The following is a 45,517-nucleotide window of genomic DNA, read 5'->3' on the forward strand; positions in this document are numbered from 1 at the left end:
TGCCGTGCCATGATAATGTCCCTTCCTGCCATCGCTGCCTCCTTACTTAAAAAGAAGCAGTTTAGCACCTCCTCAATAGGACATTTCTAAATTGGCAACTGAGGACATTATCATTTTGGCGTTACACATAAAAGTAACCGCCGTCTGAACGGAGGTCGGGCAGCGCCCCCCGCCGCTGTATCTCGGGATAGGGAGGCGCCGTGGCGGATAAGGGATGGGGAAGGTATATGTTTCACTTTCAGCAACGGAAGTATACTAAGTCCGAACAACGGCGATGCCGTTCCTCGCTTCGTGCCCTCCGCGGGGGGGGACCAGCATCGGGTGCGTTTGACATCCCTGCGGAACCGTCTAAAATCTGAAGTAAGGAGAGGTAACGTTTATACACGTCTCGCTGCGACAAAGGGAGGTGCCGTATGCCTGAGAAGACCTTGGAGGGAACGAAGGTCGCCATTCTGGTGACCGATTATTTCGAGCAGGTAGAGTTGACGGAGCCGAAGAAGGCGCTCGAGGAGGCAGGCGCCACGACCAGGGTCGTCGCGCCGAAGCCGGGGATGATCACCGCGTTCAAACACGACACCAAAGGGGACACCTTCACGGTGGATCTGACCCTCGACGAGGCGGACCCCGACGACTTCGATGCAGTGCTCCTGCCCGGCGGGGCGCTGAACGCCGACTCGCTGCGCATGGAGATGAAGGCCCGGGAGTTCGTCAAGAGAATCGATGAGGAAGATAAGCCGATTGCGGTGATCTGCCACGGGCCGTGGCTCCTGATCTCCGCCGGACTGGTGAGCGGGAGGACACTGACCAGCTACTATACGATCCAGGACGATATCCGCAATGCCGGGGGCCACTGGCTGAACATGGAGGCCGTCTATGACGGGAATTGGCTGAGCAGCCGGAGCCCGAAGGACCTGCCGGTCTTCAACCAGACCATGATCGCGCTTTTCGCCGAATACAAGGAAGCCATGGAGCCCGTGACCTGAGCCGGACCGAAGGAGCCCTCCGTGCAAAGAGAAAGGTCCTGCGCCGCATGCGGCGCAGGACCTTTCTCTTCCCGGTACGGGTACGCTGCGTTACTTCTTCTTTACGTTCAATATGCAGGGGCTGCAGGAGATGATGACATTGACGCCCTCGGCATCGAGCTTCTCGCGGATAATCGCGGTATTCTCCTCGACCTTGTAGGGATTCAGCGTCGTTACCGACCTCGCGCCGCTCGCCCTGCAGAGCTCTTCGAGATTGACCTTGCCGCCCTCCTCGCCCTTTGCCGTGATCCCGGTGAGCGGGGTGGGCTGGTGGCCGGTCATGGCGGTGGAGGCGTTGTCCATGATGATGACGAGGATATCCGCCTTGTTGTAAACGGCGGTGATCAGCGCCGGGATGCCGGTGTGCATGAAGGTCGAATCGCCGATGACGGCAGCGACCCTCTTGACCCCCTGGCTCGCTATGCCCGCTGCCTTGCTGATGCTCGCGCCCATGCAGAGACAGGTGTCGAGGGCCGAGAGCGGCGGCGCAGCGCCGAGGGTGTAGCAGCCGATGTCGCCTGCGGTGAAGGCCGGCTTCGCATCGATGAGCGACTTGTAGAACTCCCGGTGCGGGCAGCCGGGGCACATCACCGGGGGCCTGACCGGCAGGGGCGCAGCAGCAGTCACCGCTGTCTTCGGAGAGCCGCCGTTGCCGTTCCAGCCCGGCACGTAGTTCGCCATGGCATCGGGCCCGAGCTCGCCCTCGGCCGGAAGCTCCCCGGAAACCTTTCCCTTCACGTTCGATGAGTACTTTCTCGCGATCTCTTCGACGAAGGGATACCCTTCCTCGAGCACCCAGACCTCATTGAGGCCGCTCACGAACTCTTCGATGAGTCTCTCCCCGAAAGGATAGCCTGCTATCTTGAGGACATCGTAGTCGTCGCCGTACTCTTTTGCATAGGTGTAGGCGATGCCGCAGGCGATGATGCCTTTCTTTTTTCCGGTCCTCGATGCCCTGTTCAGCCCCGCGTCTTCCATCCACTTCCTCAGCTCCGCCTGTTTGCGGTTCAGCTCCTTGTGGCACCTGATGACATTCGAGGGGACCGCGAGCATCTTCGCCGGGTTTTTTTCGAGGGAGAGCGGATTCTCGGGGCGTATGTCGCCGATCTCGACCGGGGCGAGGGCGTGGGAGAGCCTCGTCAGGGTCCTGAGCATGACCGGGAGCTCGATCTTCTCGGAGAGCTCGAAGGCGCGGAGCATCATCTCCTTCGCCTCCTGCGCATCGGACGGCTCGAAGCAGGGGATCTTGGCGAACGCGGCAAAGAACCGCGAGTCCTGCTCGTTCTGCGACGAGTAGGCGCCCGGATCGTCGGCGACGACGAGGACGAGCCCGCCTTTGACGCCGAGATACGCGGCGGTCATGAGCGGGTCTGCCGCCACATTCAGGCCGACATGCTTCATGGAGCAGATCACGCGCCGGCCGGTATAGGAGACGCCGACCGCGACCTCGAGGGCGACTTTTTCATTGACCGCCCACTGGGCCGGTCCCGAAAAGTTCTTCGCCAGGTATTCGAGGATATCCGTCGACGGCGTGCCGGGATAGCTCACCGCCATAGAAATCCCGGCTTCGATGGCGCCTCTTCCGATCGCCTCGTTGCCGGACATCAACATTCTCTTCAGTGCTGTCTGTGCCATACGTACCTCTCTCTCATATAAGCCATCAGCCATCAGCTATCGGCCGCCAGCCATTAGTAGCCATCAGCTCTCAGCAATCAGCCTTCAGCTGGGGTGTACTCCTGCTCCTCGCAAGAAGTTTTCTTTTGCTGACAGCTGAGAGCTTGTTGTTACATCTCCCTTCCCACCGCCAGCGCGACCGGCTTCAGCTCGTTCATGAGCCCGGCAAAGTAATCGGGCTTCAACGACTGCTCGCCGTCGGAGAAGGCCTCCTCGGGATTGGTATGCACCTCGATGATCAGCGCATCGGCTCCTGCGGCCACCGCGGCCTTCGCCATCGGTGCGACGAGGTCCCACTTGCCCACGCCGTGGCTCGGATCGACCACAATGGGCAGATGGGTCATCTGCTTCAGGAGCGGCACGGCGCTCAGGTCGAGGGTGTTCCTCGTCGCGGTCTCGAAGGTCCTGATGCCCCGCTCGCAGAGGAGCACCCGGTGGTTGCCGCGGGACATGATGTACTCGGCCGACATGAGCCATTCCTTTATCGTCGAGGAGAGGCCGCGTTTCAGGAGCACGGGCTTGTCCACCGAGCCCACCTCGAGGAGCAGCCTGAAGTTCTGCATATTGCGGGCGCCGATCTGGATGATATCGGTATACTTCATGATCACCTCGATATCGCGGGGGTCCATGATCTCGGTGACCACCGGCAGCCCGGTCCTTTCGCGTGCGGCGGCGAGGTATTTGAGCCCCTCTTCCCCGAGGCCCTGGAAGGAGTAGGGTGAGGTGCGCGGCTTGAAGGCGCCGCCTCTCAGGAAGGTGGCCCCTGCATCTCTCACCTTTTCCGCGATAGTCGTAAGGATCGTTGCGTTCTCGACGGCGCAGGGGCCGGCGATCACCTGGATCTTCCTGCCGCCGATGGTGACGCCCCGGACCTCTATTTCCGTGTTCTCTTTTTTGAACTCGCGGCTCGCGAGCTTGTAGGGCTTGACGATCCTGACGACGTTCTCGACGCCGGTCATCGCCCGTATGCCGTCTTCCTCCTCCTCGGTCACCTTCGAGGTATCGCCGATGACCCCGATGATCGTCCGCTCGGTCCCGGTCGAGACGTGCGCCTTGAGCCCTTTGCTCTCGAGCTTCTTCAGGATATGCCTGACATTCTCTTCCGCCGTGTCAGGTCTCAATACGATGATGTCCATGACTCCTCCCCTCTCTTCGTACAGCGTTATAGCGTCTATCGCGTTATAGCGTACAGCGTAAAAGGATGAACTCCTTAACGCTATAAACGCTGTACGCCATAGACGCGATAAACGCTATAACGCGACAAACGCGATAAACGCTATAACGGTCTTCAGTGCTTCGATAAAGCGCTCGTTTTCTTCCGGACGGCCGATCGTCACCCGTATCTCGTGCGGGCCCATGGGCCGCACGATCACCCCTTTCCGGAGCAGCGCCTCGTAGAGCGCCTTGGCGTCTCGCCCGAGCGGCAGATAAATAAAGTTCGTCTCGGTCGGGACATAAGGAATCCCGAGACCGCCGAGCTCTCTGTAGAGATACTGCTTTCCCTGCTCGTTGACTTCGACCGATCTCTTCAGGTGCTCGCTGTCGCCGAGAGCGTGCAGCGCCGCGAGCTGCGCCGGGGTGCTCGTGTTGAAGGGCTCCCTGATCCTGTTCAGCTCGTTGAGCACTTCCGCCTTTGCGATGCCGTAGCCGATGCGCAATCCCGCAAGGCCGTACGCCTTGGAGAAGGTCCGGAGGAGCAGAATGTCCCTGCCGTCGGCATAGTAGCTCAGGGTGTCGGGATAATCGGGGTCCTGGACGTATTCGAAATACGCTTCGTCCACCACGACGAGCACGCCATCGGGAATTCTCTTCATGAACTGTTCGAATTCGTCCTTCCTGTTGCTCGTCCCGGTGGGGTTGTTCGGATTGGCGACGAACACCATCCTGGTCCTGCCGGTGACGGCATCGGCCATCTTCAGGAGATCATGGCGGTAGTCGCTCGTGAGCGGCACCTGGACGGCCTTGCCGCCGACCGACTGCACCGCGAGGAAGTAGACGATGAAGGAGGGGCGCGCCATGACCGCCTCGTCCCCGGGGCCCATGAAGGTCCGCACCGCGACATCGAGCAGCTCGTTCGAGCCGTTGCCGAGGATGAGGTTATCGGGGCCGACCGTTACGCCGCCCTTCGAGAGCTTCCCGGAGAGGGCGCTCTTCAGGTAGTACCCGCCGCCCTCAGGATAGCGGTGCAGGTCGTTGCCCTTCGCCAGATAGGCGGTAAGCGCCTCCACCGCTTTGGGCGAGGGGCCGAGGGGGTTCTCGTTCGAGGCGAGCTTTACCGAATTCTTTATCCCGAGCTCACGTTCGAGCTCGGCGATCGGCTTGCCCGGCACATAGGGCTGAATGGCGGAAACGTACTCCAGGGACTTGATCATGCTGCTTCACCTCTCCACGTTATGACCGACGGGATAGGAACCGAGATGCTTCAGATAGAGGCAGTGCTCCTTCACCTCATCGATCGCTTTTTGCACCTTTTTATCTTCCACATGCCCCGCCATATCGATGAAGAATATGTACTCCCAGGCCTTGCGCTTCGACGGGCGGGACTCTATCTTCGAGAGATTGATGCTCTCTTTTTTGAACGGGAGCAGAATCTCGTAGAGCGCACCCGGCTTGTCTTTTACCGACAGGAGAATAGAGGTCTTGTCCGCCCCGCTCCTTCCCGGAAAGTTTTTGCCGATCACGAGAAAGCGGGTGAAGTTGTTCTTCCGGTCCTCTATGTGGCGCTCGATGAATTTCAGGTCGTAGAGCCGGGCCGCCATTTCGCTCGCAATAGCGGCAGCGTCCTCCTCACGCGAGGCGATCTCCGCGGCCTTCGCCGTGCTCGTCGCTTCGTAGACGGGAACGCTGGCCATATTGGCTTCGAGCCACAGCTTGCACTGCGAGGTCGCCTGGGGGTGAGAGTATATCCGCTTTACCTTGCGTATATCGCCGCTCTGCGAAAGGAGGTTGTGCGAGATCTCGAGCATCACCTCGGCGGATATCTTGAGATCGTAATCCATGAAGAGATCGAGCGTCGAGCTGACGACTCCCTCATTGGAGTTTTCTATCGGCACCAGCCCGTAATCAGCCGTGCCCCCTTCGACGGCATCGAAGACTGCCTTGATGCCGCTCACCGGGATGTAGTGCGCGGAAAGCCCGAAGTGGCGGAGGGCGGCGAGATTGGTGAAGGTGCCCTCAGGGCCGAGATAGGCGATCTTGAGCGGCTGCTCGAGGGAGAGGGAGGCCGACATGATCTCCCTGAAGATCACCTTGATCGCATCGTTGGGAAAGGGACCTTTGTTGAGAGCCGTGATGCGGTCGATGACCGCCTTCTCCCGCTCCGGGGAGTGGAACTTGAGGTTGGCCTGCCGTTTTATTGCAGCGATATCGATAGCCAGGCGGGCGCGCTTGTTCAGGAGCGCGAGGATCTTCTCGTCGACCTTGTCTATCTCTTCCCGCTGCTTATCGAGGTTTGAAGGGGTAGAACCGGTTTTGCCCATAGTCACTAATATTACAGGAACAATTTCCCTTTTTGCAATGACGGGCACCGGAAAGAAGTCCTTCGTCAGAGTATCAGCGTGTGTCAGGGGAAGGAGGGTAAGATTCGAACCTTTCAAAGCGATGAGATTCCATCATTGGCTGTGAAGGTTTATTGCTAACGATGCAGAAGTGGTTTCCCAGTAAGGCTATAGACGTGGTCTGTTGATACTTTAAGGTATCGCTGGAAAGGTTCGAATCTTACCCCCCTTCCCCTCCGCTCTAGCCAAGCTCCGGCGCTCTGCGATCATAGCACCCGGTAGAGGCGGATGATGTTCGGTTTGCCGAGGAAGGGGGAGCTTGCGACGAAGACGATGCCGTCGCCTTTCTTCACCACGCCCTCCCGGATCAGGGACTTCTCGACATCGGTCATGAAGTCGGCGTCGAGGACCTTCATGTCCTTGCGGCGGATCAGCCTGCCGGTGACGCCCCAGTAAAGGGGCATCTGTTTCCAGACGCTCTCTTCGGGCGTATACGCGATGACCGGCACCTTGGGGCGGAGCTTCGCGATGAGGCGGGCGGTGAATCCCTTGTTGGTGAAGACGACGATCGCCTTTGCGCCCACGTCTTCGGCGGCATTGCAGGCGCCGTCGGCAATCGCCTCGGTGAAGCGGCTGCCGAGGCGGTAGGACGACTGGATCTTATGGGAGAGCCGCTCTTCGGTGTATCGTATGATCGTATCCATCATCGTCACCGCTTCGACGGGATAGCTGCCCGATGCCGTCTCGGCCGAAAGCATCAGGGCATCGGTCCCGTCGAGCACCGCGTTCGCCACATCCGACGCCTCGGCGCGCGTCGGCCGCGTGTGCTGCGTCATCGACTCGAGCATCTGGGTGGCGGTGATCACCAGCTTCCCCTTCCTGTTCGCCAGATCGATGAGCATCTTCTGGATGATCGGCACCTCCTCCGTCGGCATTTCCACGCCGAGGTCCCCGCGCGCCACCATGATGCCGTCGGCGCTCTCGACGATCTCTTCGATGTTGCTGAGCGCCTCGGGCCGTTCGATCTTCGCGATGAGCGACGGCAGCGCCACGCCCTTTCTCCGCGCCCACTTTTTCACGATCTCTATGTCCTCGGCGGTCCTGACAAAGGAGATGGCGACATAATCGGCGCCCAGCCCGATGCCGAAGTCGAGGTCCTTCCGGTCTTTTTCGGTGAAGGTCTTGAGCGTGAGCGCCGAGGCGGGCAGGTTGACGCCCTTTTTCGATCTGAGGACCCCCCCCTCGATGACCCGCGCCCGGAGCATCTTCGGCGTCGTGCCGGTGACGAGGAGCTTGATGAGCCCGTCATCGAGGAGGACCGTCTCCCCTGCCCTCACATCTTTGAGCAGCGCCGGATAGGAGATGAAGAGCTTTTCCGGGGTGCTCACGTCCCTTCCGGGATAGAGAGAGAGCGCTGCGCCCTCCGCGAGGACAACCCCGTCGTTCTCGACCGCACCGACCCGGATCTTTATGCCCTGGAGGTCCTGGAGGAGCGCCACCATCTTCCCCTGCCTCAGGGCCTCCTGCCGTACGAGGGCAGCCGCTTCGCCGTGCACGATATGATCGCCGTGGGAGAAGTTGAGTCGGGCGACATTCATGCCGCTCTTGATGAGGGCGCCGATGGTCTTCCTGGTGCGCGATGCCGGCCCGATGGTACAGACGATTTTCGCTCTTCTCATAGATGCTCCTCGTGCTACGCACTGGTTATGGTGGTGTCGTGCACGACCGCTGCAGCGGCCGTCTTCAGGCCGGGGCGCTCTTTACGAACGCCGCATGACCCGCCGCAGGGCGGACGAGCGTTACGTGGCGCTGCCAGTCCTCGCCTCTGCCGGGAAAATCGGAGCGGTAATGGGCGCCAACGCTCCCTTTCCGGGCCAGGGCGGCCTCGGTGATGAGGAGGGCGGCGGTGACCATGTTCTTGAGCTCCAGACCCCCTCTCGTGAAAAAATCGAGGTCGAGGATGAACTGCCACGAGCGCAGATGCTCCAGCGCATCGCCCAGTGACTCGCCGCACCGGATGATCCCGACCCGCTCCCACATGACCCGGCGCAGCGCGGCCCGTATCTCTTCGAGCGCGGAGGCATCCACATTCCGTGGTGGAGACGGCGGATGAGAAAAGGCCCTGGCCGCTTTGCTTCCGCTCTCCCGCGCTTCCGCGCTGTATCGCGCTGCTGCACTGCCGGCTCGGCAGCCGTAGACCAGCCCCTCCAGGAGGCTGTTGCTGGCGAGCCTGTTGGCGCCGTGGACGCCGGTGCAGGCGACCTCTCCGGCTGCATAAAGGCCGGGGATGGTCGTCGCTCCGTCGAGGTCCGTCTTGACGCCGCCGATCATATAATGGGCAGCCGGCGAGACCGGAACGAGGTCCCTCGTGATATCCACATCGTACTTGAGACAGGTGGCGTAGATCCGGGGGAATCGATTCTTTATGAATTCCGGGTCCCGGTGGGTGAGATCCAGGAAGACGTTGCTGCCCCCGGTCCTGATCATCTCCGAGACAATGGCGCGGGAAACGACATCACGGGGAGCGAGCTCGGCGCAGGGATGGTAGCTCTGCATGAACGGCTCTTTATGGATGTTTCTCAGGACGGCCCCTTCGCCTCTCATCGCCTCGCTCAGGAGGAACTGGGGCGCCGACGGTGCGAAGAGCGCCGTGGGGTGGAACTGAACGAACTCCATATCCTCCAGGGCTGCGCCCGCCCGGTAGGCGATGCCGATGCCGTCGCCGGTCGCCACGGCAGGATTCGTCGTCCGCGAAAAGATCTGGCCGGCGCCGCCGGTGGCGAGAATCGTCGCCGTTGCGATCACCGCAACGACGCCGTCGTTCGTGAGGACAGTAGCGCCGCTGCATCGCCCGTCCTCGATAAGGAGGTCGATCGCCATCGAGAAGGGCAGGCGCTCTACGGAAGCGAAGGTCTTTATCGTGGTGATCAGGACCCGCTCCAGCTCCCGGCCCGTGGAGTCTCCCTGCGCATGGAGAATCCTTTTGCGGGAATGGGCGGCCTCCATGGTGAACGAGAGCTTCGCTCCCTCGCGGTCGAACTCCGCGCCCCAGTCGATCAGCTCGGCGATACGGTGCGGCCCCTCCTCTACAAGTACTCTTACCGCGTCCTCCCTGCAGAGGCCGTCCCCGGCCTTGATCGTATCCTCGAAGTGGATGCCCACTTTATCCTCGTCGCTCAGCGCAACGGCGACCCCGCCCTGCGCATACTCCGTGCTGCTCTCGGTCGGCATATCCTTGGTAACGACCACCACGCGTCCGTGGGGTGCGAGCTCTATCGCGGCCCTCAGCCCCGCGACGCCGCTGCCGATGACGAGAAAATCGGCGGTTATGCTCTGCATACGATATGCCCCAGTTTTTCGGTCAGCCGCATATTGACGCTGTAATCGACACGGCAGTCGATGAGGGCCGGCGCGTCCTGGGCCAGCGCTTCGCGGAGTGTGCCGGGGAGCTCATCGCTCTTTTCGACCCGGTAGGCCCTGCACCCGAAGGCTTCGCCGAGCTTCACGAAGTCGGGATTGCCTACCTTAACGCAGAACGAACGCCGGTACCGTGTCAGCTCCTTCCACTGGATGAGTCCGTAACAGTTGTCGTTGAAGATGACGGTGACGAACGGAACGCCCAGCCGCACCGCTGTCTCGAGGTCCGCAGCGGACATCATGAACCCCCCGTCGCCGACCGCGGCGACGACCTTTCTCTCGGGATAGGCGAGCTTCGCGGCAATTGCAGAGGGCAGGGCGAACCCCATGGAAGCGAAGCCGTTCGAGATCAGCACGGTATTCGGCGCATAGGCGGGATAGGAACGGCCGATCCATATCTTATGCGCTCCCACGTCGCTGACGAGGATATCCTCTCGATCAAGGGCGCGCCTGATGTCGAGGACGACCTGGAGCGGGCTCACGCCTGCTTCCGTCCGGTACAGGGCAGGGTCGCCGGCATCCGCCTCGATATCCTTTTTCAGCCGCATGAAATAGCCGGGGTCCTTTTCGACCCCGAGCTCTTCGGTGAGCCTCTGGAGCGTTGTGCGTATATCGCCGACCAGCTCGAGCGCATTGTAGGAGGCATCCACCTCCGCCGGGCCGGTATCGATGTGCAGTATGGGTTTGTCCGGCTCCCAGTACTTGGGGCTGAACTCGACCGGATCGTAGCCGACGGCGATGATGAGGTCGGCGCGGTCGAGGCCGCACTGGACGTAATCCCTCGACTGGAGCCCTATCGTCGATACGAAGAGCGGGTCGTCCGCAGGCACGGCGCCCATGCCCATGAAGGTGTTGATGACAGCGATGCCGGCTTTCTGCGCAAAGCGGAGCAGCTCAGCGGACGCCTTGTTCCGGATGACCCCGTTCCCGGCGAGGATGAGGGGCATGCGGGCGTTCCGGATCATCTCGAGGCCCCGGGTGATCGCCCCGGGAGCGGGAACGGGGTACACGACGGGAGCAACGGTGAGAGGAGCGCCCTCTGCCGGGGCCTCGGCGATATCCTCGGGCAGCTCGAGGTGTACCGGGCCCTGCTTTTCGAGCATCGCTACCTTGAAGGCCTTCCGCGTCACTTCAGGGATGACCTGGGGAGAGAGTATCCGCGCATTCCACTTTGTTATGGGCTTGAGCAGGGAGACGACGTCGATATACTGGTGCGACTCCTTATGCGCCCTCGCTCCCGACGCCTGGGCAGTGATGGCGAGGAGGGGGGAGAAGTCGAGCAGGGCGTCGGCGATGCCGGTGACGAGGTTCGTCGCGCCGGGGCCGAGCGTCGAGAAGCAGACGCCGGGAGCGCCGGTGAGCCGGCCCCAGGCGTTCGCCATGAACGATGCCCCGCGCTCGTCCCGGGCGACCACCACCTCGATCCCCGATGCTTCGAGGGCATCGAGAAGGGCAAGGTTCTCCTCGCCCGGGAGGCCGAAGGCGTAGCGCACCCCCTCACGGTCGAGACATCGTGTGAGCAACTCGGCGCCGTTCATGTATCAGCAATTGTAGCATATATTGCCGCATGCATGCGGCAACGCGATGCGCATCAGGACTACATCTTATGGCAGCGGCGGCAGTCCTTGGCCGTGTTGGAGGCGAAGGCCCGTTTGCCGTCATGGCACTCGCCGCAGTATTTCCCCTCGATGAGCTCCCTCATCTTCATATCGGCATGGTCCTTTTTCATCATGAAAGGTTTGGGGTGACAGTCGGTGCACTTCAACCCCTGCTGTGCATGCGCGGCGCCGTCGAAGACGACGGTGCTGATGCCGCACTTCCACTCCAGGACCCGCCCCGTGGGTACGGCGACGGCGCTCGAGAGGAGCGCGGCAATACCGCAGAGTGTTGATGCGACCGTAACGAGTGTCGGCCTCATGGGATGCTCCCTTCGGGTAAATGGCTGCTCTGTGCTTATTATAATCAGTTTTTCGGGGAGAGGGAAGGGTTTGACTCGGCTGGGGGGGATTCACTACAATCCTAAGATAACTGCGGCCTAAGGCTATCGTTGGCCGAGATGTCCGTAGCGCCGGAATACGACCGAGAGGAGGAGCATGAGCGCATGAGCGATAAGGAGCGGGAGACGCTGGAGGCATCGCTGAAGGATTACAAAGGGAAGATCAACCCCGCAGTGAAAGGCACGCTCACCTGGGACAGGGAGCTGATCTTCACGGGAAGGACCAATGAGGGGTACGAGATAGAGTTCGATGCCCATGTCCAGTGGGGATGCAAGCCGACGGACGCGCTGCTCCTCAGCCTTGCGGGCTGCATGGGAATCGATGTGGTGATGTTTCTCCAGAAGATGCGCGCGGAGCTCGCCCATTTCAAGCTCGAGATCATCGGCGAGCGGAACCCCACGCCCCCGCAATATTTCACCTCCGTCGAAATGGTCCTCCACATAGCGGGCAAGGGTCTCGACCCCAAGAAGATCGACCGCGCCGTAGCGCTCTCCCACGAGAAGTACTGTTCGGTCTACAACTCCCTCAGGAAGGACATGGAGGTGAAGGTCCGTTATATTCTCGAAGAGCGGGAGCCGAAGAAGGAGATCAGCGACTAAGCGATGATCGGCATCGTCATCTCTACGGAGCTCGAAGCGGCGGTTCTCCTGGAACACCTCGCCGGGGAGCAGCGCCGCCCGCTGCAGAGCAAGGATTTTCATACCGGCCTCCTCAAGGGAGCGGCGGAGACGGTGCTCTGTATCTGCGGCGTAGGGAAAGCCAATGCGGCCCACGGCACGACGATGCTTATCGAGCACTTCAGACCACGGATCGTCTACTCCCTCGGTGTCGCCGGCGCCTATCCGTCGGCGGGGCTGGGGGTCGGCGATATCGCCGTTGCGGAAAGAGAGGTGTACGGCGATGAGGGAGTAGTGCTCGGGGAGAGCTTCTGCACGATGGAGCGGATCGGCTTGCCGCTCGTCTCGAAGGGAGACCGCGTCTACTACAACGAGCTCCCGATGACCGTACCTCCCGCGCTGGAAGGCTTTTCGCCGCGGGGCACCTTCATCACCGTCTCGTCCTGCTCGGGAACCCTGGACCGCGGCAGGATGCTCGAGCGGTACTTCAACGGGATCTGCGAGACCATGGAGGGAGCAGCCGTTGCCCACATTTGCACCCTCGCCGGCGTGCCCGCAGCCGGAATACGGGGGATAAGCAACATCATCGAGGACCGTTCGGGGCAGCCGCTCCGGAAGAGCGATATCATCACGGCAGCGGAAACAGTGCAGCGGTTCTTCCTGGAGCGGGTCATCTGATCATGCGTCCAGCATCTCCCTGATCTTCCTCAGAAGCGTTGCCGAGATGACGGGCTTCGAAATAAACGCCGATCCCTTCTCCGCCAGCCCCGTCCGGTCGATGATGTCGGCGGTGTAGCCGCTCATGAAGAGCACCTTCGTGAGGGGGCGCTCTTTCCTGATCGACTCGTACGCCTCCTTGCCGTTGCGCTTCGGCATGATGACATCGAGGAGAACGAGGCCGATCCTCTCCTTGTTTTCGGAGAAGAGGTTCACGGCATCCTCGCCGTCTACGGCATCGAGCACCGTGTATCCTGCCCCGGTAAGAATGTCCCTGATCAATCCCCGCACGATGTCGTCATCTTCTGCTACGAGGATCGTTTCGTTCCCTCCGCAGGGAGCGGACGTCTCCGCCGACGGGACCTCACCGCACCGCATCGCGGCAAACGGAAGATAGATCCTGAACGTGGTCCCCTTGTGCGGCTCGCTGTAGACATTGATATACCCGCCGTGCTGCTTGACGATGCCGTAGGCCGTGGCGAGGCCAAGACCGGTCCCCTTGCCCACCTCCTTCGTGGTGAAGAAAGGCTCGAAGATGCGCTGCCGCGTCCCCTCGTCCATGCCGGCGCCGGTATCCGACACCGCGATGAGAACATACGTCCCGGGCCTCATGTAGGAGGGGCTCCCTCCCGGGGGCGCGCCGGCCTCCACGAGCGAGGTCTCGATCGTGAGGGTACCCCCTCCGGGCATGGCGTCCCGGGCATTGGTGGCGAGATTCATGAGCACCTGCTCGATCTGGCCCGAATCCGCCATGACGGTCGGTCCTCCTTCGGGCAGGAGCGTCCTGAGCTCGATATCCTCGCCGATGATGCGCGAGAGGAGCTGCTCGACCTTGCGGATCGTGGCGTTGATATCGACCAGGCGGGGATTGATCTCCTGCTTCCTGCTGAAGGCGAGGAGACTCTGCACGAGATTGGCGGCCCGTTCCGATGAGGCGAGTATCTGGTCCACGTACGATTTGAGGTCGCTCTCCTCGTGCAGTCTCATCTGGAGGATATAGCCGCAGGCGGTGATCGCGGTGAGGATATTGTTGAAATCGTGGGCGATGCCGCCGGCGAGGAGCCCGACGGTCTCCATCTTCTGCGACTGGAGGAACTGCTCTTCGAGCTTGGCCTTCTCCTCCTCCGTGCGCTTGTGCTCGGTCACCTGCATCTCGAGCGCCTCTGCCATGTGATCGAGCGATCGGGCGAGCTCGCCCATCTCGCCCTTCTCGTGGGCTATGCCGGTTCGCGCGCTCAGATCGCCGGTGCTCAGCCGCTGCGCCGCACGTATCAGGGGCGTTATCCGTCGCATGATGAAGAGGTCGCTGCCTATCCAGCCGACGATAACGGTCAGGAAGGCGATAAGACCGAGGAGCCCGAGGTTCCGTTTGAGTGCGTGATCGGCCTTTGCGAAGGCGATCTCCGACGGAATCCCGACGAAGATGTAGGCGTTCTGCTCCCCCGCTCCGTTAAGGAGAGGACTGAAGGAGTAGAGGCGTTGTACGCCATCAAGCCCGGCGGCCTCGATCGTGCCTTCTCTGCGGTGGGCAAGGATCGCTTTGACCAGAGGTGCCTCTGCTGCAGGCCTGCCGACCCATTCTTTCGGTCCGGGGTGGCGGGCCAGGACTACTCCGTTACCGTCGATAGCGGTGATCGTAGAGCCCTCGGGCAGCTGCGCCTGCGCAACAAGCCCTCCGAGCCACTCCATATTCAGTGTTGCCAGGACGACCCCGGTCACGCGCTCCTCGCGCGTGAGTATCGGGTATGCGAGGACGAGCACCGGCTTGCCGGTGATCCGCCCGATATGGAAACTGCCGAAAGCCGACGACCGGGTCTCGACAGCGGCGGCAAACCAGGGGCGGTCGGCGGCGCTCACCGGCCCGCGCAGGGGGACGGCGCTGCAGAAGACATCCCCGTTCTTGGAGGCTGCCGCCAGATTGGCATAATAGGGATGGCGTTTCAGCAGCTCTTTGAACAGATCGCTGCACGGCGCCGCGTTGTGGGAGCGCACCTCAGGGACATGCGCGAGGGTTACGAGGAGCTGCTGTGTTGTTTCGATGAGCGACACCTGGTTCCGTGCAGCGAGACGCACGGTCCGGAGCGCCTCTCTCTTGGCGTCTTCGGCTGCATACCGGCGCTGTTCGATTCCCGCGTAGATGACGAGGGCAAAAGCCGGAAGAACCGCGATAACAATGAGCAGCATCGCCCTGCTGCGGAGATGTGAAAACGAGAGCTGCACTCTATACGTTCCCCCCGGTGTCCCGCTCTTCTGCCGCTCTTCCTCAGCTCAAGGGCAGCGGGAGCAGGGTCACCGTTGCATTATACGTTAACCCCCGGACGGCTCCGCGCATCAGGCGGGATGCTCGCTCCGGTAAACAGCCATCACCTCTTCCCGGGTAACGACCGCCTCGACCACCCGGTAGCCCGCCCGGACATCCTTTACGCTCTCGAGCACCGCCTCGCAGCCGCCTTCCTGCCGGTCGACGAGCGCGATGACCTTGACGACCTCGAGCCCTGCCTCCCGCGCCCGGGAGATCGCCTCGATAGTCGATTTGCCCGTGGTGATGACGTCGTCGACGATGACCACCTTGTCCCCGGCTTTCACGTTCCCTTCGATCCACTGCATGGTCCCGTGGCTCTTCGCCGTCTTCCTGACGACAAAGGCTTCGACAGGCCTGTTCTTGAGGTGCGAGGTGTACGCGACGGCATCGGCGATCGGGTCGGCGCCGAGCGTAAGGCCGCCGATGCCCCGGACCGGGAGCTCTTTGATCATATCGAATATGATACTGCCGATGAGATACATTCCCTCGGGATGGAGGGTCACAGCCTTGCAGTTGAAGTAATAGTTACTTACGCGCCCCGAGACGAGCTTGAAGACGGGCTCGTCGCTGTATTTGAACGCCTTCTCGTAAATCAGACGTATCAATCGCTCTTTCATAACGCTTGCGCTACCCGGCCTTTCCTTGGAAGTGAACATCTATTATAGCAGATGAACGCAGTCGGCTGGCGCGAAGGGAGCGGGGCAGGCCATCCCCGCCCCCTCCCACGCATATCTTAGAGCTTCTAACAAAATGGAAGAACTTAGAGTCAGGCGAGGCATAGTATATGAGCGGCATGGGCAGCCCAGGCGAAGCCAGGACGGCGGAGCGGGCTGTCCTAGCCTCGGAGCAAGGCGTGGATGCCTTGCGAGAATGAGCGAATGTACTGTGCCTTGTCTGACTCTCTTCGCTCATTCTGTTAGACTCTCTTAATATCTCCGCTCGAACTTTTCCCCTTCGCAGACCTCTTTTACCGTGTCCTTGACGAGGCGGTCGTTCTCCCAGGTCCGCTCGCGCACCTTTCTGCACTTCGTCTGCTCGTCGGGGCGGTAGTAGTCGCTCACCGGCTCGGCACGGTACTTGCCGCGGCCGTCTTCGGTCCTGTACTCGACGGGCTTGCCGCTCTGGTAGGCTTCGCGGGAGCCGCGGACCGAGATGTCGGCGATCGTCGCCCCGGCCAGTGCGCCGAGCCCGGCGCCGATGACGCCGCCGCGCCAGGGGTTTTTGCTGTCGAGGAGCGCGCCGGCGATGCCGCCGATGAGACCGCCTGCTGCGCCGCCTTCGTAGTGATGTGTGGCACAGGCATTGAGGACAAGGACCACAAGGGTTGCTGCTATCAGGGCACTCTTCTTCAGTGAGACCATCGATACCTCCTCTGCTTCTGGAAAACTTGGACAGTATTTTACCAAGATGAAATTCTTTCGTGCAAATTAAGATTGGTTAATGGAGGAAGCGCCCGTGGCAGGTGATGTTGACTCGGCGCGTAGAGAGTGATTATGGTATAAGGATGAAGTTGCTTCTCTTCGATATCGACGGCACGATCATGGATTCCGGGGGCGCGGGAGTGCGTTCGCTCGATCATGCCTTCAGTGAGGTCTTCTCGATCGATGACGCCTTCAGGGATATCAGCATGGCGGGCAAGACGGACCTCCAGATTATAAAGGAAGGCCTCGTACAGCACGGCTTTCCCGCGGGCAACGGCCTGGTGCCTGCGGTGATGGAGGCCTATCTGCGTCGGCTCAGGATCGAAATAGGAAACGGCCGCAAGCACCTCAAGCCGGGAGTCAGGGAGGCCCTTTCACTGCTGCACGGGAGAGCGGACGACTGCGTACTCGGGCTCCTCACCGGCAATGTCGAGCAGGGCGCCCGTATCAAGCTCGGATCATTCGCCTTGAACGGCTACTTCCCGGCAGGGGCATTCGGCGATGATGACGAGGACCGGAACAGGCTGCTTCCCATAGCGCGGAGGAGATTCGAAGAGCTCTACGGAAAGGCCTTTGATTTCGGTGAGTGCGTGATTATCGGCGATACGCCGAGGGACGTCTACTGCGCCAAACCCTACGGCGCGTCCTGCATCGCCGTCGCTACGGGCCCTTACAGGGCCGATGCCCTTGTGCGGGCAGGGGCGGATGTCGTCTTCGAGGACCTCTCCGATACGCAGGCCTTTTTGCGGGCGCTCTCGATTAGGGGCTCTTAGAGCGTCTAACAGAATGAGCAGAGGGAGTTGGACGAGGCACAGTATGTTCGTCTCATTCTCGGTCGATACGACCTCCGAGGTACCAGCTCGCTTCGTCATCCGTGACTTCGCTTCAGGCTGCTAAAACCGCTCACCTACTATGCCTCATCCGACTCCACACTCTTTCATTTCGTTAGAGGCTCTTAGTTTGCGTTGTTTGGGACGATGTCGTTGATCGCTTCGCGCACGATCGCCCTGACGTTGCCGTCCTCGTCGTTTTCGGCAGCGCGGAGGAAGGGCAGGGCATCCGGGTGCCCGATGATATCGAGGAGATTGGCCCCGTCGCCGCGCACCGTAGGATTTCCGTCATTGAGGAGCCCCGCGATTTCGGGGATGAGCCGGACGAGGGGCTCGGGTCTCTTCTTCGCCAGCTCCTCGACCAGGGCCGTTCCGCCGAGCCGCACCCTGAGCCGCTCATCCCGGATCATATCGATGATGAAGGGATAGAGCGCCTCGTCATGGGTGAACATATCGACGATGTTCTCGAGAAACCCTTTCTCCATGTAATCGAGGAGCATAGCCCTCAGCTCGCTATTGTTCATTCTATTCGGCCTATTCCGCTCCGGCTCTCCGGTGCCCCGCGTCCCCGGCGCATCTCTTTAACCGTGCCAGTCGTATTTCCGCCGCTTCCTGTTGAAGACATGCTTCTCTGCCGAGAGCGCCGCGATGCATCCCTGTGCTGCGGCAATAACGACCTGCCGCACCTCCGTGCAGGTGACATCGCCGGCGCTGAAGACACCGGGGAGGGAGGTCTCGGCCATTTTAGTGGTGGCGAGGCATTCCTCCTCAGAGACTTCGATCGAACCCTGGAGGAAGTCGATGATCGGTTTGCTGCCGTGGAGGTAGACGAAGACGCCGTCCAGCGCGAGCGTGCTCTCCGTGCCCTGCACATCACGCATCCGTATGCGCTCGACGAGCTCGGCTCCCTCGATAGCGGTCACCGTACGGCCAGTGATCATGGTGAGATTCTTTATCTGCAGAGTCGGGTTGTCGTCAGCTGCTTTAAGCTTCTGCGAGGGCGCGATGAGGTAGACCGTCTCCGCGAACCGCGTCAGGAGCCCCGCCTCTTTCACCGCCTCCTCCGAGTCGCCGAGGACACAGACCGTCCTGCCGCGATAAAACGCCGCGTCGCAGATGGCGCAGTAGCTCACCCCGCGGCCGAGAAACTCCGCCTCGCCCTTGATCGTCGCTTTCCTTCCCATGGAGCCGGTGGCGATGATGACGGTCTTCCCCTGGTAGGTCTTATCCATGGTGAAGACCTCTTTCACCTCCCCCTCCAGAGAGACACCGATGACCTGCGCCTCGACATACTCGGCGCCGAACCCGGTCGCCTGGGTGCGGAAGATATCGAGCAGCTCTCTGCCCGAGACGGGCTTCGCGAGCCCCGGGTAGTTCTCTATCAGGCTCGCATAGGCGAGGGCGCCGGCAGTCGGCGATTTATCGAGGACCACCACCTTCATCTTCGCCCGGGCCGCATACTGGGCTGCGCTGAGACCGGCGGGCCCGCCGCCGATGATGACGACATCGTATAATGAATCGGACATACACCCTCCTGGCGCAAAAAGGTAAGAAGACGGTTAGCTCTATTATAGCGTATGTCTTTGGGTTGTGTATGCGGGGTGAGCAGATTCAGAAGGTCTTGAGGACGGTATAGTACGTATCCCGCTGCGCTGCCCTGAAGCCGGCGCTCTTTATCGCGGTGATGATATCGTCCTTCGAGACGCGGTAGCTCACGCCGGCGGCTCTCACGACATTCTCCTCGATCATGGTCGAGCCGAAGTCATTGGCGCCGAAACGGAGGGAGACCTGGGCGAGCTTCAATCCCTGTGTCACCCACGAGGCCTGGATATTGGCGATAGTGTCGAGATAGAGCCGCGACAGCGCAAGCACTCTCAGGTAATCGACTGCAGTGGCGGGCTTGATTGCCGGCTGCTGCCTGCTGGCTGCTGTTTGCTTGCTTAACTCAGTATTCCCCGGCTGGAACGACCATGGGATAAAGGCGGTGAAGCCGCCGGTCCTGTCCTGGAGGCTCCGTATCGCCTCGAGGTGTTCGATGATGTCTTCGGGCTCTTCAACGCTCCCGAACATCATGGTTGCGGTGGTCCGCATGCCGATGCGGTGCGCCTCTTCCATCACCCTCAGCCACTGGGATGATTTGATCTTCCTGGGGCTCAGTATCTCCCGCACCCTGTCCGAGAGCATCTCCGCTCCGCCGCCGGGGATGGAATCGAGGCCTGCCTGATTGAGCGTCACCAGCGTCTCTTTGACGGTAAGATGGTGCTTTTCCGCCAGGTAGGTGACCTCGGGAGGAGAAAACCCGTGGACGTTTATCGTATAACGACTCTTGATAGCTTTCAGCAGGTCGAGATAATAGTCGAGCCCGAGGTCGGGATGGAGCCCGCCCTGGAGCAGTATCTGCGTGCCGCCGAGCGAGACGGTCTCGTCGATCTTCCTGAATATCTCATCATGCGAGAGGATGTACGCATCGGCGCTGCCGGCCTCGCGATAAAAGGCGCAGAAGGTGCATTTATTGATACAGACATTGGTGTAATTGATATTCCGGTCGACAATGAACGTGACGGTACCTTCGGGATGCACTTCCTTTCTGATGGCGTCAGCCTGTTCGCCGAGCTCGAGGAGATCGGCGTTTTGCAACAGATCCAGTGCGGTAGCTTTACTGATTCTGGTCACTCTATGACAATCGCCTTCGTAAGATCTCGTAGAAATTCTCTCTTTTCCCGATCATCACAACATGGACGACTCTTGCAGTTTCATCAATGAAATAAGCTATTCTGTAATCCACGTTGCTTTTCCTGAAGTGATAGCTGAAAACCCCTTCAAGGTCGCCGTATAATTTCTCACCTGAATAAGGGGCGTTGAGAATTTTATCCAGGTGGATGTTGTATACGTCTCTTGTGACAGGCTTGTCCAGCCGTTTTACGTCGCTCTTGACCCTGGGGTGATAGGCGTCTTTATACGGCATCCCTGAATACATCCTCTCGCGTCAGGGACTTTACTTTCTTCGTTTTTATATCCTTGACCCGCTTTGCCATCTCCTTCGCCTCACCTGATAGCAAAAGAAGCAGCATCTCTCTATCGGTTTTGTTGAGCTTTTTTATGGACTGGGCGATATCTTCAACCTTTAATTCAACCATTACTCCGACACTCATTGTACCCTCCTTCGCCTGAACGACCTTCCCTTGTCTTTTACCCTGCTTTCGGCGATGTCGATTACATCCTCACGGTACTTCTTTTCCTTCAAGATCTCCGTCAGAAAAATATCCTGCTCTTTTCCAGGCAGTGTTCTGAATGCGGTCAAAAGACCTCTGCTGTAGCTCCCTTAGCCTTCATACCCGCCTCCTGTTTACTATGATATTGTAGCCCCTCATGCCCCACTTCGGCAACAGGGGACCTTTATTAGTAACGCCAGTAACGCCCTTTTAGCAAGACATACCGCCTCAGAAGGGAGAGGGATAAACTGTAACAAGAAGTGTTTTCCTTTAAGACACGCTCTTAGTTTCTGCCGCTTGCTTATGAACTGCTTTCGTACACCCTAACATGCCTGTAAAACGCATCCCGCTCCACCGGGACCTTTCCGGCCTTCCTTATGAGGTGGACGAGCTCCTCCCGCGTCATCCCCTCGCCGGTCATGGCGCCCGCCATGTGGGTGATTTTCTCTTCGATGATCGTGCCGTCGATGTCGTCGGCGCCGAAGAGGAGGGCGACCTGGGATATCTTTTCGCCGAGCATGATCCAGTACGCCTTGATATGTTCGAAATTGTCGAGCACCAGCCGGCTCACGGCGATCGTTTTGAGGTCGTCGATGCCCGAGGAGTAGAAGCCGCCTATTGCGGTGTTCTTCGGGTGGTAGGCCAGGGGTATGAACGCCTGGAACCCTCCGGTCCGATCCTGGAGCTCCCGCAATCTCAAAAGATGGTCCACCCGGTCCTCGATGCTCTCCAGATGGCCGTAGAGCATGGTGGCGTTGGTCTTTATCCCCGCCCGGTGCGCGGCCTCCATCACCTCGAGCCATCGCTCGCCCGATATCTTTTCGGGGCAGAGCCTGTTTCGTATCCCTTCAGCGAAGATCTCGGCGCCGCCGCCGGGCATCAGCTCGAGACCGTGCTCTCTCAGCTTGCTGAGCGTCTCTTCGATGCCGAGACCGCTGATCTTCGCCATGTAGTCGATCTCGACGGCAGTGAACGCCTTAATCGCCAGCGAGGGATGCCCGGCCTTTATGGCTGAAAGCATATCGAGGTAGAATGCGAAAGGCCGGTCGGGATGGAGCCCTCCCACGATATGGACTTCCGTTATGGGGTGCTGTCCGGCGGACGCGTCATCGACCTTCTCGAGGATTTCATCGAGCGTCAGCTCATACGCCCCGGGTTCTCCCTTCGAGCGGCTGAAAGCGCAGAATTTGCACCGGTTGATGCATACGTTCGTAGGATTGACATGCCGGTTGGCCACGAAATAGGCGTTCGCGCCGTTGTAGTGTTCTGCAAGGCGCGCTGCGCGTCTTCCTACTGAGAAGAGGTCGTCGCTCTTGAACAGCGCGATCGCTTCCTCTCTGGACAGCCGTGCGCCTGCTGGTGCGGTATACGACATCCTTTCATTATAAAACAAAGCGTCCGTCCATTTCTTTCGGGCGGCGCAGCCGCGCCCCTGTTTTCCGCATTGACAATTCGAAAATCGGAATTGCTATAATTAAGCCGCAGTGCATCGTTGTCTGAGGAGGAAGCCGTGCGCAAGGCGACAGCGGTAATGATTGGTACAGGGCTCTTGGTTATTGCCGCAGCTGTCTTCGCGCGGACGTCGGAGTATTCGCCTTCATCGACCTGTCTCAACTGTCATCCCGCTATCTTCAAGCAGCATGAGGCCTCGGAACATGAGCGGTCGTTCACCAATCCCGTTTTTCAGGCCCACTATTTCAAGGAGCTGCTCCCGAAGGCGGCTGACGATGAAGGGCTGGCAAAGGAGGCGGACGCCTGCACCGCCTGTCATGCCCCCCTTGCCTATCTCAAACATAAAAAGCATGTCACCTCAATCGACCAGGTTGATCCGCGCATGTCGGGCGTTACCTGCGACTTCTGCCATGTCATTTCGGGCTATCGCGGGGAACAGCCCGGAAACGGCAACTTTATTGCAGCGCCGAGCGATATAAAGCTGGGCCCCTTTGCCATCGACACGACGTGGCACCGGGCGTATTCCGAGCTCCATACGAAAAGCGAGTTTTGCGCCATCTGTCATAATGCCGTCAACCGCCACGGCCTCGAGATAAAATCCACCTTTACGGAATGGAAAGACAGCGGGTATGCGCAGCAAGGCATCCAGTGCCAGGACTGCCATATGACGGTCCTCGGATTTCTGACCGGCGGCAAGGCGGTCTACGAGTCGGGCCCGGCAGCGGTCATGATCATGAACAGCCCCGCTGAAAGAGAGAGGATTTATACGCATCGGTTCCCCGGCGCGCACTCGCACTCACAGGTCTCCGGCGCTGTCACCCTCGACATCGGGGCCGGGCACGCGACCGCAGCTCCGGGCGATGAGATTGCGATAACGGTGAGCGTCGATAACTCGCGGACAGGGCACAAGTTTCCTTCGGGGAGTGCAGACCTGCGGCTCTTGTGGATGGAGGTCACCTCGTCCGTCGACGGCAGACCGGTACCCGTTGCCGTCGTCTCAGAGGCCGGTGATGGATATGCCGTAGCGGGCAAAGGGCCTTCTGATCGGGAGATCCTCGGGGATGATGTGCCGGAAGGGAGCCGCATGTACCGGGCGGTCTTCGCCGATAAGGAGGGAGCGCAGACCCTGTCATCGTACAATGCGCTGCGTGCTGTCTTCGATAACCGCCTCGGCGCCGGTGAAGTCAGGAAAGAGACCTATCGTATAAAGCTCCCGGCGGACGGCGGCACAATGCTTTCCATAGCCGTTTCATTGAGATACCTCCCTTATCCCAGCTCTTTTGCAAAGCGGCTCGGGACCCCGAAGCCGGAGCCTGTCGAGGTCGCTGCAGCCAGGAAAGATATCCCCCTCCGCTGACCCGCCGCACACCCCTGTTTTGCACGCAGTTGTTAAAATGGTAAACTATAGAGATGTCTGCTCGTGAATTAATCATCGAAGGCGCCAAGCAGAACAACCTCAAGAACGTCACCCTGAGGCTCCCGCATAACCAGGTCGTGGTCATCACCGGTGTCTCGGGATCGGGAAAGTCCTCTCTGGCTTTCGATACGGTCTTTGCCGAAGGACAGTGGCGGTTCATCGAATCGCTCTCGACCTATGCGCGTCTGTTCCTCGAGAAGCTCGACCGTCCCGATGTGGACGCCATTCATAATGTCCGCCCGGCGATCGCCCTGGAGCAGAAGAATCCCGTGAAGGGCTCTCGCTCTACCGTGGGGACCCTCACCGAGCTCTACGACCTCTTCAGGGTGCTGTATTCGCGTGTCGCCACCCCCTACTGCCCCAAATGCGAAAAGGAGATCAGGAAATGGGACCCCTCGCAGATCGTCGCCGAGCTCCTCGACAAGTATCCTAATGGGAGGGCGCTGATCATCTTCGAGACGACGGAGCCGGTAGAAACCCTCAAGCAGCGGGGCTTCCACCGGGTCTGGATGAACGATGAGGCGGTCGATATGGATGAGCTCCCCGGCGAGGTTGCCGGGCCGATCGAAGTGGTCGTCGACCGGATGGTGCTCCGTGACGAGCCGCGCCTTTCGGACTCCGTCGAGCTGACCTGGCGGGAGGGCAAAGAGAACGTGAAGGTCGTGGTGCTGAAAGGCCACGACACCGAGAACAGAGAGGCGCTTACCCTTCGCTTCTCGTCGAAGAATACCTGCGACGACTGCGGGCTCTCGCTGCCCGAGCCCACGCCGATCCTCTTCTCCTTCAACCATCCGGTCTGCGCCTGCCCCGAGTGCAAGGGTTTCGGCAATATCCTCATCTACGACGAGGATCTCATTATCCCCGATACATCGCTCTCTCTCGCGAAGGGCGCCATCGATCTCTGGGAGAAGCCCGGCTACAAGTGGTGGCGGGACCAGCTGCTCAAGGGAGCGAAGAAGTCGGGCATCGATGTGAGCAGGCCCTATCGGGAGCTCTCGAAGCAGGAGCGGTCGCTCGTCTTCAAGGGCAACCAGCACTTCGAGGGCATCGACAGCTTTTTCGAAGAGATGGAGGGAAAGCGCTATAAGCTCCATGTGCGGGTCCTCCTCAGCAGATACCGGAGCCCCGTCACCTGCCCCAAGTGCGGCGGGCAGCGGCTCTGCGAGCATGCCCTGGCGTACAGGATCGAGGGCCTCGATATCGCCGAGTTGACGGCGCTTTCCGTCTCGAAGGCGCTGAAGTGGTTCGAGGATCTTGCCCTGTCGCCGATGAAAAAGGACATCGCCCGCGAGGCGCTGCGGCAGATCGTTATGAAGCTCCGCTTCCTCGAGCGGGTCGGGCTCGAGTACCTTACGCTGAACCGGCAGGCGAAGACGCTTTCCGGGGGCGAGTACCAGCGGGTCAACCTCTCGAATCAGCTCGCCTCGGCCCTCACCGGGACGCTCTATGTCCTCGACGAGCCGACGATCGGCCTCCACCCGCGCGATACGCGGCGGGTCGCCGAGATCATGCGCGAGCTCGCCTCCCTCGGCAACACCATTCTCGTGGTGGAGCACGATAAAGATATCATCTCCTCGAGCGATTGGGTGGTCGAGCTCGGGCCCCAGGGCGGACACCTCGGCGGCGAGGTCGTCTTCTCCGGCCCCATGAACAGATTCCTCAAGGCAGATACTCTGACCGCGCACTGTCTCAGGGATGACGGCTGCCACCAGACCGCGGTCCTGCGCCACAAGACGAAGGATATACGGCTGAGGCTGCATGACTATTCGCTCACGCTGTATCATGCCACGGGGAACAACCTCAGGAACGCGACGCTCAGGGTGCCCCTCGAGACCCTGACCGTGGTTTCCGGCGTTTCCGGCTCGGGAAAGAGCAGCCTCGTCGTCGAGACGTTGTACTATGCCCTGGCCCGCCATTTCCGGATGGAGCCGGAGCATCCGCTCCCCTACAAGAAGATCGAGGGAATCGAAAAGATCAAGGGCGTCCGGCTTATCGACCAGAGCCCCATCGGCAAGACGCCCCGCTCCAACCCGCTGACCTATCTCAAGGTTTTCGATCCGATCAGGAAGCTCTTCTCCCAGCAGCTCGAGGCGAAGGCGCACGGGTACTCGCCGGGGTTCTTCTCGTTCAATGTTCCGGGCGGGCGGTGCGAAGCCTGCACCGGCGAAGGCTACCAGAAGATGGAGATGTATTTCTTCGAAGACATCTTCGTCACCTGCGAGGAGTGCAAGGGCAAGCGGTACAAGGAGGAGGCCCTCAGGGTACGGTACAAGGGGAGGAACATCAGCGAAGTCCTCGATATGACCGTGGACGACGCCTTCGACTTCTTTTCCGATATCGCGGAGATCAGGACGAAGCTGGAGCTGATGAAGGATATAGGGCTCGGCTATCTGCGGCTCGGCCAGTCGGCAACGACCCTCTCCGGCGGGGAGGCGCAGCGGCTCAAGATCTGCGCGGAGCTCTCGGTTGCCCGGCCCCAGACGAGGGGCATGCTCTACATTCTTGATGAGCCCACGGTGGGCCTGCATTATAACGATGTCATGATGCTCATGCGGATCGTGAGGCAGCTCGTCGACAGCGGCAATACCGTCCTGATCATAGAGCACAATCTCGATGTGATCGAGCAGTCGGACTGGGTTATCGACCTCGGCCCCGAGGGAGGGGACCAGGGCGGGACCATCCTCTTCGAAGGCACGCCGGAAGAGCTGAAGACCGTTGGCAACTCCTATACGGGGCAGTATCTGAAGAAAAGCTGATAGCTGTCAGCAATCAGCCGTCAGCCATCAGCTTTAAGGCCAAAAAACACCCCTGCCACAGTGATCGTTTTCTGTACGACGCTATTTTGATCCTTGGCTGAAAGCTGACGACTGAGAGCTGAAGGCTGTATTTTTATGCACTGGCCCCACGACATATTCGAAGCGAAGGCCCTCCAGGAAGAGCTCAGAGGACGCGTGCGCATCGTCCCCCTCGAGCATGAGCCGCGGGTGATCGCCGGCGTCGATGCCGCGTTCGCCGGTGATACAATCATTGCAGTCGCCTGCTCTTACGAATACCCGGCGATGACGTTGATCGAGGACAGCCACGCCGTCGAGACCGTCTCGTTTCCTTACATCCCCGGCTTTCTCTCGTTCAGGGAGGGCCCCGCGTTTATCAGCGCCGTTGCCAGGCTCGGCAGCAAGCCCGATCTGCTCCTCGTCGATGGGCAGGGGATCGCCCATCCCCGCGGGCTCGGCATCGCCTCGCATATCGGCGTGCTGCTCGATATGCCGGCTATCGGCTGCGCGAAGTCGCTGCTCGTCGGCAGGTATGAGGAGCCGGATGCCACAAAGGGGGCGCGGTCGCCTCTTTACTATAAGGGGGATGTTGTTGGAGCGGTGCTCCGGACGCGGGATACTGCCAACCCGGTGTTCGTTTCGGCGGGCCACCGGATCGATCTCGAGAGCTCGCTGCGTATCGTGCTGGGCTGCGTCCGGAAGTACCGCATCCCCGAGCCGATACGGAGGGCGGATATGCTGTCGAAGAAGTTGAAAACAGCGCTGTAACTATTCCGGGAGGCTCGGTTACTTCGGTTTTCTCCCCGATACCAGCACCGTATCTTCGAGCATCGTCTCTTTGATCCCTTTGAATCCGAGCTGCTTCAGCCACTGCTTCATTTCCGCTGGCGGATAGCACCGGCCTCCCGGTGTGTTCACGAGCATATTGACCGAGAAGAGAGCAGCCTGGGGAGGAGCGGTTCTGTTCCTGTCGATAAAGAACTCATGGATGGCGATGATACCGCCCGGAGTGAGCGCTTTCTTGCACTTGCTGATTATCCTCGCGCAGTCTTTTGCTGAGAAGGCATGCAGGAACTGGCTCATGAAGATGAGATCATAGCGTCCGGTGAGCGGGTCTTTAAGGATATCGCCAGAATGGAAGCCGACCGTGCTCACCCCCGACTCCTTTATTATTCCCTTTGCTATCTTTATGGTGTCGGGCAGGTCGAAGAGGGTAACGTCGATTTTCCGCCTCGCCATTTCCATAGAGTAAGTGCCGGGTCCGCCTCCCAGGTCCAGGGCCTTTCTCACTCCTTTCAGGGCAAGCGCACCGATGACGCCCGGGGCTTTGAATGCGGCGATGTTATGCATGCCCTTGATGAACGAACGGTGGTCGCGGCTCCTGCGGCTGGGCCTCCCTGTCCTGATGACGGCGTCCAGGTCGGACCACCTCTTCCAGAGGGCATCGGCATGCCGGATGATATCGCCTTGGTAGTAAGGACTGCCCTGTACCAGAAAGCGGGAGGCCATGGAGGAGTTCAGGTAGTAGCCGGCCGCCTTCCTGAGGAGACCGAGCCCGGTGAGCGCATCGAGCAGTATCTCGAGCGCCCGCTTATCCGTCCCGGTCGTCCGGGCGAGCGCATCGGCGGTCTTCGGTGTCCTGAGGCGGTCGAAGACCCCGAGATTGTTGGCTGTGAGCAGCACGCGTGACGACCAGAACCCCCCCCACAGTTTCCGCAGCTCTTTAACGTCCTGTTCCGCTGCCGCCATGACTTATTGCCCCACGACCTTGACGGTCATCTCGATACGCTCAGTGGGATTATCCCTGCTGTCCCGCGGCTGGCTCACGATCTTGTCCGCTGCCTCCATGCCCGACACCACTTCGCCGAAGACGGTATACTGCCGGTCGAGAAAGGGGGCGTCGGCAACGCAGATGAAGAATTGCGAGCCTGCGCTGTCGGGGTGGCCGGACCTCGCCATCGAGAGCGTTCCCCTCTTATGCGGCTTGTTGTTGAATTCGGCCTTGACCGTGTGCCCGGGGCCGCCCATGCCGTGCTGCGACTTGTCGGCGCTCTTCGAGTTCGGATCGCCGCCCTGGATCATGAAGCCGGGGATGACGCGGTGAAAGGTGGTGCCGTCGTAGAAGCCCTTTTTGGCGAGCTCGATGAAGTTGTTCACGTGGTTGGGGGCGACATCAGGAAAAAACTTGAGCTCGATATTTCCGAACTTGGTTTCGATGATTGCTCTGGCTTCAGACATTTTCTTGATCTCCTCTTTGGTAAGTTTTTTGTTTTTCGTCTCGGCGTAGACAGAGATGCTGAGCAATAAGGTCAGAGCAAGTACAAGGGCTGCCTTTAAATAGCTCATAGTGCCTCCATGTAAAAGGTATGAGAAGTATTATTGCATATCCGAGAGTCTTTCACAACCATCAAGCAACAAAGATTACTCATAAGCGTTGTGCTTCAGAGGGGCATTACCGTCATGAGGATGAATTATCGCTCGAAGGCTGCCCACCTCTATGATCGACTGAGGCTGCATCAGTGGCTCGACGACGAGGTGAGCCCGCGCCGTAGAGCGCGCGACTCGAACGACTCGTTAGCCCTCAGTGCAGTGAGGTTGTCCAAACCGATAGTTCCATCCGTTTGCCAGATTATAAGGAAAGGCGCTAAGAAACAACTCCCTCTCGCGCTGAAAACTCGTCAAAAAATTCAGCGCATTATCGGTCCCGAGTACGACGGGCGAGGTGTGCTCAGGATACAGTGCCTGAACGGGATGCTCCTGACCAGTCCTCCAACATCCTAAATACCGGTGACACGTGGGGCATATTTCTATGGGCAGGTTATGCTTGCGGATGATGCGCGCATGCTCCTCCGCCAGGAAAATCGCATGTCCAAGCCGAATCTTCCCCGCGCAGGTCGTCAGGGGATACCGCTGCAGCCAGCGATCAATGGCCGTCAACGCGGCGGTGTTGTCGCGCTGATCTTTTTCGCTCTCCAATTCCCCCACGTGGATGGCCAATCCCAACGGGCTGTCCAGGATGATTTCAATGCACGCGGCCAGGTCGTTTCCCCGCAAGGTACGAGTTCCCGGGGGATTAACGCCGGAAATATCGATGCCGACAATACAATCGGGATACTCCAGCGCAAGTGCGATAATGTCCCGCGCGGTAGTAAGATCGTGTTTATAGCGATCGATGCTGAGTATTCCCCTGGCCTTGTCAGGGTATCGACGCAAGGCCGATACAAAAGCTTCTACATAGGGGCGAAACGACCCTTCCGAAGAAAATTCCCGGGGAGTGGTCCGGATTTCCAGATAATCAGCCGTACTTGTGGTGATCACATCTTCTGTCGCGATTTCAACCCGCTCCGGCGACTGCACAAGACGATGAACGACCTGAAACAAGGTCAGCACATCGGCCTCGGCCAGCGCTTCGAGCGCGTGCTCGTCATGATCTGATTGAGCAAACCGCCTCACCAGCTCCGGAGAAATGCTTCCTCCCAGATGGAGATGTAAATCACAGTATGTGCTCATGTTTCACCAGAATCTTGATCAATCGATAATAATGCGTTCTTTCCCCTACTGAAGTCTGTCCCCTGTAGCTGCTAACGCAGGGTTCAGTGGGAGCCGGCTTTTTCGGCGAGCCCATGAAGTAATTTGTTATGGCTTTCCTTCTAATGAAACACACTCTCCAAAAGCATATTCATGAACGTATGTTTCCATACAAGCTTCTGCGGAGTTGCTAAAAGTAGACCATGCTAAAAGCGATTCTCAGGGACGTTGATGAATTAGTTGAGCTATTCATTGAATCATCAGTTTTGAAATAGCCGAAGTGGTGACCCCTGTTTCACGCGCCACCGTCGCCATAGGGATGCCGTATCTTTCGATCAGTTCTCTGGCTATTTTCTTCCTTACCCGGCTGACCTGTCGCCGGCGGCTCCCGTTTCTCAACTCGCTCTCCCTTACTCCCTCTTCCTCGCATACCGCCCTGATGGTTTCATCAACTTTTTCTAAAGCCGATGCCCCGCTGAACATCCTGCTTTGCCGTTGCTCCGCTTCCGCCATGATTCTTTCAACGAAGTCTCCGCTTCCCAGTATCCGCTCATCGGATTGTTCCGCCTCCTTTCGTCTCCTCATCGAGACCACCTGGGACCAGCCCCCCTGCGACCGGATCAATCCTCCGCCGACAAGCTCAGGCCGATTCCCCTGTCCTATGCCCGCCTCCATGAATTTTCTGTATTCTCTCTTTGCCCGGCCTTCTTTGTCCCCGAACAAACGGAGAATATAATCCCGGTCCTGCCAACCGTGCCTGACCTTCCCTAGGATTACGGAATGTCCGCTGTATGGATACGGGTCAAGCTCTTCCAGGGTCTTTACGGCGCCTGCGCGCACAGGGTTCAAGTGGATGTATCTGACCAGTTCAAGGAGATATGTCCCTTCCTCGCATATTATGGACTTGTACCGGTTCTGAAACAGATATCCGTGCCTATCGTGCCTTCTGTTGTAAGCGATGGCATAGCCGGTAAGCAATTTCCTCATGAATTCGGATATCCCGGCGGGTCCGCTCCGGAGCAATATATGGACGTGATTTCTCATAAGCGCCCAGGCATAAACCGCCGTATCTGTCTTTGCCGCAAGATTCCCAAAACGCTCAATGAAATAGTCTCTGTCTCTGTCGTCAGAGACTATAGCTTTCTTTTCTATTCCCCTGCATATTACGTGGTGCAGCGTGCCGGGAAAATCGAGTCTAGCTTGTCGTGGCATGCCATATTATCCCGCAATCCATCAATCAGGTCAACTAATTCATCAACGTCCCCTGAGAATGGCGGTCGAGTCGGGGAATGACAGATATCGTTATCGATAATCTCCTTAACCTCTACTTCCTCATATCAAAACTGGGGGATGGCAAGATGAGCGCTCCTATTGCATTCCTTGAAAAAGCAGGCTATCATTTGATTAAAATGCTTATTTTTGGAGGATAAACAATGATCTCCCACGAGGAAATCGCCAGGGTGGCGCATGAGCTGTACGAGAAGAGCGGCAGGGTTCCCGGCCGCGAGATCGAGAATTGGCTCGAGGCGGAGCGTATTGTGAAGGCACGGCATGGGTATGCCGAGGGAGACGGCAACGGCGGAGAAAAAAGTAGCAGCAGGGAGGCGGCAGGGCGCCGGGAGATCGGCGGAAAGTCCAGGGCGCCCCGGGAGACGATCGCTGCTGAAAAGGCGTCGTCGAGAAAGAGAGCGGTGACCAGGACGACCGCGAAAGAGGAGCCGAAGAAAACCGCGCCCCGGAAGCCGGCCAGGACAAAGAAGGCCGAGTAGCGCAGAGGAGGCTGGGCAACGCGGTATGTCTTCAGGTGCGGTAGAAGCGCGGCTCTGCGAGAAGATCGGCGACGGGAAAGTAAAGTGCTTTCTCTGCCCGCAGTACTGCACGATTTCTCCCGGGAAGAGGGGTATCTGCGCTGTCAGGGAAAACAGGGAGGGCGTGCTTTACACTCTCGTCTACGGGAAGGTCATTGCCCGGAATGTCGATCCCATAGAGAAGAAGCCGCTCTTTCACTTTCTTCCCGGCTCCCTCTCCTACTCCATTGCTACCGTCGGCTGCAACTTCAGGTGCATGCATTGCCAGAACTACACCATCTCCCAGTATCCGAAAGAGCACCCCGATATCGCCGGAGAGGACATGACTCCCGAGCAGGTGGTGCGGGATGCGGAGCGCACCGGCTGCGCCAGCATCTCCTACACCTACACGGAGCCCACCATCTTCTTCGAGTTCGCCTATGACTGCGCCCGGCTCGCACACCAGAAGGGGATCAGGAACGTCTTCGTCAGCAACGGGTATACGGGGCCGGACGCGGTGCGGCTCATCGCGCCGTATCTTGACGCGGCCAATATCGACCTGAAGGGAGACGACGCTTTTTACAAGAAGATCGTCGGGGCAAGGCTCCAGCCGGTGCTCGATACCATCAGGCTCCTGAAGGAGCTCGGTATATGGGTAGAGATCACGACCCTCCTCATCCCCGATTACAATGACTCCGATGAGTTCCTCTCCTTTGTGGCGAGCTTCATCAAGTCCATCGATCCCGCCATGCCCTGGCATGTGAGCCAGTTCTATCCTACCTTCAAGCTCGTCGATAAGCCGCGCACGCCGCTGAGCACCCTGAAGCGGGCCCGGGAGACCGGCCTGAAGGCCGGGCTCAAATACGTCTACATGGGCAACGTCCCCGGCGACGGAGAGACGACGATATGCCCCTCCTGCGGCACGGCGGTGATCGAGCGGTTCGGCTATACGCTGAATGCGGTGCGCATGAAAGATTCCCGATGCTCACAGTGCGGCGCGCTCATCGAAGGCGTGGGAATGCCCTGACGGTAAATTCCAAATCTCAAATGCCAAACTCCAATTGAGGTAGACAGAATCATTTCTCTTGATCCGTGCGGTCCTTTGTGATCTGGAGCTTGGAATCGGGGATTTTTGTGCGGGGGTATTTGCTATAATGCATTATGGCTGAAGAATACCGAGTTGAGCATGACAGTATAGGCCCGGTCAAGGTGCCTGCTCATGCCTACTGGGGCGCCCAGTCGCAGCGGGCGATCGAAAACTTTTCGGTCAGCATGCCCGCCTTCCCTGAAGTGTTCATCCGCTCGGTCGCGATCATAAAGTACGCAGCCGCGGCAACCAACGCTAGCCTCGGCCTGCTCCCCGAAGACCTGTCCGATGCCATCCTCCAGGCGTGCAGGGAGATCATCGAAGGCAAGCATAAGGAACACTTCCCGCTCGGCATCTTCCAGACAGGGAGCGGCACGTCGACGAATATGAATGTCAACGAAGTGGCAGCCACGAGGGCGAACGAGATCCTCACCGGGAAGAGAGTAACGACCTCGCCGGTCCACCCCAACGATCATGTGAACAAGGGACAGTCTTCGAACGACGTCATTCCCTCGGCAATCCGCATGGCGGCATATCTCGAAGTAAACGACAAGCTCCTTCCCTCGCTCGAGCACCTCCACCGGACGATCATCGGGAAACAGGAGGAGTACAGGGATGTCGTCAAGACCGGAAGGACCCACCTCATGGACGCGGTGCCCGTCACCTTCGGCCAGGAGCTGTCGGGATGGGCCGCGCAGATACAGTTCGGCATCGAGCGGATCGAGAGCGTCTTGCCCAGGCTGGCGCAGCTCCCTCTCGGCGGCACGGCGGTCGGCACCGGGCTGAATGCGCACCCGAAGTTCGCCGAAGGCGCCATCAGTATCATCAATGAAGTGACCGGGATTCCCTTCGCGAAGGCCCGGAATAATTTCGAGGCCCAGGCCGCAATGGACGTAACCGCAGAGCTTTCGGGACAGCTCAAGACAATCGCGGCGAGTCTCATGAAGATCGTCAATGACCTCCGGCTCATGAACAGCGGGCCGGTTGCGGGCCTCGCGGAAATACAGCTGCCCGCCCTGCAGCCGGGCTCCTCGATCATGCCGGGAAAGGTCAATCCGGTTATCCCCGAAGCAGCGCGGATGGTCTGCGCCCGGGTGATCGGCAACGATACGACCATCACCATCTCCTGCTCCCTCGGCGAGTTCGAGCTGAACACCATGCTGCCGGTGATCGGCTATACCCTGCTCGAGTCGATCGAAATGCTCTCGGTCACAATGAGGCTGCTCGCCGACAAGGCGATCGAAGGCATGACGGTCAATGCCGATCACGGTCAGGACCTCCTCGATAAAAACCCTATCATCGCAACCTCCCTCGCCCCTCTCCTCGGCTACGAGAGGGCGGCCGAGCTGATCGAGAAGGCCGTGAAGGAGAAGCGGAAGATCAGAGACGTTGTCCTCGCGTCGGGGCTCCTGTCCGAAAAGGAGCTCGATGCCTGCCTCGATGTGAAGAAGATGGTGTAGGGTAAGCACGCGGGGCTGCCGGTGATCCAGCGGTGCAGATTCCGAGCGAGCTTTTTGACAGAGCGGTTGATTTTTTTGGTAATGTATCAAGCATTCTCGATTTCCGCCGATATTTACTCTGCAGGATTTTTCCTCTGTCCCGCATCTTCCGCTTTGCTTGACAAAAAAAAGAGCGGCTCAGTAGAATTCTTGCATAATATATATTATTAATAGCAGGGGGCCAGACGAAAATGGGCCAGACGAAAATGGGAGTGAAAGTAAGAGGCACCAAGAGCCTGGTTATGCTCCTTCTCCTCGCGTCCGCAGTCGTGGCAGGCTACTCTTCCTTCTCAACGCGGGAGGGAGAGGCGCTTGCAAGCACCCAGAGCTCCTGCGTGACCGGGCAGTGCCACAGCAAGATGGGCAAGGACAAGTTTGTCCACGGGCCCGTTGCAGTGGGCGACTGCGGGTCCTGCCACAGAGGAGAGGGCGAAAAGCACAGGGCGTCGCCGGCGAAGAACAGGTTCGGGCCGATAGTGAAGGTGGGCGAGCTTTGCTATCAGTGTCATGAGCGCGTGGACACCAAGAAGGGCGTCCATAAGCCGGTGAAAGACGGCAGCTGTACGAAGTGCCATGATCCGCACCAGTCCCCCTACAAATTCCAGCTCCGGGGAGAGGGGTCGAATCTCTGCTTCATGTGCCATGACAAGAAGCTCGCCTCGCGAAAATTCGTTCATGGTCCGGTCGCGGTGGGAGGGTGCTCGATGTGCCACAACCCCCATCAGACGGACTTCCCCAAAATGCTGGCCGCCGCCGGAAACGATGTCTGCCTCCTCTGCCATACGGACAAGATCGAAGCCTTCAAGAACAAGAAATTCACCCATAAGCCTGTTCAGGAGAAGTGCGCCAGCTGCCACGATCCCCATTCGGGCGATTATAAGTTCAACTTCGCTGCCGAGGGGTCTCAGGACCTGTGTCTCAAGTGCCACGCCGACAAGAGGGAGACGGTAGCCAAGGCCAGGGTAAAGCACGGCGGCCTGGAGACCGAAAAGAAGTGCCTCGCGTGCCATGATCCCCATGTCTCCGATTACGTCAAGCAGCTGGTAAAGCAGCCTGTCGAGACCTGCAATATGTGCCATGACCGCCCCCTCGACACCCAGGACGGCAAGATCATCAACATGAAGGAGCACCTGGCGAAAAACAAGGAGCACCACGGCCCGATACTGCAGGGGGACTGCTCCGGGTGCCATAACACCCACGGCTCCGACAACTTCAGGATACTCAGGAAGTATTTTCCCCCCGTGTTCTACGCCCCGTTCGACCCCAAAAACTATGACCTCTGCTTCAACTGCCACGAGAAGACGCTCGTGCTCGACCCGAAGACCACGACCCTGACCGGCTTCAGGAACGGCGACCAGAATCTCCACTTCGTGCATGTCAACAAGGCGGTCAAGGGACGCACCTGCCGGGCATGCCATGATGCGCATGCGACCAACAACCCGAAGCATATACGCGACACCGTCCCCTTCGGGGCATGGGGCCTGCCCGTAGGATTCCAGAAGACCGCAAACGGAGGCTCCTGCCTGCCCGGCTGCCATCAGCGATTCGACTACAACCGAACCTCGGCGGTAAAGAACAGGTAGCGCGGATGATGGACGATACGGGAACAGGCAATAAAAACGGAAAGACGAAGGGAAGCGCCTTGTTGCTGCGCGCAGGGATGCTCCTTCTCGCGGCATTTGCACTCTGCACGCCTGCCGGTGCCGAGGGGGGGAGGGAGAAGGCGGTGGCGCTGGTGAAGGAGGCGGCTGCCCTGCAGGCCGGAGGCAGTGCCGATAAAGCGTTATCGGCGGTAAGAGAGGCCCTCAAGGCGGACCCGGAGTATGCGGAGGCCCACGACCAGCTGGGGTATCTTCTCCTCGCGCAAGGACAGGATGACGAGGCGATGAAGGCTTTCGATACGGCGCTCGGGCTGAATCCCAGAATACGCACTTCCAAGACGGGGAGAGGCCTCGTCCTTTTACGGAAAGGCGACCTGAAGGCAGCGGAGGCGACACTGAAGGAGGCCTTGCAGCTGAACCCCTATCCCTCGATGACCCACTATGCCCTCGGGCTTGTCTATGAACGGCTCAATGAGCATGAAAAGGCGATTGCCGAGTACAAAGAGGGTATACGGAAGCACAAGAGCGGCAGACGATGAGAGGGGACCGCATGAGAATGAAATTCGGGCTTACGGCAGCCGGTATCTTTGCCGCCCTTATCATCGCGTCGTTCAGCTGCACGGCGACAGCGCAGGCGCTGCTGCAGGTCGGGGCGGAGGCGCCCGGCTTCTCCCTCACGGACATTGACGGCAAGCCCGCCAGCCTCGCGAGCTATGGACAGAAAAAGACCGTTGTTATCGTGTTCTGGGCGACCTGGAGCGCTCATTCTGCCAAGGCCCTCAAACGCTTCGAAGAATTCTCGAGAAAATACGGAGAGCGGGGCGTCCAGGTCGTCGGCATCAATGTCGACAACCAGACGATATCCGAGGCGGACCAGGAGAAGATAAAGAAATTCGTCAAGGAGTTGGGCATAACCTATCCCATTCTCCTCGACAGGGGACTGAATACTTTCCATACCTACGAGGTCATGGCAATCCCGTCGACTACGGTCGTGAGCAGTGGCAAGATCATGTATACCATGCCCGGGCTGCCGCTCGTAGGCACAGAGGACATGTTCGAATACCTGCAGGTGCTGGCCGGCGATCCGCCGCGCAAGAAGACGGCGCCGCAGTACGAGCCGCTCCACGATGCAGTGGCTACCGCCGGCCTCGCCAGGGGATTCGTGAAGAAGAACCAGCGCGACATGGCGTATCCCCTCTATCAGAAGGCGATAGAGAAAGACCCCAAGTTCATGCTTCCCTACGTGGAGCTGGCAAAGCTCTACGAAATAGAAGGAAAAAATGCAGAGGCAGAAGGTATACTAAAGAAGGCGCTCTCCGTAGACCCCGAGCAGGCGGTCGTGATGGCCGAGCTGGGATATCTGCAGGCGAGGGCCGGCAGGGTCAGGGAGGCGCTCGACCTCCTGGACAAGGCGGTGAAAAAGGATTCGTATCCCCCGGCGCAGTACTACAGGGCGTATGCGCTCGGGAAGAGCGGCCAGCTCAAGGAGGCGCTCGGCGCTTTTGACGAGGCGGCGGCGCTGAACCCGTATGACGCGGCGCTTTACCAGGTGAGGGCCGAGATTTATGAGCAGAACAAAATGGTGAAGGAAGCCGCGTCCGATTACCGGAAAGCGCTCGAGCTGATCTTGAAGATCAGGAGTTGACCCTGGCATGGTGCCCTATGCACGCTATCGGAAAGAGGTCTTTGCTGAGGGCTAGCGCGGCGCTTACTGCCATGGGCGTTCTGGTTTGCTGGTCCGTCGGCGCTGAGACAGGCGGCGCCGAGGCGTCTTCTCCGCGCTTGTCTATCATCGAGCCTGCGGACAGGAGCGTTGCCGAGGGCGAGCTCACGGCGGTTTCCATAAAGGCGGACGACCTCGGCATCGATGCGATACGGATTGCCGTTAACGGAGTCGCGATGTCCCACATCCCTCTGGAGAAAGGGCGCAATTACTATTGCGCGACCGGCACGCTCAGCTTCGGTCCTAATGAGATACAGGTGAGCGCTGTCAAGGGCGGAAAGGTCGTCGAATCGGGAAAGGTAACGGTCTTTTTCCGGTCCGATCTCTCGAGGACGTACGGCGTGAGCCCTGCCGGGTTCCAGAAAAGGCCGTTCCACCGGAAAGACAGGGAAGCGGCCTGCGCGGCGTGCCACAGGATGGACGTCGCCGCCGCGGACATAAGGCCTCAGAGGCCGGAGGATTCGCTCTGCTACCAGTGCCATTCGAAAATAACGGCGGCGTACAGCAATGTCCACGGGCCTGCGGCCCGGTGGGACTGCCTTGCGTGCCATGAGAGGCAGTCGGCCCCTGCGAAGTATGAGGCGCGCACCCCTTCCCGCGACCTCTGTTTTGTCTGCCACGAGGAAAAAAGGGGTGAGTGGGCGCCGAAGAAGTACGTCCACGGGCCGACAGCGACGGGGAAATGCACGATATGTCATAGTCCCCATGCCTCGAACAACCTGTCCTGGCTCAAAAAGCCCTCGTGGGAGCTGTGTACCACCTGTCATGAAGACAGGGCCTCTGGCGCACATGTTATCGTGGGATTCGGGTCGGGCTCGCACCCGACGCGGGGAAAGCCCGATCCCACCAGATATGGAAAAGAGCTGTCATGCGCAAGCTGTCACAATCCGCATGCCTCCGACTCGAAGTCGCTCTTCATTAACGACCAGCAAGATCCATACAGCTTATGCAAATTCTGTCACAAGGTGTAGCTCATCGCCTGCGGGGGGAAGCGGTGCGGCAAGGGGGGTAATGCTCGGGAGGTTTTCAGGTGCAGCGGAAGATCCTTATAGTCGATGACGAGACGTTCATAGCGAAGTCGATGGAGCGTCACCTCGAGAGAGAGGGGTACGACGTCTCCACCGCCGAATCGGGCGAAGAGGGGCTCGAGATATTCAAGACGGAGCTCCCCGATATCGTGCTGCTCGACATCCAGCTGCCCGACATGAACGGCCTCGAGGTGTTCGAGGAGATCAGGCGGATGAGCAAGGACACGATCGTCATCATCATCAGCTCTCACGGCGACATAGAGACCGCGGTTTCGGCCATCAAGCTCGGCGCCTACGACTTTGTCGAGAAGCCCTTCGATCTGAAGCGGATCTCCGTGCTCATCAAGAAAGCGACCGAGACGGTGGTGCTGAAGAGGGAGGTAAGCTCGCTGCGCGAAGAGCAGTCCGGCAAGTACAGCTTCAGCAGCATTATCGGGCAGTCGCCGGCCATGGAGGAGGTCAAGCGGCTCGCCAGGAAGATAGCCGAGAGCGATGCGACGACGATTCTCATTCAGGGCGAAAGCGGCACGGGTAAAAACCTCCTTGCGCGCGCGATCCACTACAACAGCAGCCGGCAGTTCGAGCCCTATGTCGAGGTGACTGCAACGGCGCTTCCCGACACGCTGGTCGAGAGCGAGCTGTTCGGGTATGAAAAGGGCGCGTTTACCGATGCAAAGGTCGCAAAGAAAGGACTCTTCGAGCTTTCCGACGGGGGCACCATCTATCTCGACGAAATCGGCGACATAAAACCCTCCACCCAGTCGAAGCTGCTGAGGGTCATAGAGGAAAAGACCTTCAAGAGAGTAGGGGGCCTCAAGGACGTGCACGTCAATGTGCGGGTGATCGCCGCCACGAACAAGGACCTCGAAAGCTCGGTCAAGGACGGCTCGTTCAGGGCCGATCTCTATTACCGCCTCAAGGTGATTCCTATCGTCATCCCCCCGATGAGAGAGAGGAAGGAGGACATCATGCCGCTCGTGCTCCACCTCATCGGGCAGTTCAACAAGGAGTTCAAGAAGGCGATCAAGGGCGTCTCGCCCGAGGCCGAGCGGATACTGGTGGCCTATCCCTGGCCCGGCAATATCAGGGAGCTCAAGAACGCCATCGAGCGCATCTGTATTCTTGAAGACGCCGAGATCATCTATCCCGAGCATATTCCCCTCGAAATCAGGGAATATATCGCAGAAGAGATCGAGGACGGCGAGAGAGCGGTGGTCAACCTGCCCCCCCAGGGGGTCTCCCTCAGCACCGTCGAAAAGCGCCTGGTGATGCAGGCGCTCGCCATGGTCGACAACAACCAGACGAGAGCGGCCCGGCTGCTGGGCGTGACCAGGGATGTCCTCCGCTATAAAATGCAGAAGTTCGGACTGCTTAAAAAGTGAGGGCGTGCTTCAGCGTGAGAGGCGCCCCTTGCGCGATCGGATGACTAACCGGCGGCATATCTGGTAGTATTGAGCTGTCGGAGCTCTGTTGAGACAGGGACTGTCGGGAGATTTTCGTGGAGCATCGGAACGTAGTGCTGGCCATAATAGATGCAGTGATTCTCAGCGTTGTGGTCTTTCTGCTGGGGATGGCGGTCGTGTTCGCGCCGGAGGGAGGCCGGGCTGCCGTCGTCTCGAAAGAGTGCGGTGATTGCCATGTCCTCTATCCGGGGATGATGAAGGCGGAAGAGGGAAAAGCGCAGAATATCATCTGCGTAAACTGCCATGCGAGCAATAACGCCGATACCGTGAAGGTCCTGGGCGGTGTCAAGGTGCCGGTGGTGCGCAACACCGTCGAGCCGCGGATGCCGCTTGCCGGTGGCAACTTCTACCATATCGCTGCGCTGGGTGACCGGCGCGGGCACAATGTGGACGGCATCAGCCCCCGCGACGAAAAGTTCGGCGGTCTCCCTCCCGGCTACAACCGTTCCCTCGACCCCTCGCTCATAGGCTTCGTCGACAGCAAGCCGCTGACCTGCGCAGGCGCGAACGGCTGCCACGGCGACCGGAGCAAGGACAATCCGTTCGAGGCTATCAGGGGCGCTCACCATGCAAAGGACGCCCCTCTGGACGGCAGCTCGACCGCGAAGAGTTTCCGCTATCTTAAAATCACCGGAAAGCTGAAGGGGGTCACCGGCCTGGAGGACAAGGATTGGCTGAATGTCTCCTCCACAAAGCATAACGAGTATGCGCCCTCGATGAGCCTGTTGTGCGCGGGGTGCCATGGAGACTTCCACAGCAGGGAGGCTGTCGGGCCGGCCAGCCCCTGGTTCAGGCATCCCACCGATGTCGTGCTGCCGAAGCGGGGCGAGTATGGCAGTTATAAGATGTACAGCCCCTCTGCCCCGGTCGCCAGGACATCCCTGCCGGAAGCGGTGAGCGGCCAGGTCAGCGCCGGCGACGATGTCGTCATGTGTCTTTCGTGCCATTTCGCCCACGCCGGACCCCATGAGTCGCTCCTGCGGTGGGATTATGATGCCGTTGTTTCGGGCGAAGCAACGCCCGAAGGCGGCGGAGGCTGTTTCATATGCCATGCGGGGAAATTATGAGAGCGGGCGCCGGACGGATGAGAAGAGCTGTCGCTGCAGCGATGCTGGCGCTTTTCAGCGCAGTGTTCTGGGCAGCGGTCGAGTCGCCTGATGCAAGGGTTTCGGGGAAGTGCAAAGACTGCCACAGCATGCACGCGGAGTCTCCTTCTCCCCATCTCACCAAGGGAGGGTGCCTGGGATGCCACGCCATGAATCCCGAAGGCAAGCAGAACATCGTCTTTGCCGGCCGGGCCCGGATACCCCAGGTGCTTCATAACATGGAGAACGGCGACCTCGCGGGCGGCAATTTCTACTATGTCGCGGACGGCTTTGCCCCTGACTACAGCAAAGGGCACAACGTGCTCGGCATCTCCAAGCGGCAGCCCGCGCCGAGGGATGTCCCTCCCGGGTTCATGCGGAGCGTGCCGATACCGGGCGGCGTCGGGCCGCTCAGGTGGCTGCGCGAACAGCAGCTCACCTGCGCAGGCACATGGGGCTGCCACGGCAACAGGACCATCGCCGACCCGTACAAGTCTATGCAGGGCGCCCACCACGAGGACGACAGCGTTATCGACGGCACCACGGTCGGCAGGAGCTACCGCTTCCTGTACGGGGTGCTCGGCGCGGAGCACCGCGACTGGGAGTACCTGGCCACCATCGATAACCACAACGGCTACCGGGGAGACAAAGACCATGTCTCCATGGATACCATAAGTTATTTCTGCGGCCAGTGCCACGGTGAGGTCCATCCCCATGCGCAGCTGGGCGGCGTAAACCCCCTTATCATGGCGCAGCATACGCATCTCACCGACATAGCTTTTTCAGCGGTGAAAGGAGGCTATGAGGGCTCCGAGTTCCAGGCGTACGTCGTCTATGATCTCTTTACTCCCGTGGCCTACATGAACCCCAAGGGCAACGAGAAAGTCGTCGACGCGGACAGCATCGTCATGTGCCTTTCGTGCCACCGCCCCCATGCGACTCCTTACCAGCAGATGCTCCGCTGGGACTATTCAAAGATGTTTGCCGGCTCCGGGGAATCGGTGCCGGGCTGCAAGGCCTGCCACACGGGAAAGCTGAGGCGATAGACCGGCTCACAGTCCATGGCCTGCAGCTCGTAGCTGCCTTCATAAGATCGCTGCCTCCTGTTCCTGAACATCCCCTTACCCCCCCTTAACCATTGCAGTCGTTCCTGGCAAAAGGCTCTCTCTATCCCACTGCGGAAATTCACGCAGTCTGCTGAGCGAAATAGCGCAAAATTGGGGTCGGCGAGAGGGGGCATGATAGTTTAATTGTATAAATCAGCTTATTAAGAATAAAGATAGACATGCTCAAGTTCCTGCTGTAGGGGGGTGAGGAATGACATATAAAAACAATGCCTTGCTGCCAATATCCGGCACTTATCGGCACTTCCGCTGCTCCGGCTCAGCTTTACCTATATTATTCAATCACATAACATATCGTGCAAGAATATGCTTGACAAAAACCATTGTATGGAATAGTTTATTAGAGGTAAGTAGATCCTTTCACCTCTGCGTGCCGAAAGCACTGCATTCCCCTTTCGGCAGGGCTGGCATAGCGATTGCAATGTAGAAGGTGTGAGTGGAAACGAAGCGAGCTCAATAAGCACGGGGAGGTGAGAGGCGAACATGAGAGATAAAGAAGAAACAAAGGCAATTCTCGGATCATTATTAATAGTAAACCCCAAAGGAGGTAGAGACATGAAGAGGACAGTAGTAACAACAATTGCAGTTGTCCTGGCCCTGATGATGGTCTACGGGCTCTCGACAACCGGCAAGGTCGAAGCAGCGGCAGTGGGCGGCGTATGCTCGAACTGCCACACCATGCACAACAGCCAGAACGGCACAACCCCGACAGGCGGGACGGCAAACCCGAACGCGTATCTTACCTTGAACACCTGCACAGGCTGTCACGCGGATACCTCGAGGCCGACCGCTAATATTTTCAACTCAGGGACTACCGGGGCAGGAGGGACTCTGATAGCATCCGGTACGTTTAGTGCCGCTATTGCTACTAGCGACTCTCGTAAACACAACCCCGTATACATTGAAAACGGCGCAGGCGCCACGACCGGAATTACGGCAGATGCTACCCTGACGGCAACAGCGCCCGGCGGCACGATGGCTACCAACGTGCTTTCATGTGCAGGCACCAACGGATGCCACGGCACCAGCACCGGTATCGCGGGCAATCACCACAACGCAAGCGCCGGCTACCGCTTCCTCTATGTTGATGACTCCACGGCGGTTTTAGGCAAGGGACCTGTTGATGGATCAAACAACCAGACAAGGGAGTTGGGCGGCGCAACAACAACGAGCCATAATGTTTATAGTTCGAGCACGACTGCAGGCATCAACAAATACTGTGCAAAGTGCCACGGCAGCTTCCACGGTACTGCTAACACCGGTTCGGGTAGCCCGTTCACCAGACACCCTACCGATAATACGATCGGCTCGAATGGAACAGCAGGCTGGATAGCTTCTTACGCGCAGGATGCGGACTACCATAACACTCCTGTTGCGTTTGCCAACATAACTACAATTTCGACAAGCGCAGCTTATGATGCTGCTACGCTTGCCAATGCACAGGTAGCATGTGTATCGTGCCATAGGGCTCATGGTTCGAATCAGCCCGATCTGCTCAGGTTTGACTACGCTGCTCAGAGCGCGGGCGGCGGCGACGTGAGCGGCTGTCTCACCTGCCACGTACGGCAGAGATAGTCGAATAGGAAACAACAACACCGAGGCAAGGGAGCTGACCCGTTCAGCTCCCTTGCCCAGCATTTTTCAGAGGCCAAAGTCTCATAGGTAGTGGGTAAAAATTATAAAAACCGTGAGAAAGGAAGGGGGGCAGAATGAGCACTACTACCCGCAGAATCATCACCTCTTCTATTGTATTTTCGGCAATCTTCTTTTTCGTCTTGTCTGCTCTGGAGCTGCCGCTTTCCGCAAAAGTGACCGGCCCCTGCGCCAACTGCCATACCATGCACAACAGCCAGAACGGCAGCCCCGTGGCGAGGACTGGAACAGGGACCGGGTGGAATGGATCGAATCAGCTCGCCGGCGGTACAGTGCAGACTACGCCGTTGGGCACACTATTGACAACCGACTGCGTCGGCTGCCACACATCGACCGGCAGTGCCCCTATAGTCAGTCTGGCGGGGAACGATGTTCCGATTGTCTATAATATGACAGCTCCGTCAACAACTCTCGCCGGCGGGAATTTTCATTGGGTTGCGCAGGGAGGTGCGGAGAATCACAAAAAAGGCCATAATGTTTTTAATATAGCTCCTCAAGACCTCAACCTGAATTCTGCACCTGGAGCGAATCCGGCGGCTTGCGGCGATAGCACCTGTCATACCACTTTAGCTGTTTCCCCTGGTACTAATAACTACGATAGAGGCGGATGTCAGGGGTGCCATGTGTTTACCTACCACCATGAAAACAACAATAACACCATGAGCGGTGTTTACCGGTATTTAAAAGGGCATGGCTCGTCGCCGACCTTTCCTCCCTTGCCATCGGCTCGCCGAAACATCACCAGCTTTCCAGATTATGTAAAAGGCATAGGAGATTCGGACTGGGAGTATACCAAATCCGCAGCCGACCACAATTTTTACAATGGGTCCAATGCAGTATATACGAGTAACGGAGCCGGCCTTACAAACCAAAAGACGGTCTCGGCATTCTGCGCAGGCTGCCACAGCGTATTCCATGATGAAATGGGGAGCGGCAGCCCGTGGTTGCGGCATCCGAGCGATAAGTTCTTGCCGCAGACAGGCGAGTATGGAGGATATAATCCTGTAACCAGTTACAGCACAGAAGCGCCGGTTGCATGGACAAATCCGGCTACACCCGCGAGGGCGGAAGCCGTAGTCATGTGCCTCTCGTGCCACAGGGCACACGGCTCTGACCAGCCCGATATGCTGAGATGGGACTACTCAGCTATGAACGCAGGCAACGGCGGCGCCGCAGCCGGCAAAGGATGCTTCACCTGCCACACCGGCAAAGACTGAGCGCAGCCGTTAATTAAAAGAGCAGCTTAACAGGAGAGGGCACTGCACAAAACGCAGTGCCCTTTTTTATTGGTGCGCCCGTCAGTGCGCACTCACTCGGCTGATGTCGCCGGAAGGCGGTGTGAGGGATGGACAGAAGTCAGCAGAGGGTATAGTAGTCCGCCTGAGGTGGACGAAGGACCGAACCTGTCATACTGCTTTAGACCGAATCTCTGACTGTATTGGGCAGATGCCTCGCAAGAGGGTCTGAAGCCGGAAGTAGCGGACGGAATCCGCAAGGTATGGCTGGGTGCTTATATTACAACAGGCGAAGAGGCAATAACAGAGCGAGCTGACAGGAACCGCCGTATGCCGAACGGCACGTACGGTGGGG

42 protein-coding genes are annotated in these 45,517 nt (G+C 59.0%); 20 read left to right on the plus strand and 22 right to left on the minus strand.

Features of this window, described 5'->3' with window-relative positions:
* The first annotated feature begins 413 nt into the window (after positions 1 to 413).
* A complete protein-coding gene (locus AB1805_15340) occupies positions 414 to 983 on the plus strand; it encodes a type 1 glutamine amidotransferase domain-containing protein (protein ID MEW5746803.1) in 570 nt (189 codons plus the stop codon).
* 90 nt (positions 984 to 1,073) lie between these two features.
* Here the strand turns inward: AB1805_15340 and AB1805_15345 are convergent, their stop codons facing one another.
* The 8 genes from AB1805_15345 to AB1805_15380 all read right to left on the minus strand — a co-directional run bounded on the left by AB1805_15345 (position 1,074) and on the right by AB1805_15380 (position 11,528).
* On the minus strand, positions 1,074 to 2,657 hold the full coding sequence (locus AB1805_15345; protein MEW5746804.1) for a thiamine pyrophosphate-dependent enzyme: 1,584 nt from the start codon (positions 2,655 to 2,657) through the stop codon (positions 1,074 to 1,076).
* A gap of 149 nt (positions 2,658 to 2,806) precedes the next feature.
* Positions 2,807 to 3,832: a 3-deoxy-7-phosphoheptulonate synthase gene (gene aroF / locus AB1805_15350; protein ID MEW5746805.1), complete on the minus strand. Its 1,026-nt coding sequence runs from the start codon at positions 3,830 to 3,832 to the stop codon at positions 2,807 to 2,809.
* A 114-nt stretch (positions 3,833 to 3,946) separates the two neighbouring features.
* Entirely contained in the window at positions 3,947 to 5,068 is a 1,122-nt protein-coding gene (gene hisC / locus AB1805_15355; GenBank protein MEW5746806.1) for a histidinol-phosphate transaminase, read from the minus strand.
* Positions 5,069 to 5,074: 6 nt separating this feature from the next.
* A complete protein-coding gene (pheA, locus tag AB1805_15360) occupies positions 5,075 to 6,175 on the minus strand; it encodes a prephenate dehydratase (GenBank protein MEW5746807.1) in 1,101 nt (366 codons plus the stop codon).
* 284 nt (positions 6,176 to 6,459) lie between these two features.
* On the minus strand, positions 6,460 to 7,872 hold the full coding sequence (gene pyk / locus AB1805_15365) for a pyruvate kinase (GenBank protein ID MEW5746808.1): 1,413 nt from the start codon (positions 7,870 to 7,872) through the stop codon (positions 6,460 to 6,462).
* Between the two features lie 64 nt (positions 7,873 to 7,936).
* Positions 7,937 to 9,532, minus strand: coding sequence for an L-aspartate oxidase (gene nadB / locus AB1805_15370; protein ID MEW5746809.1), 1,596 nt, complete (start codon positions 9,530 to 9,532; stop codon positions 7,937 to 7,939).
* Complete coding sequence (locus AB1805_15375) at positions 9,520 to 11,148, minus strand: acetolactate synthase large subunit (protein ID MEW5746810.1); 1,629 nt, start codon at positions 11,146 to 11,148, stop codon at positions 9,520 to 9,522. The genes nadB and AB1805_15375 overlap by 13 nt, the downstream gene beginning before the upstream one ends.
* Before the next feature lie 59 nt (positions 11,149 to 11,207).
* The gene (locus AB1805_15380) at positions 11,208 to 11,528 is read right to left on the minus strand and encodes a c(7)-type cytochrome triheme domain-containing protein (protein ID MEW5746811.1); all 321 of its coding nucleotides are present in this window, start codon (positions 11,526 to 11,528) and stop codon (positions 11,208 to 11,210) included.
* A gap of 183 nt (positions 11,529 to 11,711) precedes the next feature.
* On the opposite strand from AB1805_15380, the gene AB1805_15385 reads away from it, so the two are divergent.
* Positions 11,712 to 12,206 carry an OsmC family protein gene (locus tag AB1805_15385; protein ID MEW5746812.1) on the plus strand — a complete coding sequence of 165 codons (495 nt, stop codon included), beginning with the start codon at positions 11,712 to 11,714 and terminating at the stop codon, positions 12,204 to 12,206.
* A gap of 3 nt (positions 12,207 to 12,209) precedes the next feature.
* Positions 12,210 to 12,902 carry a futalosine hydrolase gene (gene mqnB / locus AB1805_15390; GenBank protein MEW5746813.1) on the plus strand — a complete coding sequence of 231 codons (693 nt, stop codon included), beginning with the start codon at positions 12,210 to 12,212 and terminating at the stop codon, positions 12,900 to 12,902.
* On the opposite strand, the gene AB1805_15395 is transcribed toward mqnB, so the two are convergent.
* The 3 genes from AB1805_15395 to AB1805_15405 form a co-directional block, all read right to left on the minus strand.
* Complete coding sequence (locus tag AB1805_15395; GenBank protein ID MEW5746814.1) at positions 12,903 to 15,125, minus strand: ATP-binding protein; 2,223 nt, start codon at positions 15,123 to 15,125, stop codon at positions 12,903 to 12,905.
* Between the two features lie 147 nt (positions 15,126 to 15,272).
* Positions 15,273 to 15,860 carry an orotate phosphoribosyltransferase gene (gene pyrE / locus AB1805_15400; protein MEW5746815.1) on the minus strand — a complete coding sequence of 196 codons (588 nt, stop codon included), beginning with the start codon at positions 15,858 to 15,860 and terminating at the stop codon, positions 15,273 to 15,275.
* 309 nt (positions 15,861 to 16,169) lie between these two features.
* Positions 16,170 to 16,604, minus strand: a complete 435-nt coding sequence (locus AB1805_15405; GenBank protein MEW5746816.1) for a glycine zipper 2TM domain-containing protein — start codon at positions 16,602 to 16,604, stop codon at positions 16,170 to 16,172.
* 143 nt (positions 16,605 to 16,747) lie between these two features.
* Between AB1805_15405 and AB1805_15410 the strand changes: the two genes are divergently transcribed.
* Positions 16,748 to 17,437: an HAD family hydrolase gene (locus AB1805_15410; GenBank protein MEW5746817.1), complete on the plus strand. Its 690-nt coding sequence runs from the start codon at positions 16,748 to 16,750 to the stop codon at positions 17,435 to 17,437.
* 182 nt (positions 17,438 to 17,619) lie between these two features.
* Here AB1805_15410 and AB1805_15415 read toward each other — a convergent pair whose 3' ends face one another.
* The 7 genes from AB1805_15415 to mqnE all read right to left on the minus strand — a co-directional run bounded on the left by AB1805_15415 (position 17,620) and on the right by mqnE (position 22,081).
* Positions 17,620 to 18,018 (minus strand): HEAT repeat domain-containing protein, encoded by a 399-nt coding sequence (locus AB1805_15415; GenBank protein ID MEW5746818.1) that lies wholly within the window; start codon positions 18,016 to 18,018, stop codon positions 17,620 to 17,622.
* A 57-nt stretch (positions 18,019 to 18,075) separates the two neighbouring features.
* Complete coding sequence (locus AB1805_15420) at positions 18,076 to 19,020, minus strand: FAD-dependent oxidoreductase (protein ID MEW5746819.1); 945 nt, start codon at positions 19,018 to 19,020, stop codon at positions 18,076 to 18,078.
* An 85-nt stretch (positions 19,021 to 19,105) separates the two neighbouring features.
* On the minus strand, positions 19,106 to 20,167 hold the full coding sequence (gene mqnC / locus AB1805_15425) for a cyclic dehypoxanthinyl futalosine synthase (GenBank protein ID MEW5746820.1): 1,062 nt from the start codon (positions 20,165 to 20,167) through the stop codon (positions 19,106 to 19,108).
* Between the two features lies 1 nt (position 20,168).
* Positions 20,169 to 20,459 carry a type II toxin-antitoxin system mRNA interferase toxin, RelE/StbE family gene (locus AB1805_15430; protein MEW5746821.1) on the minus strand — a complete coding sequence of 97 codons (291 nt, stop codon included), beginning with the start codon at positions 20,457 to 20,459 and terminating at the stop codon, positions 20,169 to 20,171.
* Positions 20,449 to 20,646 carry a hypothetical protein gene (locus AB1805_15435; GenBank protein MEW5746822.1) on the minus strand — a complete coding sequence of 66 codons (198 nt, stop codon included), beginning with the start codon at positions 20,644 to 20,646 and terminating at the stop codon, positions 20,449 to 20,451. Before AB1805_15435 ends, AB1805_15430 begins: the two co-directional genes overlap by 11 nt.
* A complete protein-coding gene (locus tag AB1805_15440; GenBank protein ID MEW5746823.1) occupies positions 20,643 to 20,795 on the minus strand; it encodes a hypothetical protein in 153 nt (50 codons plus the stop codon). The genes AB1805_15435 and AB1805_15440 overlap by 4 nt, the downstream gene beginning before the upstream one ends.
* A gap of 212 nt (positions 20,796 to 21,007) precedes the next feature.
* A complete protein-coding gene (gene mqnE / locus AB1805_15445; GenBank protein ID MEW5746824.1) occupies positions 21,008 to 22,081 on the minus strand; it encodes an aminofutalosine synthase MqnE in 1,074 nt (357 codons plus the stop codon).
* A 135-nt stretch (positions 22,082 to 22,216) separates the two neighbouring features.
* Between mqnE and AB1805_15450 the strand changes: the two genes are divergently transcribed.
* The 3 genes from AB1805_15450 (at position 22,217) to nfi (ending at position 27,117) form a co-directional block, all read left to right on the plus strand.
* Positions 22,217 to 23,515: a multiheme c-type cytochrome gene (locus AB1805_15450; GenBank protein ID MEW5746825.1), complete on the plus strand. Its 1,299-nt coding sequence runs from the start codon at positions 22,217 to 22,219 to the stop codon at positions 23,513 to 23,515.
* Between the two features lie 53 nt (positions 23,516 to 23,568).
* Positions 23,569 to 26,331, plus strand: coding sequence for an excinuclease ABC subunit UvrA (gene uvrA / locus AB1805_15455; protein ID MEW5746826.1), 2,763 nt, complete (start codon positions 23,569 to 23,571; stop codon positions 26,329 to 26,331).
* 135 nt (positions 26,332 to 26,466) lie between these two features.
* Positions 26,467 to 27,117: a deoxyribonuclease V gene (gene nfi / locus AB1805_15460; GenBank protein MEW5746827.1), complete on the plus strand. Its 651-nt coding sequence runs from the start codon at positions 26,467 to 26,469 to the stop codon at positions 27,115 to 27,117.
* An 18-nt stretch (positions 27,118 to 27,135) separates the two neighbouring features.
* Here the strand turns inward: nfi and AB1805_15465 are convergent, their stop codons facing one another.
* From AB1805_15465 to AB1805_15480, 4 genes are all read right to left on the minus strand, one after another.
* Positions 27,136 to 28,098, minus strand: a complete 963-nt coding sequence (locus AB1805_15465; protein MEW5746828.1) for a methyltransferase — start codon at positions 28,096 to 28,098, stop codon at positions 27,136 to 27,138.
* 3 nt (positions 28,099 to 28,101) lie between these two features.
* Positions 28,102 to 28,587 carry a peptidylprolyl isomerase gene (locus AB1805_15470; GenBank protein MEW5746829.1) on the minus strand — a complete coding sequence of 162 codons (486 nt, stop codon included), beginning with the start codon at positions 28,585 to 28,587 and terminating at the stop codon, positions 28,102 to 28,104.
* A 336-nt stretch (positions 28,588 to 28,923) separates the two neighbouring features.
* Entirely contained in the window at positions 28,924 to 29,859 is a 936-nt protein-coding gene (locus AB1805_15475) for a hypothetical protein (GenBank protein MEW5746830.1), read from the minus strand.
* Positions 29,860 to 30,126: 267 nt separating this feature from the next.
* Entirely contained in the window at positions 30,127 to 31,089 is a 963-nt protein-coding gene (locus tag AB1805_15480) for a transposase (protein MEW5746831.1), read from the minus strand.
* A gap of 77 nt (positions 31,090 to 31,166) precedes the next feature.
* Here AB1805_15480 and AB1805_15485 point away from each other — a divergent pair, with 77 nt between their 5' ends.
* The 13 genes from AB1805_15485 (at position 31,167) to AB1805_15545 (ending at position 45,144) form a co-directional block, all read left to right on the plus strand.
* The gene (locus AB1805_15485; GenBank protein MEW5746832.1) at positions 31,167 to 31,307 is read left to right on the plus strand and encodes a hypothetical protein; all 141 of its coding nucleotides are present in this window, start codon (positions 31,167 to 31,169) and stop codon (positions 31,305 to 31,307) included.
* A gap of 3 nt (positions 31,308 to 31,310) precedes the next feature.
* Positions 31,311 to 31,646, plus strand: coding sequence for a DUF2934 domain-containing protein (locus AB1805_15490; GenBank protein ID MEW5746833.1), 336 nt, complete (start codon positions 31,311 to 31,313; stop codon positions 31,644 to 31,646).
* 25 nt (positions 31,647 to 31,671) lie between these two features.
* Entirely contained in the window at positions 31,672 to 32,691 is a 1,020-nt protein-coding gene (gene amrS / locus AB1805_15495) for an AmmeMemoRadiSam system radical SAM enzyme (GenBank protein ID MEW5746834.1), read from the plus strand.
* 134 nt (positions 32,692 to 32,825) lie between these two features.
* Positions 32,826 to 34,211, plus strand: a complete 1,386-nt coding sequence (locus tag AB1805_15500; GenBank protein MEW5746835.1) for a class II fumarate hydratase — start codon at positions 32,826 to 32,828, stop codon at positions 34,209 to 34,211.
* 230 nt (positions 34,212 to 34,441) lie between these two features.
* Positions 34,442 to 35,833, plus strand: a complete 1,392-nt coding sequence (locus tag AB1805_15505) for a cytochrome c3 family protein (protein MEW5746836.1) — start codon at positions 34,442 to 34,444, stop codon at positions 35,831 to 35,833.
* 5 nt (positions 35,834 to 35,838) lie between these two features.
* On the plus strand, positions 35,839 to 36,390 hold the full coding sequence (locus AB1805_15510) for a tetratricopeptide repeat protein (protein ID MEW5746837.1): 552 nt from the start codon (positions 35,839 to 35,841) through the stop codon (positions 36,388 to 36,390).
* 11 nt (positions 36,391 to 36,401) lie between these two features.
* Entirely contained in the window at positions 36,402 to 37,496 is a 1,095-nt protein-coding gene (locus tag AB1805_15515; protein MEW5746838.1) for a redoxin domain-containing protein, read from the plus strand.
* Between the two features lie 71 nt (positions 37,497 to 37,567).
* Positions 37,568 to 38,545, plus strand: coding sequence for a cytochrome c3 family protein (locus AB1805_15520; GenBank protein MEW5746839.1), 978 nt, complete (start codon positions 37,568 to 37,570; stop codon positions 38,543 to 38,545).
* Between the two features lie 59 nt (positions 38,546 to 38,604).
* Positions 38,605 to 39,984, plus strand: a complete 1,380-nt coding sequence (locus AB1805_15525) for a sigma-54 dependent transcriptional regulator (GenBank protein MEW5746840.1) — start codon at positions 38,605 to 38,607, stop codon at positions 39,982 to 39,984.
* Positions 39,985 to 40,100: 116 nt separating this feature from the next.
* Complete coding sequence (locus AB1805_15530; GenBank protein MEW5746841.1) at positions 40,101 to 41,132, plus strand: cytochrome c3 family protein; 1,032 nt, start codon at positions 40,101 to 40,103, stop codon at positions 41,130 to 41,132.
* Between the two features lie 17 nt (positions 41,133 to 41,149).
* On the plus strand, positions 41,150 to 42,196 hold the full coding sequence (locus tag AB1805_15535) for a cytochrome c3 family protein (protein MEW5746842.1): 1,047 nt from the start codon (positions 41,150 to 41,152) through the stop codon (positions 42,194 to 42,196).
* A gap of 561 nt (positions 42,197 to 42,757) precedes the next feature.
* Positions 42,758 to 43,849, plus strand: a complete 1,092-nt coding sequence (locus AB1805_15540; protein MEW5746843.1) for a cytochrome c3 family protein — start codon at positions 42,758 to 42,760, stop codon at positions 43,847 to 43,849.
* Positions 43,850 to 43,983: 134 nt separating this feature from the next.
* Positions 43,984 to 45,144: a cytochrome c3 family protein gene (locus tag AB1805_15545; GenBank protein ID MEW5746844.1), complete on the plus strand. Its 1,161-nt coding sequence runs from the start codon at positions 43,984 to 43,986 to the stop codon at positions 45,142 to 45,144.
* The last annotated feature ends 373 nt before the right edge of the window (positions 45,145 to 45,517 follow it).

It is taken from the genome of Nitrospirota bacterium (assembly GCA_040752355.1).
Lineage (GTDB): Bacteria > Nitrospirota > Thermodesulfovibrionia > Thermodesulfovibrionales > Dissulfurispiraceae > JBFMCP01.

Bases quoted from the DNA above. Each gene is read 5' to 3' on its own strand.
- AB1805_15405 (MEW5746816.1), bottom strand. From the start codon at position 16,604: ATGGTCTCACTGAAGAAGAGTGCCCTGATAGCAGCAACCCTTGTGGTC.
- AB1805_15415 (MEW5746818.1), bottom strand. From the start codon at position 18,018: ATGAACAATAGCGAGCTGAGGGCTATGCTCCTCGATTACATGGAGAAA.
- AB1805_15485 (MEW5746832.1), top strand. From the start codon at position 31,167: ATGACAGATATCGTTATCGATAATCTCCTTAACCTCTACTTCCTCATA.
- amrS (MEW5746834.1), top strand. From the start codon at position 31,672: ATGTCTTCAGGTGCGGTAGAAGCGCGGCTCTGCGAGAAGATCGGCGAC.
- AB1805_15430 (MEW5746821.1), bottom strand. From the start codon at position 20,459: ATGCCGTATAAAGACGCCTATCACCCCAGGGTCAAGAGCGACGTAAAA.
- pyrE (MEW5746815.1), bottom strand. From the start codon at position 15,860: ATGAAAGAGCGATTGATACGTCTGATTTACGAGAAGGCGTTCAAATAC.
- aroF (MEW5746805.1), bottom strand. From the start codon at position 3,832: ATGGACATCATCGTATTGAGACCTGACACGGCGGAAGAGAATGTCAGG.
- mqnE (MEW5746824.1), bottom strand. From the start codon at position 22,081: ATGTCGTATACCGCACCAGCAGGCGCACGGCTGTCCAGAGAGGAAGCG.
- AB1805_15545 (MEW5746844.1), top strand. From the start codon at position 43,984: ATGAGCACTACTACCCGCAGAATCATCACCTCTTCTATTGTATTTTCG.
- AB1805_15515 (MEW5746838.1), top strand. From the start codon at position 36,402: ATGAGAATGAAATTCGGGCTTACGGCAGCCGGTATCTTTGCCGCCCTT.
- nadB (MEW5746809.1), bottom strand. From the start codon at position 9,532: ATGCAGAGCATAACCGCCGATTTTCTCGTCATCGGCAGCGGCGTCGCG.
- AB1805_15420 (MEW5746819.1), bottom strand. From the start codon at position 19,020: ATGTCCGATTCATTATACGATGTCGTCATCATCGGCGGCGGGCCCGCC.
- AB1805_15380 (MEW5746811.1), bottom strand. From the start codon at position 11,528: ATGAGGCCGACACTCGTTACGGTCGCATCAACACTCTGCGGTATTGCC.
- AB1805_15480 (MEW5746831.1), bottom strand. From the start codon at position 31,089: ATGCCACGACAAGCTAGACTCGATTTTCCCGGCACGCTGCACCACGTA.
- AB1805_15500 (MEW5746835.1), top strand. From the start codon at position 32,826: ATGGCTGAAGAATACCGAGTTGAGCATGACAGTATAGGCCCGGTCAAG.
- mqnB (MEW5746813.1), top strand. From the start codon at position 12,210: ATGATCGGCATCGTCATCTCTACGGAGCTCGAAGCGGCGGTTCTCCTG.
- AB1805_15385 (MEW5746812.1), top strand. From the start codon at position 11,712: ATGAGCGATAAGGAGCGGGAGACGCTGGAGGCATCGCTGAAGGATTAC.
- AB1805_15375 (MEW5746810.1), bottom strand. From the start codon at position 11,148: ATGAACGGCGCCGAGTTGCTCACACGATGTCTCGACCGTGAGGGGGTG.
- AB1805_15540 (MEW5746843.1), top strand. From the start codon at position 42,758: ATGAGAGATAAAGAAGAAACAAAGGCAATTCTCGGATCATTATTAATA.
- AB1805_15535 (MEW5746842.1), top strand. From the start codon at position 41,150: ATGAGAAGAGCTGTCGCTGCAGCGATGCTGGCGCTTTTCAGCGCAGTG.
- AB1805_15395 (MEW5746814.1), bottom strand. From the start codon at position 15,125: ATGCTGCTCATTGTTATCGCGGTTCTTCCGGCTTTTGCCCTCGTCATC.
- AB1805_15510 (MEW5746837.1), top strand. From the start codon at position 35,839: ATGATGGACGATACGGGAACAGGCAATAAAAACGGAAAGACGAAGGGA.
- uvrA (MEW5746826.1), top strand. From the start codon at position 23,569: ATGTCTGCTCGTGAATTAATCATCGAAGGCGCCAAGCAGAACAACCTC.
- nfi (MEW5746827.1), top strand. From the start codon at position 26,467: ATGCACTGGCCCCACGACATATTCGAAGCGAAGGCCCTCCAGGAAGAG.
- AB1805_15465 (MEW5746828.1), bottom strand. From the start codon at position 28,098: ATGGCGGCAGCGGAACAGGACGTTAAAGAGCTGCGGAAACTGTGGGGG.
- hisC (MEW5746806.1), bottom strand. From the start codon at position 5,068: ATGATCAAGTCCCTGGAGTACGTTTCCGCCATTCAGCCCTATGTGCCG.
- pyk (MEW5746808.1), bottom strand. From the start codon at position 7,872: ATGAGAAGAGCGAAAATCGTCTGTACCATCGGGCCGGCATCGCGCACC.
- AB1805_15345 (MEW5746804.1), bottom strand. From the start codon at position 2,657: ATGGCACAGACAGCACTGAAGAGAATGTTGATGTCCGGCAACGAGGCG.
- AB1805_15435 (MEW5746822.1), bottom strand. From the start codon at position 20,646: ATGAGTGTCGGAGTAATGGTTGAATTAAAGGTTGAAGATATCGCCCAG.
- AB1805_15490 (MEW5746833.1), top strand. From the start codon at position 31,311: ATGATCTCCCACGAGGAAATCGCCAGGGTGGCGCATGAGCTGTACGAG.
- AB1805_15520 (MEW5746839.1), top strand. From the start codon at position 37,568: ATGGGCGTTCTGGTTTGCTGGTCCGTCGGCGCTGAGACAGGCGGCGCC.
- AB1805_15505 (MEW5746836.1), top strand. From the start codon at position 34,442: ATGGGCCAGACGAAAATGGGAGTGAAAGTAAGAGGCACCAAGAGCCTG.
- AB1805_15470 (MEW5746829.1), bottom strand. From the start codon at position 28,587: ATGTCTGAAGCCAGAGCAATCATCGAAACCAAGTTCGGAAATATCGAG.
- AB1805_15410 (MEW5746817.1), top strand. From the start codon at position 16,748: ATGAAGTTGCTTCTCTTCGATATCGACGGCACGATCATGGATTCCGGG.
- pheA (MEW5746807.1), bottom strand. From the start codon at position 6,175: ATGGGCAAAACCGGTTCTACCCCTTCAAACCTCGATAAGCAGCGGGAA.
- AB1805_15475 (MEW5746830.1), bottom strand. From the start codon at position 29,859: ATGAGCACATACTGTGATTTACATCTCCATCTGGGAGGAAGCATTTCT.
- AB1805_15340 (MEW5746803.1), top strand. From the start codon at position 414: ATGCCTGAGAAGACCTTGGAGGGAACGAAGGTCGCCATTCTGGTGACC.